Genomic DNA, 57,671 nt, shown 5'->3' with positions numbered 1-57,671 from the left:
GAAGACAGAAGCAGCGTCTTCGAACGACGGATGGACTCGCAGGCTGCGTAGAAAATATAGCCGCCGATGGTGAAAGACGCACGCAGTGCCTCATCCAGGCATCCCTTAGAAAGAGGCTTAATCCAGTCGAAGAAATCCTTGGAACCGCTTCCCTCCGGGCATTCCGCCAGCATAATGAGTGTACCGCCCTCTTTAACCGCTCTCGATGCGTTAAACAGCGTCTTGGTGGACTGATAAAAATTCAGATCCTTCGGGAAACCGCCGCAGCTTGCAATTACGACATCTGCCTGATAGTCGATCGGCAGTCCGTATCCCTTCTGTACATAACTGCAGCTTGCCTGCCATGCCTTGTCAAACTCACCACAGAATAAACCGCTGTGGCGGGAAGACGTATCTACCACGATATTGATACCGAATGTAACATGTACCATGGCACCTGCCTCGCGCATATCCAGGTTGATCGGGTTGTTCTCCACCAGACCGCTGCCGACACGCATATCCGTCATCGGTTTCTCCGGATCCAGCGCACGCTCATGGTTCATGCGGATCGTCTCACGGGAAGCAATACCTGGAACGATGCTCTTTCTTCCGCCGCCGTAGCCTGCCATCAGATGGTGCACCGTACCGCCGATGCAGATGACCTTTCTGCCGACTGCCAGCGGATTGACCGATACACGCGTTCCGAAGGACGTCGTACCGATGTATACCAGATCCGGCGCATCGCAGTCATGGTCAGTCACGCTCGCTACATGGTCGTAGACAAACTCGCTTGCAAGTTTTCTGCGGTCCTCCGCCGTATTCTTGCGGTGTGTTCCCAGTGCAACCACAACCGCAATCTGGTTATATCCCACGCCCATCTCATCGTGCAGATATTTTACCACAAGCTCGCAGATCACGTCCTGACGCATCCAGAAACGCGTCATATCACTGATTACGATCGTAACCGGATCGGTCGGTGCAATCAATTCCTTTAACGGCTTCGTGCCAATCACACCATCCGTCACACAATGCAGAAATTCTGCTTTTATATCTTCAATGACCCGCATCTTATTTTCATACAGGTATTTTACACTCTTCGCACCGTCAATCTCAAAATCGACCGCCGACGTTCCGTACTTTAAATGTACTTGCTCCATTGTCTTTCTCCTTCACATTTCCTCATCCGCGTTAAACAGTTGCGCTTTAAACCACTAAAATATATAGTAAAGCACCTGTTTTGTCAAGTCTTTCACAAAACAGGTGCTTTACTTTTATAATTTATATGATATTTTTCAATCTCCCCGGTACGCCGCATACATCTGCGTCGTTGCCATATCCGAATGTCCGAGAATCGTCTGAACCGCCCGCATGTCTGCACCTCTCGCAATCAGGTGCGCCGCAAAGGAATGGCGCAGCGTATGCGGCGTGATATCTTCCTCAATCCCGGCTTTCTCGCCGTAATATTTGATAATCTTCCAGAATCCCTGCCGGCTCATCGCGCCACCCGTACAGTTGACAAAGAAATAGTCCGATCCCTTTCCACGCAGCAGCTCGTTTCTCGCATGTTCCAAATACTCCTCCAGCGCTGCTTTCGCCGAACGTCCAAATGGGATCGTCCGCTCCCTCTCCCCGTCGCGACAGACCAGAAATCCAATGTTCATATTGATATCTTCCATCTGGATCCCTATAAGCTCTGACACCCGGATTCCGGTCGCATATAAAAGAGCCAGCATCGCCTTGTCCCGGATCTCCTTCGGCGTCTGCCCGGATGGCTGTGCCAGAAGCGCCGATACCTGATCGACACTCAGAATCACCGGCGCCTTTTTCTCTACTTTCGGCGCATGCAGACTCTCCGCCGGGTTCCGCCGGATGCGCGCCTGCATACATTCATAATTAAAAAAAGCTTTTATCGCCGCCATCATCCGCGAAATGGTGGTAGCCGCCTTTCCCTGCTCTTCCATATGAAGAATATATCCATGCAGGCTGGTCTTTGTCACCTTCGCCGCCTCCCGGATCTCTTTCTCCTCCAGATAAGTAATCATCTGCATCAGATCTCTCCGATATGACTGTACGGTATTTTCCGATGCCTGTTTTACCTCCCGCAGGTACTGTTCAAATCTGTCTACTTCCCCTCTCATACTTCCCCAATCTGTTCTCGTAACCATTTCCGCCATTCTTTTATTCACGGCATTTTCTGCCAAAGCCCCAGCCTGCGGGGCAGATATCGTTTCGCGGCAATCCTATCGATTCCTCCATCTGAACCATCCATTCTCCTGAGGTTTTCTCACCCTATCTGCAACTTACCTTCTTCTCCACAAACAGGGCTTTTATCGTCCGCAGGTATCATTATATCTACATTTTCCTATAAAATCAAACATAATTTTCCCCACTTTTCCTACATTTTTCGACTGATTTACATAAAAATACAACATATGGTGCGTCCACTTTTTTCACCCCCATATGTTGTAAATTTTGAATTATATTTTTATTCGGACAGCCCCATTAAAATGGGCAGTGTGAGACCAGTAATGATACAAAACCAGGATTCAGCCACACTTCCAGCGCAGTTCCCATCCCCAGCACCAATAAAAGGATTAAAAATCCAGCCGTCCGTATCCGCCTCTCCTTTGCAAGCGCCCAGGAAAGAAGCAGCCAGAACACAGGAATATAAAACACCGCCTGTGGAAATAACGTCGCCACAAATACAGGCAGTCCCCAAAAACCGCCCCAGCCAGTAAATCCTGCCAGCAGCCATGCCTGCTCCAGACCTAAGACGAGACAAGCACCCCACGCAGCCAGGCATGCGACCGGCGTCATACCTGCCAGCCACAGCATCAGCGCCATCCCTGACCGCTGCAGCCAGACCTGAAAAAACAAAGTTCCCCGGCTGGCTGCCTTCATTCCGGCGTTTAGATGCCACCCGGCACCCGATGGATCTCCAATTTCTTGTCCAAGCCTCGCTGCCAGCACACTTTCCAGCCCGGCATGTCCGCTCCCGGACGAAATTTGAAAACAAACGGCTGCTATCGTCCCCAATACAATCCCAAGGATCCAAAAAAACACTGATACATCCCAGGTACTTAAAGCCGGAAGCCGGAATCTCCTTTTCACATGCAATCCCTGCCTATTCCTTTGTTACCTTATCTGTATTCAGTGTTTTTTATAATATGCCTTTATATCTGCCTCTATATGCTGTTAGCTTCATGCGTCTTTCAGCGTCTAATCCATATATTTATTTCATCACAGATGCTCACAGTGCTTCGCTGATCCTTATTTTTACTTCTGTCCTGCTTTGCAGGCATACGCCAGAATCGCGGACACAGTCTTTCCATCCGTCAGTTCTCCTGCGTAGATCCGTTTCAAAAGGTCGGAAAGTTCCCACGCCTCTACCTCAATCTCCTCGTCCGGGTCAAGATGCTGATGGGTTTTCTTGAGATCGCGTGCCAGAAAAATATCCAGCGCCTCATCACAGAACGCGATCGTTGTGTTGACGCTCATCAGATATTCCAGATGGTCACAACGGTAGCCCGTCTCCTCCTCCAGCTCGCGGTACGCGCAGTCAATCTTCGCCTCATCCGGCGAATCCAGCTTACCAGCCGGAATCTCCAGTGTATAGCGGTCCAGCGCATTGCGGTACTGACGCACCATGAGAATCTTTCCATCCTCCGTAACCGGAAGCACCGCTGCCGCGCCGTCATGATGGATAAAATCCCATTTTGCCTGATGTCCGTTTACCTCGACGGTATCTTCGTACATTTTCAAGATGGTTCCCTGATATTTTAACTCTCGTTTCAGACGTTTGACCGGCACGGACTCCAGCGATGCCTGCTTTTCTACTTTCTGTTCCATATTCCCTCACCCTTATGTCCAGGTTCCTTCTGGGTTCTTTTTCAACATTTTTTCACTATTTCAGGTCGATGCACTTCTCATAGCATGCGTCACATGCCTTGATAACCGCATTCCGCAAACCATACTCCTCCAGGACGCTGACCGCGTAGATCGTCGTGCCGCCCGGCGAGCAGACATCATCTTTGAGTGCGCCCGGATGCTTGCCGGTCTCGAGTACCATCTTCGCACTGCCGACAACGCCCTGCGCCGCCATCCGGTAAGCCACATCTCGCGGCATGCCGTACTTAACGCCCGCATCTGCCAGCGCCTCGATGAACATATAGATGTATGCCGGTGCACTGGAACTGATACATACAACCGCATTCATCATATATTCCGGAACGATCTCCATCATACCAAAAGATTCAAAGAAATTGCTGATCATCTGCTTTTCTGTCTCTTCAAACAGCTTCTTGTCGTAGCAGACACCTGTCATACCCTCGCCGATCAGCGCCGGCGTGTTCGGCATCGCACGCACGATACGGCGGTCACCGCCCAGCTTCTCGTTGACACTGTCAATCGTGATACCCGGTGCAATCGAAATAATAATATTTTCTTTCGTTACATGATCCTTGATATCTGCCAGTACATTGTCATAAAACTGCGGTTTTATAGCTAATACGATATATTTTGCATTTTCCGCACAATCCTGGTTTGTGTCAACCGCCTTGACACCTGTCTCTTTCTCTATCTGTGCCACTCTCCGGCGGTTCAAATCCGTAAAAGTGATGTCTTCCGTTTTATATTTGTTCAGCAGGCTTCGCATGATCGCATAGCCGATATTTCCCATTCCGATAAAACCAATTTTCGCCATAATCTTTGTCTCCCTCCATCTGCCATCCGGCACTTCCCTGCCGGATGATCCTCCATTTGTTGTCTGACTGCAGCTACTCTTTCCAACAGCCACATCTGGCTTTTTATTCAGCATCTTGATAACGGTTCAATCTTCTTACCATTACGCCACAATAAATGCATGAAGCTGCTAAATAATCACTATTTTTCAACTCTATCATGCTATAATACTCGTCTTTTAGACAGTTTGCAAGCAAAATTTCTCCGCCTGCCTTCACGCTCACGACCCTTTATTTTACCCTGCTCATGCAAATTTTCAGCCTGTCCGAAAAACAGAGTTTCCGTTTTCCGCTTCATGAAAAAAACTTGTATTTTTCTGTATTTCTTTCTCTCTCAAAAAAGATGTAAAGAATGTGCCTTGGCACATTCGGGCATCTCGCGCGGTCGCTTGCGACATGTTTCTGCTTTGCGCGAGCGCGCATCCTCGCGGAGCGTTTTTTTGTTTCATAGGACGCAATTTCCCATGAAACAAAAAAGTCTTATGAATGTAATGTATCTTCATCCATAAGACTTTTATTTTCATGCTCAAGTTTACTCCATGCAGCCCTGCTGCCGGGTTTTATTTGGCGTACTCGGTAACTCTCGATTCACGGATTACATTGACCTTGATCTGTCCCGGATACTGTAACTCTTCCTGAATCCGCTTTGAAATCTCTCTCGCCATCAGAACCATATCATCGTCGCTGACCTGTTCCGGTACAACCATGATACGCACTTCGCGACCTGCCTGAATTGCGTAGGATTTATCAACACCCTTATAGGAGTTCGTGATATCCTCCAGCTGTTTCAGACGGTTGGTATATGTTTCCAGAGTCTCTCGTCTCGCACCTGGACGTGCCGCTGAAATCGTATCAGCTGCCTGTACCAGACATGCAATCAAGCTCTGTGGCTCTACATCGCCGTGATGGGCTTCCACTGCATTGATAACGGTTGCGGACTCTTTGTACTTCTTACAGAGCGCCACACCCAGTTCTACGTGGGTTCCCTCCTGCTCGTGATCGACTGCCTTTCCAATATCATGTAATAAACCTGCACGTTTGGCGGTCCGTACATCGACGCCCACCTCAGCCGCCAGAAGTCCGGCTAACTGTGCAACCTCAATCGAATGCTTCAATGCATTCTGACCGTAGCTTGTTCGGAATTTCATCTTACCAAGCAGCTTGACAAGTTCCGGATGGATACCATGAATGCCAACTTCCAGAAGAGCCGCTTCGCCCTCCTCGCGCATCATGTTTTCCACTTCTTTCTGTGCCTTCTCTACCATCTCTTCGATTCTGGCTGGATGAATCCGTCCATCCACAATCAGACGTTCCAGTGCAATACGCGCTACCTCTCTCCGGATTGGATCGAAGCCAGACAGGACAACTGCCTCCGGCGTATCGTCGATGATCAGTTCCACGCCCGTCAGAGTCTCCAGTGTACGAATATTTCTTCCCTCACGTCCGATAATTCGTCCCTTCATCTCATCATTCGGAAGCTGTACGACTGATACGGTTGTCTCAGCCACATGATCCGCAGCACAGCGCTGAATCGCTGTCACCACATAATCCTTGGCTTTCTTCTCTGCTTCCTCTTTCGCTTTCGCCTCGAGATCTTTGATCAGCTTCGCCGTATCATGCTTTACATCTTCTTCCACGGAACGCAGCAGATATTCCTTTGCCTGTTCAGAGGTTAAACCGGAGATCTTCTCCAGTTCCAGCATACCTTTCTCATAGAGAGCCTCTGCCTCCGCAGTCTTTCTCTTGAGTGCCTCCTCCTTGACATTCATACCCGCTTCACGCTTTTCCATCGCTTCTGCTTTTTTGTCCAGGTTTTCTTCTTTGCTCAGTACACGTCTTTCATAGCGCTGAAGCTCAGCTCTTCTTTCCTTTGTTTCTTTCTCAAGCTCATTCTTTGTCTTTAACGACTCTTCCTTCGCTTCAAGGAGAGCTTCTCGCTTCTTTGTCTCAGCAATTTTCAATGCTTCATCTATTATTTCCCTGGATCGTTCTTCTGCGCTTCCAATCTTCGCCTCATATGTCTTCTGGCGATGCTGGTTCGCAACGACCCAAGTAATAGCTGCTACAATAACACCTGTAACGATAACCGCAATTATTACTTGTGACACAGGAGCACCTCCTTATTTAGTTTTCATTGTACGAAAATACAATACTATAATTTTAAACGGTTTTATACAGTATGTCAAGCAGAATAAGCGCTTCCTACCAGCTTCCTGAGACACCTTCAGACAGCGTTCTGTTCTGTTTCATAATACATTTGCACGTTCACAGTCATGAAACAGAATCCATTCAAAATCATCTTTGGTAAATGACTCTGCGCCTGAAAGTCAACTAAGCGCATCCTCCTGCTCCTTCATCTCTCTCCGGATATCTTCCCATGAAAATCCCCGCCTCATCAGATAGGCAATGATCTTTTTTTCCTCCTCCGGCGCTGTCTCTCCCGCCCTGTAATGCTTCTTCTCAAGCAAGACGCGGATTGCCTCGCCCGAATCATGTTCTGTCTCTTCCAGCTGCTCCCGGATGATCTCGCGCGATATGCCTTTTCGCTGCAGGTAAAGCTTCAATTCCGCCTGGCTTTTCCGCTTTCCATGAACCTGCAGGTAATTCGCCGCATATCTGGCATCGTCCACAAAATGATATTCCTGCAAAAATCCAATCGTCTCCTGCACGATCGAATCCGGATACCCGTCCTGGAAAAGGCGGCGGCACATTTCTCCTTCCGTCCGGTCCTGCACCTTCAAAAGATTCAGCGCCCGCTCATGTGCCCGGCGGCTTAAAAGAGCCAAAAGCTCCCTCTCCGTTCTTTCTTCCAAAACCGCGCCCTCACAGACACCGTATTTTTCTAATTCCCCATTATATAAAAGAAAGGCAAAGTCCTCATCCGTGAAAACTTTGCACTTTCTCTTATCCAGGGATTCTACGCGTTCAATCCGCATATACAGCCCCTTTTCATAGCTACAGTTCACACGCTGCCAGCTGTAACTTTTCCTGTTACTGTTCACACATATGTGCCCTGTAACAGGATTTTACTCTATTTTTCGTCCTCTGCGTCCACTCCTACCGGCGGAAGCTCCGTCGGTGCTTCCTTGGACGCCTCCGGCATCATCGTGTCTTCGGAAAGTCCGTATTTGACACGTACCTTGTTCTCAATTTCAAGGCAGATTTCCGGATTTGCTGCCAGGAAATTCTTCGCGTTCTCGCGTCCCTGACCGATCTTGCTGCCCTCATAAGCATACCAGGCGCCGCTCTTCTCCACGATGTTCTCCTTCGCCGCCAGATCCAGGATATCGCCCTCACGGGAAATACCTTTTCCGAACATGATATCAAACTCTGCCTCACGGAATGGCGGAGCAATCTTGTTCTTCACAACCTTGATGCGGACACGGTTTCCAATCACTTCGCCGCCCTGCTTCAGAGACTCAATCCGGCGGACATCCATGCGGACAGAAGAATAGAACTTGAGTGCCCGTCCACCGGTCGTAACCTCCGGGTTTCCGAACATGATACCAACCTTCTCACGCAGCTGGTTGATAAAAATAACGATACAATTTGAACGGCTGATTGCTGCGGTCAGCTTTCTGAGTGCCTGCGACATCAGACGTGCCTGCAGACCTACGTGGGAATCACCCATCTCGCCGTCAATCTCTGCCTTCGGAACCAGTGCGGCAACCGAGTCCACAATCACGATATCGATCGCACCGGAGCGCACCATCGTCTCGGTAATCTCAAGCGCCTGCTCGCCGTTGTCCGGCTGGGAGATATACAGATTATCGATATCAACACCGATCTTCTTCGCATATGCCGGATCGAGTGCGTGCTCTGCATCGATAAATCCAGCGATACCGCCTCTCTTCTGTACTTCTGCCACCATATGCAGGGCAACCGTCGTCTTACCACTGGACTCAGGTCCGTATACCTCGATGATTCGTCCCTTCGGAACACCGCCCAGTCCCAGTGCAATATCCAGGCTCAGGGAGCCGGTCGGAATCGTCTCTATATTCATATTCGCACCAGAATCACCCAGCTTCATCACTGAGCCTTTTCCGTATGCTTTCTCAATCTGTGTCAACGCAGCATCCAATGCTTTCAGCTTGTCTTCTTTATTCATCTTTCCCTCCAAAACGCCGCTCCGCGGCCAATCACGAACAAATGTTCTAAACTTAGTTCTATCATAGCGGATCCGGCTGTAAATGTCAACTGTTTTCTTTTGGTTTTCCCCCGGACGCACTGCAGGATGCTGCCGGATCTATAACCTGATTCTGCGATTCAAAGTATCTACAATTATATCATTTTCCGGCTGGTTCTGTCTATTATTTTGCCGAGAAAAGCTGCTACCCGAACTGTGTCGTACGGAATTTTCAGTTCAGAAAATTCCGTACGACACAGTTACGCTGCCACCATTACTATTCACACAAAACCTTCCGTTGCAAAAATGCCTGCCTGTACACGTCATCTGGCACCGCCCCGCTTCTACTCTAACAGCCGCCCGATATCCAGCGCCCCCCAGCCCTGTTGGTTGCGCGGCAGCCCCAGATCCACTGCCCGCTCTTTAAAGCGAAGCTTCACATCCCGGTTCGTCATGTCCGGGTTCTGCTCCAGCAGAAGCGCCGCCGCCCCCGCGACAAGCGGCGTAGACATGGACGTCCCGCTTTTAAAACGGTACCCGTTCCGCCGCAGGTTACAGCTCACAATCCGTGATCCAGGCGCCACAATGTCCGGCTTGCAGATACAGGCGTCCGTCGGACCCCGCCCCGAATAGTCCACCATCCGGCTGCCTGCCACCTCTACCTCCCGGTCATCATCCGCACATCCCACCGTGATGACCTTCCGGCTGATCCCCGGCGTTGTGATCGTGTGCGCGGCCGGACCATTATTTCCCGCTGCCACCACGACCACATACCCGGCATCCCACGCCGCATCGACACCGCGCACCAGCGCCGAATCTTCGCTCATTCCCTTCGGTGTAAAGGAGCCAACCGATATATTGATAATCCGGATCCCGTACTGGCTGCCATTCTGGCGCACCCAGCGAAGCCCTGCCAGCACATCCGATACATACCCATTTCCCCTCTGATCCAGCACTTTCAGGCAGACCAGCTGCGCCCCCGGCGCCACACCCTGATAGCGTCCCGCCGACGCCGTGCCGCTGCCGGCAATCATCCCTGCCACATGCGTTCCATGCCCATTGTCATCATACGGCTGCTGTTTTTTCTTAAGGAAATCCCGAAATCCGTAAACGCAATTTTCCAAATCCGGATGCAGAAATACCCCTGTGTCCAGGATCGCCACCCCGACGCCTTTTCCTGTCAGTCCTCGTCTGTACGCCTCATTGCAATGAATCCATTCTCTCGCCCGGTTCACAGGAAAAAGCCCCCATATTCTTCCCTTACTGTTAGAATATGGGGGCTTTCGCCGTATGTGAATGCAGCCTCTTATTTGTGGAAGCTGTAATAGACGGTTCCGCCTGCCAGTCCACCGCGGAACTGCGCCAGCTCACTGACCGTCACCAACTGATAGCCACGCTCCACAAGCGCCGGAATGATCGTGACTGCCGCGTCACCGGAAGCATTGTAAAGCTCATGCATCAGAACCACCGAGCCATCTTTTACCTGGTTTAACACGGTCTGCACCGATGAAGCCGCATTGCGCGTCTTCCAGTCCAGCGTATCCACATTCCAGAGTACGATCGGCTGGCTGATATTGGCAAGCACAGTGCTGTTTTTTCCACCGCCCGGAAGACGGACTGTTTTCGGTGCCTCGCCTGTGATCGCGGCAACCGCCTGATTGCAGGCCTCCACCTGCTGACGAATCTCCTGTGCGCCTAACTTCTGGAGATACTTGTGATCCTGCGTGTGATTTCCAATCTCATGCCCATTGGCATACATCCGCTGAATCTCACTCTTATAGGAATTCACACGGTTTCCGACCACATAAAAGGTCACACGACCGCCGTACTGTTCCGCGCAATCCATGATGCGGTTTCCAACCGGGGCATACGGACCATCATCAAAGGTCAGTGCCACCATCGGTGCATTCGGATCGATATAACGACCACCGCTGGCCACCATTCCATCCGGAACCTGGCTGTCCCCCTGCTCCGTTCCCTGTGTCTCAGAAGCAGTCTGTCCGTTATTTCCTGTCTCCTGGTTCTCTGTTGTCTGCTGTCCTTCCGCTGCGCCAGCATGATTCTCGCTGCCAGCAGCCGTCTGTGCATCCCCCGCCTCATTCTGGGAACCGGACGCCTGCTCCCGCCTCTGAATCAGCTCCATATCCGATGCCGGTCCGGACGGCACATCATCCGCATACGCCGCAAACGACGCCCCTACCGTACAGACCGCCGTAAGTAACAGTGCTGCTACTCTCATTTTCCATGTTTTTCTCATACCGCTCCAAACCCTCCAAATTGTTTTCTTTTTCTTCTGCCATTCCGATGCAATCCGGAACAGCCGACCATGTGACATACTCACGTACAATGGTTTTATTATATCACACTCTTCCTTTATTAAGAACACTTCGTCCCATTTTACTTCTTACATTTTTCTGACAAGGTTAGTATTTACGCATACGTGCCCAGTAACGGAATTTGCCGTGGCTTCGCATTTAAATACGGCAAATTCCTGCTGCCACCACGTTTTCTTACGGCACTTTCGCTCCCAAATGTGCCTGCCTGTAAACAGTTCAAAAGAATATTCATAAGTATTTTTAATAAATATTTCATATTGTGTAATACACCTAATATATGCTATGATAAAAATGATGTCGTTACGCATCACAACGCGTGCAACGTAACACATGGAGTTTATTGACAAAAGAGTTGAAAGGAAGTAACAAATGGGCGGATTTTTTGGTGTCACATCAAAAACAAACTGTACACTGGATCTTTTTTTTGGTACGGACTATCATTCCCATCTGGGAACACGACGCGGTGGTATGGCGGTTTATGGAGAAAACGGTTTCAGCCGTTCTATCCACAATATCGAGAATTCCCCGTTCCGTACAAAATTTGAGCACGATGTCGATGAAATGCAGGGTAACATGGGCATCGGCTGTATCTCAGATATGGAACCGCAGCCTCTGTTAATTCAGTCGCACTTAGGAAGCTATGCCATCACCACAGTCGGCAAGATCAATAATGAAAAAGAGCTGATTCAGGAAGCATTTAAGAACGGGCATATTCATTTCATGGAAATGAGCGGCGGCAAGATCAATGCAACCGAGCTGGTCGGCGCCATCATCAGTCAGGCAGATTCCCTTGTTGAAGGTCTGAAACTGGCACAGGAAAAAATCAAGGGTTCCATGACCATTCTCCTGCTGACCCCGGAGGGCATCTATATCTCCCGTGACCGCCTCGGACGTACCCCGGCGATCATCGGACACAAAGATGGTGCGTTCTGTGTTTCCTTTGAAAGCTTTGCATACATCAACCTTGGATACACGGACTACAAAGAACTGGGACCGGGCGAGATCGTCCGCATGAACGCCGACGGCGTAGAGGTACTCAGCCCGGCTCGCAAGGAAATGAAAATCTGTTCTTTCTTGTGGGTTTACTACGGTTATCCGACCTCCTGCTACGAAGGAATCAACGTCGAGGAAATGCGGTACCACTGCGGTCGTATGCTTGCCAAACGCGATCAGTCCGACGCCGATCTGGTAGCCGGAATCCCCGATTCCGGTATCGCGCATGCAGTCGGCTACGCCAATGAATCCGGCATTCCATTTGCCCGTCCATTCATTAAATATACCCCAACCTGGCCGCGTTCCTTCATGCCGACCACCCAGAGCCAGAGAAACCTGATCGCACGTATGAAGCTGATCCCGGTAGACGCCCTGATCCGCGATAAGAGCCTGCTCTTAATCGACGATTCCATCGTCCGCGGCACCCAGCTCGGCGAAACAACCGAATTCCTGTATCAGAGCGGTGCCAAAGCAGTACATATCCGTCCGGCTTGTCCGCCGCTGCTGTTTGGATGTAAATATCTGAACTTCTCCCGCTCCAATTCCGAGCTGGACCTCATCACACGCCGCATCATCCGCGACCGTGAGGGCGACAATGTTTCCCCGGAGCTTCTGGATGATTATGCAAACCCAGACAGCCAGAATTATAAGGAAATGGTCGAAGAAATCCGTAAACGCTTAAACTTTACCTCCCTGCAGTTCCACCGCCTCGACGATTTAATCGAATCGATTGGTCTGGAACCGTGCAAGCTGTGTACATATTGCTGGAACGGAAAAGAATAATGTTGTAGAATACGTTTCTATGATAACCAAAATGGCAGCCCATCAACTTCTGCTGATGAGCTGCCATCTTTATTCTGTTAATTCTCTGCCAATCGTTTTGTTACTGTACACGCATACGTGCCCAGTAACGGAATTTGCCGTGGCTTCGCATTTAAATACGGCAAATTCCTGCTGCCACCACGTTTTCTTACGGCACTTTCGGTTCCAAAAGTGCCTACCCGTGTACAGTAACATCGTTTTATCAGCACCGTGCCTTTATGGTATATACAAGCACACCGCCAATACCCACATCACTTCTGCCCTGTCACCATCATATAACGGTTATGTGCGTCCTTCAGACAGGCAATGAGCGGCTTCTGAGTCAATGCAAAATACCTTTCCCGGATACTCTGCTGCATCTCGTCCAAATCCGTTTTCAAACTCTTTCCAAGCAGCATCGACACAACAAAATTGCGCGTCACCGACAAAATCGTATTGCACTCCAAATCAAGAATCTTTCCCGTCGCCCGTTCTACTACAAAACTCACATAAAACTCGCCGTGCAGGCTGTAAATCGCGTCCTCCTTGCTCGGTTTCGCCTGACCTACAACCAGAATCGTATCATCCTTATACATTATATCGTTTCCCCTTTTCTTCGAAACTGCCCTGATAAAAGCAGTTTCATCCATATACTGGTTTTATGATACCATGTTCTTAGGAAAGGTACAAGCTACGCTTCCTCGGAACCATATAAAATATGTAGGATTACAATACATCGTAAAAGGAACCAAACGCTCTCACGAGAAAAGGGATCGAAATCGATCCCTTTTCTCACTCTTCTTAGGTTAACAAGTATGGTTAACAAATAGTTAACAAGTAATTAACAAATGATGTACTTTTTACTGCTTTTCACCACATCTAACCACCCTTAAAACCCTTGAAAAATCAATAATTTTTAGAATTTCCCAGCCTTCGCAGCTTCCTCAATCCCTACCGCAACCGCCACAGTAGCGCCGACCATCGGGTTATTACCCATACCGATCAGACCCATCATCTCTACATGAGCCGGTACAGAGGAAGAACCTGCGAACTGTGCATCGGAGTGCATACGTCCCATGGTATCAGTCATACCGTAAGAAGCCGGACCTGCTGCCATGTTATCCGGGTGAAGGGTACGTCCTGTACCGCCGCCGGATGCTACGGAAAAGTATTTCTTGCCTTTCTCTACGCATTCCTTCTTATATGTACCTGCTACCGGATGCTGGAAACGGGTCGGGTTGGTGGAGTTACCGGTGATGGAAACGTCTACGCCCTCTTTCCACATGATCGCTACACCCTCGGTAACGTCATTTGCACCATAACAGTTTACTTTCGCACGAAGTCCCTTGGAGTAAGATTTTCTCCACAGTTCTTTCACTTCGCCTGTGTAATAATCCATCTCTGTCTCTACATATGTAAAGCCGTTGATACGGGAAATGATCTGAGCCGCATCTTTGCCAAGACCGTTTAAGATAACGCGAAGCGGTTTTTTACGAACTTTGTTTGCTTTCTCTGCGATACCGATCGCACCCTCTGCGGCTGCAAAGGACTCATGACCTGCCAGGAAGCAGAAGCAGTCGGTTTCTTCTTCCAGAAGCATCTTACCTAAGTTTCCATGTCCCAGACCTACTTTACGCTGATCTGCTACGGAACCCGGAATACAGAATGCCTGCAGTCCCTCGCCGATCGCTGCCGCCGCATCGGCAGCTCTGCGGCAGCCTTTCTTGATTGCGATTGCCGCGCCTACCGTGTAAGCCCAGCACGCATTTTCAAAACAGATTGGCTGGATCTTCTTTACCTGATCGTATACATCCAGTCCGGCATCCCTCGTGATCTTCTCAGCTTCTTCGATCGAAGCAATGCCATAGCTATTTAATACGGAATTGATCTTGTCAATTCGTCTCTCGTATGATTCAAATAATGCCATTGTGATGTTCCTCCTTAACTATGTACCCTGTGATTATTCCTGTCTCGGATCGATAATCTTAACTGCATCGTCTACACGGCCGTACTGACCTTTTGCCTTCTCATATGCAGTGGTCGGATCGTCGCCCTTCTTGATGAAGTCGGTCATCTTACCTAAGTTTACAAACTGGTAACCAATGATCTGATCTTCTTCATCCAGTGCAATTCCTGTTACATAGCCTTCTGCCATCTCAAGGTAACGCGGACCTTTTTTCAGAGTTCCGTACATCGTACCTACCTGAGAGCGGAGTCCTTTTCCAAGGTCTTCAAGGCCGGCGCCAATCGGAAGCCCCTCTTCAGAAAACGCACTCTGCGTTCTGCCATATGCGATCTGGAGGAACAGCTCACGCATGGCGGTGTTGATTGCATCACAGACAAGGTCTGTATTTAATGCTTCCAGTACGGTTCTTCCCGGAAGAATCTCTGCTGCCATCGCTGCAGAATGGGTCATACCAGAACATCCGATCGTCTCTACCAGAGCCTCCTGAATGATACCTTCCTTAACATTCAGGGTCAGCTTACAAGCACCCTGCTGCGGCGCACACCAGCCAACACCGTGTGTTAAACCGGAAATATCCTTTACTTCTTTGGACTTAACCCACTTTGCCTCCTCCGGGATCGGAGCAGCGCCGTGATTTACGCCCTGGGCTACTGGACACATATTTTCTACTTCTTGTGAATAAATCATTGTAAGACTCCTTTCGAAATGATTGGATTTTGTACTTTGTTAATTTTATCACATCAATCCTGTCCCTATTATCTCACGAAATTCTCAATTCGTCCATAGGTTTTTTGTAACTTTTCAGACGGTTTTCTCATCTTTCTTTCTCTCCAAAAAAACATACAAAAACACGACAAAACTAACGAACAGAATACATCCCTTTACCATGCTGGAAATACTTAACGCCCACCAGATACCGCTAAGTCCCATCACAGAGGACAACAACACCGCCACTGGGATGCGCGCGGAGGTAAAGGTCACGCTGATGATCGACGGATACAGCGTTCGCCCCAGACCGGAAAACGCACCGATCGAGGTCTGTTCCACCATCATAAACATCTGGCTCAGTCCCACAATCCGCAGGTAATTGACGCCGATCGCCATGACCTCTTCTTCCTGCAAAAAGATCGAGAACAGCGGACGCGCCATTCCGATCAGCAAAAATGTCGTGCAGAGTCCCCACGCCGCCGTCATCGCGATCGCACAGAAATAGCCGCGGCGCACACGGTCATACCGCTTCGCCCCATAATTCTGTCCGAGGAATGCATTGACTGCCGCCGAAAAGCCATCTCCGACCATCCAGGAAACGGATTCAATCTGACTGCCAACACGCTGTGCCGCCACTGCCAGATCACCCCATCCGGTGATAAGGCGGGTCAGAATCATCGAAATTCCAGCGTAAATCAGGTTCTGCACCGCCGACGGCACACCGATCCGCACGATCTCCCTCCAAACCTTCACCGGAACCAGCACCCAGAGACGCAGATGCGGAAACAGCACCTTTTCCCGCAGGACTGCCTTGAAAAACAGGAGGCTTACGAGCGCCTGTGCCGTGACCGTCGCAGCCGCTGCTCCGCTGACTCCCAGTTCCGGAAATGGTCCGATTCCAAAGATCAGCACCGGATCCAGCACAACATTGAAGACAAGCCCCGCCACGTTGACGATAAACGGTGTCCGGCTGTTTCCCGCCGCCGTCAAAAGTCCGGTCAAGATCGCATTTAGATAAGAAAAGATCACAAGCCCACAGGCGATCCGCACATACCATTCTGCCTGTGCAATCACCTCCGGGCTGTTTAATTTAAAAAATCCAATTAACCGACTGGCTCCAAAGAGCGAAACCAGCCCATACAGCACGGCAAACAAAATTCCCAACTGCAGCGCACCTCTCGCATACTGCGCCGCACTGTCATTTTCTCCCGCACCAAGACAATGGGCGGTCTTTACCTGACCGCCCGTCCTCGCCAAAATCGCAAATCCCTGTGAAAACCAGGTATACATACCTGCCGATCCCACCGCCGTGACGGCGCCTGCCCCGAGGCGTCCGATCCACGCCATATCTGTCAGATTGTAAAGCATCTGAACCAAAGAGGTCGCCATGATCGGAAGCGCCAGCCGGGTCAGTGCCGGGGCGATTGCTTCATTCAGCAAATCTACATGATGAGATTTCATTATTTTGCAGAAAGATACTCGTCGATGCCTCTTGCACCTGCTCGTCCGGCTTCCATCGCGAGAATAACCGTAGCCGCGCCAGTCACCGCGTCGCCTCCGGCGTAAACGCCCTCTTTCGTTGTCTTTCCATTGCTCTCATCCGCCACGATACATCTCCAGCGGTTGATCTCCAGACCTTTGGTCGTATTGGAAATCAGCGGGTTCGGGGAAGTACCCAGCGCCATGATAACGGTATCTGCATCGATCGTGAAATCAGAACCGACCACCTCAACCGGACGTCTTCTTCCAGATTCATCCGGCTCGCCAAGCTCCATACGGCGGCATACGATGCCTTTGACCCATCCGTTCTCATCCTCGAGAATCTCAACCGGGTTGGTCAGAAGGTCAAAATAGATGCCCTCCTCTTTTGCGTGATGTACTTCCTCCACACGTGCCGGAAGCTCTTTCTCACTTCTTCTATATACAATATGTACTTCTGCACCGAGACGCAGAGCCGTTCTTGCCGCATCCATCGCTACGTTTCCGCCGCCGACTACAACTACCTTCTTCGATTCCATAATCGGTGTGTCATAATCATCGCGGAATGCCTTCATCAGGTTATTTCTGGTCAGGTACTCATTTGCAGAAAATACGCCGTTGGCATTTTCACCCGGAATACCCATGAACTTCGGAAGTCCGGCACCAGAACCGATGAAGACTGCCTGGAAACCTTCTTCATCCATCAGCTCGTCGATTGTGATAGATTTTCCGATAACTACGTTTGTCTCAATCTTAACGCCCAGCTTGCGGACATTCTCGATCTCCGGCTGTACAACGCCGCTCTTCGGAAGACGGAACTCCGGAATGCCGTAGGTCAATACTCCGCCCGGCTCATGAAGTGCCTCGAAAATGGTTACTTCATAGCCCAGTTTTGCCAGATCGCCTGCACAGGTCAGACCTGCAGGACCGGAACCGATGACTGCTACTTTCTTTCCGTTTGTCTTCTCCGGCGCTGCCGGTACAAAACCATGCTCACGGGACCAGTCTGCCACGAAGCGCTCAAGTTTACCAATGGAAACCGCCTCGCCCTTGATACCGCGCACACACTGTCCCTCACACTGGGATTCCTGTGGGCAGACACGTCCACAGACTGCCGGAAGTGCCGAAGAAAGTGCGATGACTTTCGCTGCCTCCTCAATATTTCCCGCTTTTACTTCCTGGATAAACGCCGGAATATTGATGGAAACCGGGCATCCAGCGATACATTTTGCATTTTTACAGTTCAGACATCTCTCAGACTCCGCAACTGCTTCTTCCATATTATAGCCGAGACATACCTCTTTAAAATTAGTCGCACGTACCTTCGGATCCTGCTCTCTGACCGGCACCTTTTTCATCATATCTCTCTTTGCTTCCATTATTTGTCACCTCCGCACTGTCCGCATCCGCCGTGATGAGTATCGCCCTCTTTCAAGCGCAGCATCGCTCTGCCTTCCTGAGTCTTATAAATTCTCTGACGTTCCATCGCCTCGTCAAAATTAACAAGATGTCCATCAAACTCCGGTCCGTCTACGCAGGCAAATTTGACCTGGTCGCCTACAGTGACACGACAGGCACCACACATACCGGTTCCATCTACCATGATCGGGTTCAGACTGACAATCGTCGGAATCTCCAGTTTTTTCGTCAGCAGGCAGACAAATTTCATCATGATCATCGGTCCGATTGCAACACAGACATCGTACTTGCGTCCCTGTTTTTCAACTAAATCCTCGATGACACCTGTAACCATACCTTTAATGCCAAAGCTGCCATCATCGGTTGTGATGTAAAGGTTTCCGGCTGCCTTCTCCATCTCCTCGGTCAGGATCAGCAGATCTTTGGTCTTAGAACCTACGATAACATCTACATCAATGCCGTGCTCATGCATCCATTTTACCTGCGGATAAACCGGAGCCGCACCGACGCCGCCGGCTACGAAGAGGTATTTCTTCTTTTTCAGCTCTTCTACATCCTCATGGATAAACTCGGACGGATTTCCAAGCGGTCCTACGAAATCATGGAATGCATCCCCAGCCTTGAGGGTGCTCATCTTCTCGGTAGAAGCTCCCACGGTCTGGAATACGATCGTGATCGTTCCTGCCTGACGGTCAAAATCACAGATGGTCAGCGGGATTCTCTCGCCCTCTTCGCCCATCTTGACGATGACAAATTCGCCCGGCTCACATGCACGCGCTACACGCGGTGCTTCTACAACCATCAGATAAATCTTATCTGCCAGTTTTTCAGCTTTTAAAATCGGGTACATTCTATTCCTCCTTACTGATATATGAACATTTTATTGTTTGACTTTTCAGAATTCTCAATTATTTTACCACTTTGTCCTATTTTTGACAACCTTAGAGCGATTCCTTTTCCAGCTTCCGATATTCCCTGAATTCATAGCACAAATTGAAAAATGTCTGCTCGCCGCTTCGTCTTACCAGTTCCCAGCCTTCTTTCTCCAGATCAACCATGTGTGTGTCTGCCACATAGGAAAAATCAATCCAGGTGATCTGCGCTGTGTCGCAGAACGGAAGGAACTGCCGGTAAACCGACTCGCCGCCGATGATGACGACATCTACATCTGTCAGATGTTTTTCCTGTTTCAGCTCGTCAATCCGCACCAGCGCCTCCTCGACACTGTGGCAGATCTCTGCCCCCTTTACGCTCAGAGCCTTCTTTTTTGTCAAAATCAGGTTGATTCTGCCATCCAGCGGTCGCTGAGCCGGGAAGGTCAGAAACGTTTTATAGCCCATCACGATGATTTTTCCCATCGTTTCCTGCCGGAATAATTTCTGATCCGCCGGGATCACCGTCAGCATCTGCCCTTTATTGCCGATACCCCAGTTCCGATCCACTGCCGCAATCAGCTGAAAATGTCTCGGAAACCGTTCCGGAAACTGTCTTTTGAGTGTCTTCATCATGCTCGCCGCATTGATATAGAATGCCTCGTCTGGCTGTTCTTTCTTATCTACATGAGAATGGAACACGCGCTCCATCTCCCGAAGCGCCGCCTCTTCTTCCGGGAACCGGTTCATAATATCAATCATGACATCACGGCTGTCACGAAGCTTCTGCATCAGGACATCCCAGATCGCCGCCTTATCCGCTTCACTGACCAAGCCATAGTGGTTTAAAATAATCTCTTTTGCATCCAATTCCGATGAATACTCGATCGATTCTTCTGCCGCCTTATAGTCTACCAGAAACGACGGCATATAACTCCCATCATGCCCCATGACGCCTACCGTCTCACTGCACAGCATCAACTCATCATCAATCAGGTAAGACATGGAACATTTCGTGTGGCCGATCGTCGCAAACGCGTAGATCGTATGGTCGCCCAGTTCGATCGTCTCGCCGTCCTCCAGCGATACATCAATCTGTAAATCTGCATCGTCATATTCCGAATCCCATGGAAGCCCCGCCGCTTCTGCCGCCTCGCCGCTTAGACGCCGGATCGTCTTCAAAGCGCCCGGTTTCACTAAAATTTCTTTTGCGCGCTCGGAAGCATATGTTTTCACCCCCGGCCATGCTTTCCGCACCGCCGGAAGCCCCGCTACATGATCATAATGGGAATGGGATAAAAGAACCGCGTCTAACTCTGCATCGCCCAGTTCTCTTTTTATATTTTCCACCATCTGATCGGCAGCATACGCCATCCCCGCCTCGAACAGGAGATTGGCTTTTCCCTTTATCAAAAACACCGCACCGCTTCCGCAGCCAGATACATCGATCACCGTCATTGCTTTCTCATCCTTTTTGTTTGAATTTAAAATCGAACTGAGAAAATTTGAACAAAAACAAATCCTCAAATCCATATTTCGTATTTGATTTTACTGGATCTTTATGAAAAATACAAGGACTGGTTCAAATCAGATGAATGTAAGGAATAATAGGGTAACTGTTCACAAATAGGAATTTTCTGAACTGAAAATTCCGTACGATACAGTTCTCGCAGCAGATTTTGCCGATTTGGAATGCGCAGCATCGGCAAAATCCCGTTGCTGGGCACACATGTGTGAGCAGTAACATAATGGGATTTTTAATAACAGAATGCCGCAATTTCATTCCAAACAAACGGAACAATATCTGAGCGGGTGTGGCTGGGATACTCGGACAGAATTTCTAAATTATAAAAAGGATCGGCACCGATATGAAATTGTGTGTTTCGTTACACAGATTCCGGATCAGCGCCGATCCTCCGGGTGGTTGGTTTTAATTTAGGGAATTATGGGGACGGGCTGCGCCCCAGCGTGCTCAGTGCCCCAGCGTGCTCAGTGCCCCAGCTCAAAAAAGCTGCGCTTTTCTTCGCTGGACGGGCTGCGCCCTATAATCCGCCCAGGGAAATCATCTGCTTATGTGCAAGCACAACGCATCTGATTTTCCTGACGTCTTGCACTTCTTATGCCTCAACCATGTATGGATAAGTTACATCCAGACACGGTACTCTAAGTTCTTTGATGGTTCTCGGGCTTAACCAGCGATACATGTTGATCTCGCTTCCGGCTTTGTCGTTGGTTCCGGATGCTCTTGCACCACCGAACGGCTGCTGACCGATAACTGCACCAGTTGGCTTGTCGTTGATGTAGAAGTTTCCGGCTGTTCCTTTGAGTGCATCTTCCATCTTAACGATAGCTTCGCGGTCATCTGCAAAGATTGCTCCGGACAGGCCATAGGAAGTTGCGGTATCGCAGCTTGCCAGAGTCTCATCAAGTTTGTCATCCGGATATACATATACGGTCATAACCGGTCCAAAGATTTCCTCTACCATAGTTTTGAAGTCTGGCTTCTTAGCCTCAATCAGGGTCGGATATACAAAATATCCCTTGGAATCATCGTATCCGCCGCAGATAACTTCTGCATCCTCGGATGCTTTTGCATAATCGATATACTCTTTGTTGGTCTTGAATGCGGATGCATCGATAACAGCGCCCATCAGGTTTGTGAAATCAGTTATATCGCCAATTTTAATCTTCTCAATCTCTGCCAGCATACCCTCTTTAACCTGCGGCCAGATGCTTGCCGGAACAAATGCACGGGAAGCTGCGGAGCACTTCTGTCCCTGATACTCGTAGGATGCTCTTGTCAGAGCTGCTACCAGACCCGGTACGTCTGCGGAATTATGAGCAAAGATGAAGTCCTTTCCACCAGTCTCGCCAACCAGACGCGGATATGTTTTGTATTTCTTGATGTTCTCGCCTACTAAGGAGTAAACACCGCTGAACACTTCGGTAGAACCTGTGAAATGGAATCCTGCCAGGTTCGGATCGCTTAATACGTACTTGCTCATGTCAGAACCACGGCTCGGTACGAAGTTGATAACGCCTGCCGGAAGTCCTGCTGCCATCAGGGCCTGCATTACATAGTAATTGGAAAGAACTGCTGTGGTAGCCGGTTTCCAGAGAACTACGTTACCTGCAATCGCCGGAGCGGTCGGAAGGTTAGCACCGATGGATGTGAAATTGAATGGGGAAATCGCGGTTACGAAACCTTCCAGTGGACGATACTCGATGCGGTTCCAAACATTCGGTGTGTTGTTCGGCTGTCTGTCATAAATCTGCTGTAAGTAATATACGTTGAAACGAAGGAAATCGATCAGCTCGCAGGTATCAATCTCAGCCTGATATACAGTTTTGCTCTGTCCTAACATGGTAGCTGCATTTACTTTATATCTCATCGGACCAGCGATTAAATCAGCTGCTTTTAAGAAGATAGATACGCGGTGTTCCATTGGCATCTCGGTCCATGCTTTTCTAGCTGCCAGAGCTGCTGCAATTGCATCCTTTAACTCTTTCTCACCGCCGGAAGCTGCTTCTGCGATTACATGAGCATGGTCATGCGGCATAACTGCTTTGGTCTTTCTCTCTGTCCAAACTTCCTTACCACCGATGATCATCGGAACCTGAACAACCTGTGCGGACTGGCGCTCCAGCTCTTTCTTTAAGCTGGCTCTCTCCGGACTTCCCGGAAGATATGCTTTTACCGGCTCATTTTTCGGCATCTCTACTTTGAAATATCCATTGCTCATTGCTCATCTCTCCTTTTTGATATTTTGTCTAATTCGTGATTATGATATGAAAATTTTTCTCATTTCATTTTCGTAAAATCTAATTTTTTCTTTTTAATTTTCATATCAATGAATTTCTATGGCTAAATATTAGCATATTTTTCATTTTATGTCAATACTATTTCATATTAAAAAATACATGTTTTCATTATATTTTTCTGTGCATATCGTATAATCTCTTTGTTTTTTCCTGTATTCTGTTTTGGATTGTAATTTTTATCGATGTTACTGTTCACGCATACGTGCCCAGTAACGGAATTTGCCGTGGCTTCGCATTTAAATACGGCAAATTCCTGCTGCCACCACGTTTTCTTACGGCACTTTCGCTTCCAAAAGTGCCCACCCGGGAACAGTAACTATCGATTCTTGTAATTCTGTATGTTTTTTTATGCTTTGTTTACGGGTCATGGTTTTTGTGGTATACTGATCCCGCCCGAAACAACTCACAAAAGTGAGTTTATCCTGAAAATAATTCACTTATATGAAAAAGGAGTTTGATTATGCTTAAATTAGAACGTACCAGCGTCATGAATCTGGAAAATGCCATGCGCGGTGCCCGCAATCCGATGAACAGCTGGGGACGAATGGACAGCTTTTATGATGAGAATGGCGAATATAAACTGGGACCGAACGATCTCGACCTTGCGAAACGTCTCCGCAAAGCAGGCAGCGACCACCGCAAGTTTCTGCGCCAGGTATTTGTCTCAGTCGATGTGACCGCACCTCTCTACTGGTGGAAAGAATATGATACTTATAAAGTAGCGACCGTCGCCAATTCAACCAGCACGATGCACAAAATCGCCAGCAAACCGTTTTCGATGGACGATTTCAGCTGCGACCACATGACAGCCGGAACACGCGCATTTATGGAAACAGTTATCGCCAAGCTGGAGGAAATCCGCCTGCGTTATCTGGAGACGAAGAATAAGGATGACTGGTATGATATGATCCAGCTGCTGCCGAGCAGTTATAATCAGATGCGGACTTGTTCGTTTAATTATGAGACACTGATTAATATTTATTATGCCAGAAAGGATCATAAGCTGGCGGAGTGGCATACATTCTGTGACTGGATCAAGACCTTGCCGTATGGGGAAGAATTGATTATTGGGGAAGGGAAATAAATAGATAGCTAAATAATTTGATTGTCGTGGATGGGACGGAGAAAAAGCCGCCCGAGCAAAAATGATCAGGTTTCGAGGACTGGGATTTTCTAGGCATCTTCGGTTTGATTAAAAACAGAAAGAAATCCTCACAAAGCAAGTTTGTTGCGGTTTCTTTCAACATCAAATCCGAATCTGCCAAGTAAATCCTCAGTTTCGAAAATTCCATTTTCGCTCGGGCGGCTTTTTCTCCTGTTTATTGGATGATAACTTGGTAAAATTTAAGATCCTGGCCCCCAACAGCGCATGAATGCGGCTGTTGGGTGGCGTAGGATCTTTTTTAATGACAGTATTGTATTTATGATTTTAGCTGACATCTACTGTCTTATCTTATTATCTAATAAAGTAATGCCGTCACTGCTAGTCCTTCTTCTAATTGCTGAATGTGCGCTTAGAAGAAATGTTTAGTTGTGGCAGAGAACCGGCATTCCCTTGTATACTTTCTCGTAGAGAAGTTTTGCTTTATCAACCGGCAGATTGATGCAGCCGTGGCTACCGGAATACTGGTAGATGGTTCCGCCGAATTTACTTCTCCAGCTTGCGTCATGGAAACCGATGCCGCCGTTGAATGGCATCCAATAGTCTACGTGACTTTCATATTCATATGTGCCGTCTGCCTGTTTGGTGCCGCGCAGAACGCGGTCGGTCTGCTTGTAGGTCAGGCTGTAAATACCTTCCGGGGTTGTGTAGTTTTTGGATACGTTTCCGGTTACGCACGGAGCATCCCAGGTCAGGGCGCCGTTTTCATACATATATACATGCTGGGCGCCGAAATCAACTTCTGCGTAGGTATTGCCCCAGTCTGCGGCTGAATGGCTGGCTGCCTGCTGGGAGAACTGGACTTCACGTTCCTGATTGATGCCTGTCTGCGCCATCAGAACCAGGTTGTCTGTCTCTGCAGTCTGGTCAATCTTCCATCCATAAGGGCCTGTCAAGGCAACCTCTTTTCCGGAAGTGGTATGGAAGGTACGGGTAGTTCCAGCTGTGTCGTATTTCGCTGCCAGCGCCTTGATGTAGGCAGCTGCCTTATCGCGGTCTACAGTAATGACACCATTCTCGCCGCCTGTATACCAGCTGACATATTCAGTACCGGACAGTGTCTCGGTTGCATCACCGATATGGAAGGTGATGGTCGCATTTTTAGCCTGGTTCATCTGGGCGCAGAGTGCTTTTAAGGATGCATCGCCGGAAGTCACCTGGATCGGTGTGTAACATCCCAAGGCTTCCAGATCAATCTCTGTCATGCCGGAGGCGATCGCTGCATTGATCGCCGTCTGTACCTTTGCCTTATCCACAGATTCTCCCTTTACTTCCGGAACAATCGTGAAATCTTTTCCTTCTTCCCAGGCGGATATATGGGCATCTACCGTCGGTGCTACACTATCTGACATACAATTTAAGGAAGCAATGCGGTTTGCAAGCATCGTCTGATCGCAGGAAAGCGGCATTGCGATCGTCAGCGCTCCTGCTCCAGCTGCCCCTGCTGCCTGCTGGTCAATCGCTGCCTGCAGCTCATTTGTAATCACCACTTTATAGCCGATCTCCGCTGCGGTGATCTCTTCTGTCTTGCCTCCACGTTCTTTGATCGTTAATTTATAAGAACCGTAATTCTGCTCCAGCTTTGCCTTTGATTCCTCGTTGCTCATGCCGCCGACTGCGACGCCATTTACACTTGTTCCATTTGCAAAACTGCCATCTGCCAGTACTGGCTGTGCAAACATCAGCACCAGTGCAGCTGCTGCACCAGTCATTTTAAGTATACTCATACTTTTATTTTTCATTTTTTCACAAACCTCTCTGCCGCGCCATCTGGCTGCGGCCTGTATATATGGATTCTGAATCCTTATTATAGCAGAGTCGGAAAAAAAGTCCAGACCGATTCTAAAAAAGATCGTCAAAAGATCCAATTCGTAAGAATTTCTTAACGGTTCCTTTTTTTTTCCTTTTTCTTTCATTTTTTCCATATTCATGATTGCAGTTTTTCCATTTTGCGGTATGATGGTATTCGTTGCAAATGAAGGGAGACTTTTATTTATGAAACGCTATGAAATGGATCTCTGTACGGGGGCTTTATGGAAGAAAATTTTATTGTTTAGTGTTCCGCTCATGTTTACCAACCTGCTTCAGGTTGTCTTTAATATGTCGGATGTCGCAGTGGTCGGGAAATTTGCCGGTTCACTGGCGCTGGGTTCCGTCGGCTCAACCAGCATCCTGGTCACGATGTTTACAGGCATCCTCATCGGCATGGCAAGCGGCGTCAATGCGCTGACCGCCCTCTATATCGGTGCCAAAAATGACCGGAATGTCCGGGAAACGGTACATACCGCCTGTATTTTATGCCTCAGCTCCGGGCTTCTGATTCTCCTGTTTGGTTTCACGTTCGCCAGACATATTCTCACGATGATGAATACGAAGCCGGAGCTGATCGACGGTGCTGTCCGATACCTGAGGATCTATGTTTTTGGTATGCCAGCGCTGGCACTCTTTAACTTCGGAAATGCGGTTCTGAGCGCCTCCGGCGATACAAAGCGCCCGCTCTATTATCTCTCTTTTGCCGGTGTTATCAATGTCATTTTGAATTTATTTTTCGTCATTATCTGCAAACTAGATGTCGCAGGTGTGGCATTGGCCAGCATTATCGCGGAATATATTTCGGCAGCTCTTGTCATCGCGCTCCTGCTTCGAAGCCGGGAAAATTATGCACTTCACCCGAGTGAACTTCAGATATCGCCGGACAAGGTAGGCAGAATCCTTCAAATCAGCATTCCGTCCGCCATTCAGAATATCCTTTTTGCCATCGCAAACATCTTTGTACAGACCAGTGTCAACTCGTTCGACCATGTCATCGTCGAGGGCAACTCAGCCGCTGCCAACACAGATCCTCTGGTCTACAATATGATGGCTGCCATCTACACAGGCTGCACCAGCTTTATCGCACAGAATCGTGGTGCCGGAAAACGGGAGCGGTGCCGCAGAAGCTACGAACTCTGCCTGCTCTATGCCACCTGCGTAGGGCTGATTCTGGGGATTTCGCTCTATCTCCTGCGCGTCCCATTCCTGTCACTCTTTACTAACGATGCAGAAGTTGTGACCGCCGGAACCACCCGTCTCGCCATCATGGCGCTCTCCTATGGGCTTAGCCCGCTGATGGACTGCACCCTGGCGGCATCCCGCGGACTGGGGCGGACCGTTATTCCGACCATCCTGGTTATATTGGGTTCGGTAGTATTCCGCCTTGCGTGGATTTTTACCATTTTTGCATACTTCCACACAATCCAGTCGCTGTACCTGCTGTACGCCTTTTCATGGGGAATCACCGGTATTCCGGAGCTTATTTACTTTATTTATATTTACCGGCATGGGGCAGCTGAGCCGGAAGTATAACTTTCAGGACGTCCTTAAAAATGTTTAAAATTTTCATGTTCCCAAAAGCGCCAAAAGGACCGCCGCATCTGGCATGCCCTCTTCTAAGTAAACAAGATTTTTATTGTTATCTTGGTCTGCTCAAAAGGAAATATGCCAGTCTGCGGCAGTCCTTCTTTCTATTTCCGGTCAATTTCCGGATTGACATGCACCATAATGTGTTTTACCTTCGGAAATGTCTTTTCAATGCTGTTATGCACCAACTCGGCAATCTTGTGCGCCTCCCGCAGCGGCATGGAACCATCTACCTCAATCTCAATGTCCGCATAAATTTTATTGCCAAAGATCCGCGTCTGAAGCAGGTCAATCCGCGCCACATCTGGATTCTGAAGAACGCAGGCGCGCAGCTGTTCTTCGGTCTTCTCATCACAGGAATGATCGACCATTTTATCCATCGCATCTTTAAAAATCTCATACGCCGCTTTCACGATAAAGACGAAAATAACCAGGCTCGCGATCGGATCCATGACCGGAAATCCCATTCTCGCGCCCACGATTCCGACCAGCGCACCGATCGAGGAAAACGCATCAGAACGGTGATGCCATGCATCTGCCATCAGTGCGCTGGAATCAATCTTTTTCGCATAATATCGGGTGTACCAGTACATCGCTTCTTTACTGACAATGGATATAACAGCCGCTGCCAGCGCCAGCATCCCCGGTACCTGCAGGTGACTGTATTCTCCCTTGAGCACGTCCGTAAGCGCCTCCACGCCAATCCCCAGACCTGTCATAAAGAGAACCATCGAGAGGACAATCGCAGCCACACACTCCATCCGCTCATGTCCATACGGGTGCTCCTTGTCCGGCTGTTTGGACGACAGCTTAATTCCAATCACCACGATCATCGTGCTGAACACATCGGACGCCGAATGGATACTGTCACTGATCATCGCATTCGAATGTGCGAACACGCCGGCTAACAGCTTCATAAACGCCAAAAGGATGTTCACTACTATCGTTACAAAAGACACTTGATTTGCCACCTTCTGAAAATCATTTTGTTTCATATTCGTTACCTCCAAAAAATATCTCATGGCACTAACGATAGGTGGATGCTGCAAACCCATAAAAAAGTATAAAAAAACACCCACGAACCAGTATGAGTAACTACTGTCCCGTGGATGAAACTAACTTCCACTGTCGCTTCTGCGACCCGACCCCATGATATTCACGGTCTGCTCAGTTTGTACTGTAGTTTGATATGCAGTGCAAAGAGTTTATGATGAATAATAGCACAAGTTTACTTTGTTGTCAATATCGGGAAATGCCCTTTTTTCCATATTTATTTTTTCAATTCCTTAATTCCAGCCTCAAGTCCTGCCGCCGTCAGCGGAAACATCGGAATCTCCTCGCGGATCAGACTGATCGTGTACGCACCGTAGGCATATGCCCAGTTATTTTCCCGCATCGGGTTCAGCCAGATCGCCGACGGAAAACGCCGGTGCATCTCCTGCAGCCAGTAAATGCCCGTCCGCTCGTTGCTGTGGAAATAGTCGAGACTGCCGCCGCGGTACAGAAGTTCCGACGGCGCCATCGACGCATCCCCAACCAGAATTACCTTGTATTCCGGTTTCAGGTTGTGAAAGACCCACTCGGTCGAGATCTTATCCCTCCAGGAGCAGGACGGCGTCGTAAACAGCTGATCGTAGAAACAATTGTGGAAATAATAAATCTTCAAATCCTTAAAATGGGACGACTGATTGACCGCCTGGAACAGCCGGTTGCACAGATCCGCATATGCCCACATCGATCCGCCGCTGTCCATCAGAAGCAGAAGCTTCGTCTGGTTCTTTCTCGGGCGCTCCATGACGAGCTCCAGACGTCCGCCTTCATTGCAGGTCTTCTCGATCGTTTTCTCCACATTGAGCTCCGTTTTCGCTCCATCCTCACGGCAGGATAAAAGACGCAGCTTTTTGAGCGCCACCTGGAACTGCCGGATCTGGATGACCGCATCGTCGCGGAAATCGCGGTAATTCCGCTGTTCCGCCACCTGCAGCGCGCTCCGGTTTTTGCCCGGTCCGCCCACGCGGATGCCCTTCGGGCTGTAACCGGAATGTCCAAATGCCGACGTACCACCGGTTCCAATCCACTTATTGCCGCCGTGGTGCTGCTCATGCTGCTCTTTCAGTCGTTCCGCCATCATTTTACGGATATCGTCCAGATCAAGTCCCGCAAACCGCGCATCGACCTCATCCTTATCATAGGGCGTCTGCGCGTGCGCCTTGGCAAGCCAGTCTAAGACCTCCTTCGGAAGATCCTCAAACGTCTGCACATTTTTAAAATATGCCAGAAATGCCTGGTCAAATTTGTCATATTCGGACTCTTTTTTGACCAGAACCGCCCTCGCCATATAGTAAAACTCCGTCAGACTCGCGTCGTTCAGGTTCATTTCCAGCGCATCCATCAGGCTGTTCCACTCATTGAGGCTCGTCTTCATCCCGTAAGAACGGAGTAGATACAGAAAATCAGTAAACATATCGGTTATTCTCCACCAGCTTTAAATCCTCTGTCTTTTTTAAGAGTACCCCCGCAAACGGGATCTCCTTTTCCAGCTTCTCCACCGGCACGCCGCCGATCACAAGCGCCTGAATCCAGTCCAACACCTCGGAGGTACTCGGCTTCTTCTGCAGGCCGCGCAGATCGCGCACCCGGTAGAAGGCGTCCAGCACGCCGTCGATCAGCTTCTGGTCGAGATCCGGGTAATGTGCCTTGATGATCTTCTCCATCATCGGCTGCTCCGGGAATGCAATATAATGGAAGATACAGCGGCGCAGGAACGCATCCGGCAGCTCCTTCTCCGCATTGGAGGTAATAATCACAATCGGACGGTGCTTCGCTTTGACAGTCTTTCCCGTCTCCGGAATGTAAAATTCCATCTTGTCAAGTTCCCAGAGCAGGTCGTTCGGGAATTCCAAATCCGCTTTATCGATCTCATCGATCAAAAGAACCGTCTGCTTTTCCTTCTCAAATGCCTCTCCCATCTTTCCGAGGCGGATATATCTGGCAATATCATCAACGCCATCCGCACCAAACTGGCTGTCGTAAAGACGCTGTACCGTATCGTACACGTAAAGACCGTCTTGTGCGCGAGTCGTCGATTTAATATTCCAGATCAAAAGTTCCATATCGAGGGATCTGGCAATCGCCTCCGCGAGCATCGTCTTTCCAGTGCCCGGTTCTCCCTTGATTAAGAGCGGCTTTTTGAGCGCCGCCGCAATGTTAACGCTGCGGATCAGTTCATCCGAAGCGATGTATTCGTCACTGCCGTGAAATTGCTGCATGGTAAATTCTCCTTTTAGAAAGTTCTCCTTTTACATAACTGTAAACACTAACAAGGGCGGCATAACGATTCAGGATCCATGCTGACTGCGATCGGTTCGGATCCATCGTTCCTCCCGATCGTCATACATAATCCTGCCCGTTTGCCGCCCTATTGATTTTCTATAAATATAGCAATATTCTAATAGTTTGTCAAATCGTATATATGTTAGGATTTCATTAGAAAAACACGATTGTTACTGCTCACTATTCTACTTTGCCACCCGGATATTCTTGCTGCCGCTAAATCCTTCCGGCGGCTCTGTCTCCGTGAGGATCGTCGCTTCTTCAAACACCCCGAACGTCACCGAACTTACCATGCCGAATTTCTGGCTGTCCGCCAGCACATAGCAGCGCTCTGTCTGGCGCATCGCCTCTTGCTTGACTAATGCTTCATTCGGATCCGGCGTCGTGAAACCGTGGCGCTTGCTGACGCCGTTGGTTCCAAAAAATCCCTTTGTAAAATGATAGCCCTGGATCGTCAGGATCGCCTGGCTTCCGATGACCGCCTCCGTCGTGCCCTTTAACTCACCACCAATCAGAATTACGCGGTTTCCGGCGGCTGCCAGCCGTTTGGCATGTGATACCGCATTCGTCACAAACGTGGCGCTGCGCGCCGGAAGATAGTCTAAGATATACCCGGTCGTCGTGCCCGCGTCCAGATAGACAAAATCATCCGGCTGGATAAGTCCCGCCGCAAACTGGGCGATTCTCCTTTTCTCCTCCTGCTGCAATTCCATCTTCTGTGCCACTGACGGTTCGGTTCCCGTAAATGTCCCGTCTGAAGACACCGCGCCGCCAAACACCTTGGTCAGGCGCCCCGCTTTGTCAAGCGCATTCAGATCCCGCCGGATCGTCGATTCCGAAACTCCCAGCACATCTTTAATCTCAGGAACTGTCACACTCCTCTTTTTATCCAGAAGTTCCAAAATCAGTTCGTATCTTTTTTCTGTCAGCATGACTCTTTTCCTTTCATCTTCTGCTGTGGTTGAACTTTTTTAGCTCAATTTTTCACTTCTCTCTGTCTTAATATTCTTATCAACTGCAGCTGCTTTCGACAATGACCTTCCGAATCGGCAGCACACGCCCCGGCGATACGGAAAGCTCATCCACACCCATTTTCAGGAATTCTTTTGTCAAACTCAGATCCGCGCCCAATTCGCCGCAGATACCTGCCCAGATGCCCTCGGCGTGCGCATTTTCGACAACCATGCGGATCATCGCCAGCACCGCCGGATGGTGCGGATCGTAAAATGCATCCAGCTCCGGGTTCTGACGGTCAACTGCCAGCGTATACTGGGTCAGGTCGTTCGTTCCGATGCTGAAAAAGTCCACTTTTTTCGCCAGTTCCCGGCTTACCATGACTGCCGCCGGGGTTTCAATCATAATGCCCTGCTTCGGGTCGCCAAACCGGAGATTCTGTGCGGTCAGCTCCGTCTTGACCTCCTCGACAATCTTCGCGATCGCCTCGACCTCCCAGACACTTGTGATCATCGGATACATGATCTGGAGATTGCCATAGGCACTTGCCCGAAACAACGCGCGAAGCTGTGTCTTGAAAATCTCCGGTCTTGTCAGGCAGATACGGATCGCCCGGCAGCCCATCGCCGGATTTTCCTCTTTTTTCAGTTCAAAATAATCGCACTGCTTGTCCGCGCCGATGTCCAGCGTGCGGATAATGACCGGTTTGCCCGCCATCGTTTCCGCTACCTGTTTATATACCTGGAACTGCTCCTCCTCCGTCGGAAATGTTTCTTTTTCCAGATACAAAAATTCGCTGCGGAACAGTCCGATGCCCGCCGCATCGTTCTGAATGACCGACGCCAGATCCTTGCTGTTGCCAATGTTCGCATACAGGCGGATCTTCTTGCCATCCATAGTGACTGTTTCGCGCCCTTTCAGTGTTTGCAGCAGTTCTTTCTTCTCCTGTTCCTCCTGCTGCCGGCGGCGCATTGTTTCCAATGTCTCCTCATCCGGTTCCACATACAGGACTCCGTTAGTACCATCCACAACCGCAAATTTCCCATCTACCGTCTCATCGAGCGCCACGTCCGTTCCGATCAGCGCCGGAATGCTCATCGTACGCGCCAGGATCGCCGTGTGGGAATTGACGGAACCGTGTACCGTCACAAAGGATAGCACCTTGTCCTTTTCAAGCTGTACCGTCTCCGATGGCGCTAAATCATCTGCCAGAATAATCACCGGCTCGTCCGTATGGATGCCCTGACCTGCGCCTCCGGACAGAACGCGCACAATCCGCTCCGAAATATCTTTGACATCCGCCGCGCGCCCACGCATATATTCGTCCTCCATCGCCGCAAACATCTGGGCGAAATTGTCACCGGTCACCGCAACCGCATACTCGGCATTGACCTTCTGCGTATCGATGATATTCTGAACCGCGTCCAGATAGTCCTCGTCCTCCAGCATGATCTGATGAATCTCAAAAATCGCCGCATTCGCCTCGCCAACTTCTTTTACCGCCTTTTCATACAACTCGCCGAGCTGGCGGATGGACTCCTGAACTGCCGCATTAAACCGCGCTTTTTCCTGCTCTGTATTCTCTATTTTCGTCCGTTTTACGGTCTGCTCGCCTTTCTGATACACACATATTTTTCCAACTGCGACACCGCCAAATACACTTTTTCCACGATACGTCTGCATGACCATTCCCCTTTCCATTGATCCATTATCGAAAAATGCCGCCATGTAATAATCCCTTACATCGCGGCATCTTTGTTAAACTACATATTTTCCTTCATAAACTGGCTGACTGCCTCATAAGCTGCTTCTTCGTCCTCGCCCTCAAAAGTCAGGGTTACTTCCTGTCCGTTCTTTACCGCCAGTCCCATGATACCGAAAATCTTTTTGCAGTCGCCGCTCTTTCCATCTTTCGCCAGCTTGATCGTACTCGTAAACTGTTTTGCCGCCTTTACCAGTTCACCTGCCGGGCGTGCGTGGATTCCTTCCGGGTCTGTAATGGTATATTTAAACTCTTTCATGATGATGTTCTCCTTCTCATTATAACCTATTTTGATTGATTTGACCAAAAAATTTCTAATAAAGATTCACATTCCGTCAAAAAAAAATATTTATCTATTCTTCTACATTCTTCTTGAGAACTCCTAAGAGTACCGTCGAGATCGCCATGCCAACCACCAGTGCCAGCAGATAGAACAACGGATTTCCCATGACTGGGAATACGAAGATTCCGCCATGCGGCGCCATCAGCGTACAGTTAAATAACATGCTCATCGCTCCCGCAACACCCGAACCGACGATGCAGGCTGGAAGCACGTGTACCGGATCGGACGCTGCAAATGGAATCGCGCCCTCCGTGATGAATGCCAGACCCATGATGAAGTTGGTCGGTCCTGCCTCGCGCTCTTCCTTTGTAAATTTCTTCTTAAACAACATTGTTGCCAGCGCAATCGCACACGGCGGTGTCATACCGCCAATCATAACAGCTGCCATCACATCGTAGTTGCCGGAGGCGATTGCCGCCGTACCAAATACATATGCCGCCTTGTTGAATGGACCGCCCATGTCGATCGCCATCATCGCCGCCAGCACAAAACCAAGAATCAGCTTACTCGAACCACCCATGCTGCTCAGACCATTGTTTAACGCCATATTGATCGCGCCCATGACCGGCTCTACGACGAAGCTCATAACCAGTCCGATGAGCAGGACGCCCACAACCGGGTAAATCAGGACCGGAGCAATCTTTTCCAGTGCCTCTGGAAGATTCTCGCACGCTTTCCGAAGCGCCAGAATCAGATATCCGGCAATAAAACCTGCCGCCAGGGCGCCAAGGAAACCTGATTTTCCCTGAGAAGCAATCATGCCGCCGACAAAACCGACTGCCAGCGCCGGGCGATCTCCGATCGCCATCGCGATGAAACCAGCCAGAATCGGGAGCATAAAGCCAAATGCCACACCGCCGACATTTTTAAACCATGCCGCCAGCGGGGTAATCGTACCAAAGTTTACACGCTGCTCGAGCGGGAGTGCATTCATATCCACACTGAAACCATCAATCAGAAACGCAATCGCAATCAGGATGCCGCCGCCGACTACAAACGGAAGCATGTGGGAGACACCATTCATCAGCTGCGTGTAAATCTGGTGTCCGACACTGCCCGATTTGCCGCCAGAGGCTGCCTTTGCCGGGCTGCTGCTTCCAGATGATGCTGCATGGTAAACCGGTACCTCCCCGGACGCCGCGCGCTCCAAAAGCTCCGGTGCCTTGCTGATACCGTCCGAAACCTGACATTCGATCACTCGTTTTCCGTCAAACCGCTCCATCGGCACCTGTGCGTCCGCTGCCACGATGATGCAGTCCGCCGTCTCGATCTCCTGTGCCGTCAGCACATTTTTTGCCCCGGCTGAACCGCGCGTCTCAACTTTGATCTTCCAGCCCTTCGCGCGTGCCGCTTTTTCCAGGCCTTCGGCTGCCATGTAGGTGTGCGCGATACCGGTCGGACAGGAAGTAACCGCTAAGATCTTCGGTCCGACTGTCTTTTCCGTCTCTGCACCCGCTTTTTGCGCCTGAATTTCCTGGCCACCTGACTGTGCGGCATTTTCTCCATTTCTATCTGCCGCTTCTTCGCCGGAACCAGCCGTCAGTCTCTCATCGATGCCTGCCTGTTCTGCATCTGCCTTATCAATAATGGAAAGAAATTCTTCCACCGAAGAGGCATTTCGCAGGGAATCTGAGAAATTCTCATCCATCATGAGAACGGAAAGCTTGCTCAACACATCCAGATGTACGTTATCTTTTGTATTTGGCGCTGCAATCAGAAACAGCAGCGTGACCGGTTCGCCGTCCAGAGAGTCGAAATCCACGCCATTTTTGATGACCATCGCCGCCAGCCCCGGCTTTTTGACCGCATCACATTTTCCATGAGGAATTGCAATCCCCTCGCCGATACCGGTCGTGCTCTCTTCTTCTCTCGCATAAACCTGCTTGCGAAATGCCTCGACATCCGACAGCTTTCCGCTCGCCGCCATCAGCTCTACCGCCTTGTCCAGTGTCTCCGATTTGCTGGTGGGTGCCGCATCCAGCGATATACTTCTCGGATCCAGTAAATCAGTAATCTTCATATCTGTTGCCTCCCTATTTATGCCCGAATGTCAGGTATGCATTGCATATCCGGCAGTACATTCTGCCAGCTTCAAAAATGTCTGCATACAACCTCATCCGATTTTTGTGATTTTACAGGTCTCATACACTTTCTTTATCTCATCCTTCGTCGCCAGCTGCTCCGAAAAGGCGCTCGCGCTTCCAGCTGCCAGTCCCATGCGGAAGGCGTGTTCATAATCTCCGCTCTCCCCGTATCCGGCCAGGAAACCGGCTACCATCGAATCTCCGGCTCCGACACCATTTTTCAAGGTTCCCTTCGGTGCTTCCGCCGCATAGACGCTTCCATCCTCCGCCAGAAGAACCGCGCCCTTGCCTGCCATCGAAACCAGCACGTTGACCGCACCTTTTTCCTGCAGCTTCTTCGCATACGGAACAACTTCCTCCCGCTCCGAGAGCTTCACGCCGAAAATGTCTCCCAGTTCATGATTGTTCGGTTTGATTAAAAATGGATGGTGTCCCAGCACATTGAGCAGCAGATCCTTGGTCGCGTCCACAACAATCCGGACGTCCCTGCCATCCAGGCGCTCCATAATCTTCTGATAAATATCATCCGGCATCGACGCTGGAATACTTCCAGCCAGCACCAACGTATCATCCGCCCCCAGCCGGTCAAGCTGGGTCATCAGCGCATCCACCGCTTCCCGCGGAATCTTCGGTCCCCGACCGTTGATCTCAGTCCCGTCGATGGATTTCAGCTTCAGGTTGATGCGGGAGACTCCCTCATCCAGGGAAATAAACTCGGCTTTCACGCCCAGCTGCTCCACTTCCTTCCGAACCTCCTCGCCGACAAACCCGGCAGTAAAGCCAAACGCCGTATTGGCAATTCCAAGGTTTTGAAGGACCGTCGAAACATTGATTCCCTTTCCGCCCGGAAGCAAAAGCTCCGAATCCGTCCGGTTGGTCAGTCCGAGCTTAAAATCGCTCACTGACACAATATAATCTAACGATGGATTAAAGGTTACCGTATAAATCATAAGCCTTCATTCCTTTCTTATCTTGATTGATTCTGACTGTATTATAAAATCATTTTCATTCAAAATCAATCAAACTTATTCACAAACATACTGCCTCTTTTTGGGTTATATTGCACAATTTTGATTTTTTATGATTGTTTTTGATTGATTGTTTCGTGTGAATTCCGGCGAAACGATTGCTGTCACTGATGGAATAGTGTTTCCAAAAACATCATTTTTACTCAGTTTCATCTCCTTTTCTAATCGTAAAATCCCCCTTTGTTGACAAGGATTTCCCCATTTGCTATAGTAAATGAAGAATTTTGTAATATCTTTGTAATATTTCCAAGATGTTTTTATATCAGAAAGGATATATGATATGAACGATTCCCCTTTGAAACCTGCTTCTTCCAGGCGCAAAAAAATGGATAAAACAATGATGGCGATCTATTTCCTGATCCTTTTTATTGTAGCCGGGGCGGCTCTGCTGGCATTTCTATGCCTCTCTAAACCTTCTGATAAGAAGAACAAAGCAGGCTCTGATCCTTCCATCGCTTCTTCCAGCACCTTAAAAAACAGTCATCAGACCGGCACCGATGCTAAAAGTACGGCGAAAGCCAAAATCAAAGAAGAAAAGCCGGTCGATCCGTATGAAAATCTCGCGGTCGCCAATGTGGATGATGCGCTGAACCTGAGAGAAAAACCAGATACAGATGCCAAAGTACTCGGCACCTGCTTCCGCGGAGGCGGCGGTACCATTTTAAAACGCAAAAATGGCTGGACAAAAATCCGCTCCGGTGGGCTGGAGGGATGGCTCAAGGACGATTATCTTGTATTTGGCGATGATATCAAGCCGCTCGCCAAAGAGCTCGGTCTCTATATCGCTACCGTCAGCACACAGACACTCCATGTACGTGAGGAAGCCAGCACGGATTCTGCCATCGTCGGTCTGGCTGCCGCGGAGGACTACTATCCTGTACTGAGTCAGGAAACTGGATGGGTCAAAATCCAGCTTTCTGTTGACACCTCCGGTTACGTTTCTTCTGATTATGTCACAATCAGCGTTAAGCCAGGACGCGCAATCAGCATTGAGGCTGAGATGGCAGCGCTGGAGGCGGCACGGCAGGCTGCTGAAGAAGCTGAGCAGGCATCCAGAGCCGCCGAGGAAGCCCAGATTGCAGCCGCAAAATCGCAGGCAGAGGCAAACGCGGCTAAAGGTTCCTCCCAGACTTCAGGAAAATCTGGAAATTCTGGAAGCCCTTCGAAAAAGAGCACGGCTGCACCAGCCGCTAAATCATCCTACGTGATCTCCGCCTCCGAGAGCGACGTTTATCTGCTCTCCGCCTGCCTCACGATGGAAGCCAACGGCGGATCCTATGAAAGCTATCTGGCAGTCGGAAGTCTGATCGTCAACCGCGTCAAATCTGGCAAATGGGGCAAATCCATCTCCAGCGTCATCTACGCGGACGGACAGTTCCCAGGCGCGACCTCCGGCCTGCTTGACAAATATCTCGATAGAGGACCGTCCTCTACTGCCACCAAGGCGGCAAAGGCAGCGCTCGCCGGGGCGAATCAGATAGGCGACTACCTTTATTTTACCTCGACCAAATCAGCAAACTACGACAGCTACTCCAGCTATCAGGTGGTTGGTGGGAATTGTTTCTATAAAAAATAAAAGGCTTAAAAAGGCGGATTTAAACGCATTACATTAAACCTCATATACATTCCCATCGCCTTATGATATGATAATCATATCAGCAAAACATACAGGCAGAGGACACCTACTGTCCATACCTTATTGATAGGTACTCTCGGAGTCTTTCCTGCAAATCATCTCACAAAATTAAGCACAGAAAGCTTCCGGGAGTCCATTGATTACAAATGGAGGAAATTATGAGAAAATCAATTTATACCTTGATGGTTTCCACTCTCATCGCAGCCGCCAGCATGACCGCCTGCTCCAGCCAGCCGTCTGAAACAACCACGGCTGAAACAACTGCCGCTGAATCCACACAGGAAAACGGTACATCAGCAGAAAGCAGCGATGCCAGCGAAACAACTACTGCCGGAGAAAAAGAAACCGCCCAGACAACGGATGCAGATCATGCAGAAGACGAGACTCTGAGCGAAAAAGAAATCACAGAACTTTACCGTGGTTTTGCCAGATCCCTTCAAAGCATCATCGCCAATAAAAATATGAACGATTTAGCCGAGCTGCTTGTCTATCCGTCCTACATCGGCATCGATGACGGGATTGTCGTAAATAACAGAACTGAATTTATGGCTCTCGACGCAGACAAAGTATTTACCGACGCGCTGATTGAGGCAGTCAAGACAGCCGATGTTTCTTCCACCGAACTGACCAAGGCAGGTTTCATCGTAGGCGATCCATCCGGTAAACCGGCAGTTACCTTTGGTCTGGACAAAGAGGGATCTATCGGTATCACAGCTATTAACTACTAATCAGAGATAAAATAGTGAAAAAGAGCGCCGCAACACTCACAAACCGGCTTTCCATTTCTGGTAAAACTGCTCCATGAGTGCCGCAGCGCTCTTTTCTATGTTACAGCCAGACAACTGCATCCATCAATCCGGCTGACTGCTTCTTCTACATTATCCTTCAATCGCAATATATTTTTTCTGCTCGACTTCCGGTTTTGCTTCTTTCTTCGGAACAAAAATCTTCAAAATACCATGCTTAAATTCCGCCTTGATATCTTCCTCGGTTATATCATCACCGACATAGAAGCTTCTCGCACAGGAACCTGCGTAACGCTCTCTGCGGATGTAACGACCGGTCTTTTTCTCCTTCTCGTCCTCATCCAGTCCCTTCGCAGCCTGAATCGTCAGATTACCATCTTCCAGGGAAATCGAAATCTCTTCTTTCTTAAATCCCGGCAGATCCATCTCCAGCTCATAGCCATCTTCCATTTCCTTGATATCGGTCTTCATCAGGTTCTGTCCATGGCGTCCATACAGCTTTTTCTCTATCTTCTGTCCGGCGTTATCATCATAAAACGGAAAATCATTAAAGAAATCATCAAACAAATTTTCTCCAAAAATACTCGGCATTAACATAAGTCATCTCTCCTTTTCTAACTTCATTTCATTATGTTTATTTACCAACATTTTCGGAACCGGGACGGTCTGGGAACTTTTCTTTTCTTCCTTTTCCTTCGTTCTGGCTATGTTATAGCACTTCTTATTAGCACTGTCAAGAGGTGAGTGCTATTTTTTTGTGAAGAATTTGTGAACACTACGAGCCATGTACATTTACGTGAAAGGGGCTGTGAAATAAGTCCCTAAAAGAAATAGAGGATGTGGCACCTGCCACTGAATCTATCACTGCACCTGCCTCCAATTATCAAAAAAGTAAATCATGAGCGCTCCGTTCACTGCAGACATTTTACGCAGACTGACTGGGGCAATATCAAGAACTACGATTTATGTATCAAATCCAACGACTACGGCGCACCTGAAACAGCCCAGATTATTGCAGATCTGTTCCGGAAGAAAATGCATCTTTAATCGTATTCTTATTTCAAAGAAACTCCTTTAACCGTGTTCTCATCCGATTCTTTCCATACACAGCACAAACGAGACACTTTGCATCCCTGTTTTATCAGGGATTGCAGTTCTTACATGGTTCATATCCATCTGCAATCACTTCATCGCGCGTACCTGTAAATTCCTGCCGGTTTGCCGCCTTCATCTGGGTGACAGATGTGCAGCTTGGAAGGTGAAATTTTTTCGAGTTGGTATTGAGAATGTAGGTCTGAACCGTCGCGCTGCTTCCAGAGGATCCAGCGCCGCCTCCCGACGAACCAACTGCTCCCGATCCAGCCGATTGATTCTGGCTGCTGCCATTTCCAGCCGTTCCCTGTCCGGCTGTGCTTCCCTCACTTCCAGAACCGTCCGCCCAGCTTTCTCCTGTCGCATAATCGATCGCAATACCCGGCTGGACATTATAGACGTACACGCAGAATAGCACTCCCTCGCCCTGATCTTCGACGGATTCCGCCTCCATCAAGACGCCGGAGGCAACCAGATTACCGCCCTCAAAAACCGGTGTCACGCGGTACATGACATGGTTTCCGGTTTCTTTCACGTAATCGGCTGTCAGATTTTCAAATGGCAGCATTCCCTGTACGTTCAGATAGCGGGTTCCGGTAATCAGGTTTTTGACATTAGCATTCTCCGCCGTGAGCTGGTAGCCGATCAGATGACAGCGGTTATAGAGATACTTTCCATCCACATTGTCATACTTCGCCGTATGCCAGCCCGTCGGCTTGACTTCCCCGATCGAGCCGCGCTTCTCCGTCGGCATCGTGTCCGGCGAAACCGAAGCATATGCCACGCCGCAGCGCCCCAGGCTGTCCAGATCACTGTAACTCTCAAATGATACATCCGTCAGGTCCGCATCGGTAAAATACGGCACATTTCCATTGACTGCCACATACGGCTGACCGGAATATGCCGGTACATCCGCTAGGTTAAACGACGTTCCCGAAGCAGAAGATACACGGTTTCCACCATTTTCTGACGATGACACCGCCTGCGAATCTCCGTCCGCACTTTCCGCCTGATTTTCCTCCGCGCTGACACTTCCGTTTCCATTCAGACTTTCCTCTGGAATCTCCTGCGCGCACGCTGAAACAGACAGCATCGCCGCTGCAGCCAGCCCCAGAAGCCACATTTTCAATTTTCTCATATGAATTTCTGCCTTTCCGTTTAAGCCTATCCCTTTCAGAGCCATGTAGATTTGCGCGTTCTGGCGCCTGATTTTCAGGTGCAGAACCGGCTCTTTTTTATATTTGACTTGTTTTTTATGTTTTTCTTACTCTTTTATATTGTACTTACTTTTTATGCATATTTTTTACCTGCGCACATACCGCTCTTCTGTGATTTTCTCATGCGAGGAACCCGCATATTCCTGCGTTTCTGCCAGCTTCCAGCTGCCCAGAGCCATCTTAAAATACATATCTGCCGGATAATCCCGGTTCCAATGACAAAGAATCACTTCTTCGATCCGGCTCTCATACGGAACAACATCCTTGTCCTCGACAAAACAGTACTCTCCCGGCCCCGCCTTTTCCAAAAACGTTTCATCTGCCTGAATCTGCCCGGATTGCCCCAGTTGCCCGGATTGTTCCTGTTCTTTCGGCATATTTCCCTGTAAAAACTGTTTCTGGCTGTATGCATTCATCCACAGTTTTTTCCCACCTGTCAGCTCCAGAATACGCTTTCTAAGCACGCGGTCCTGGCTCTGCCGTCTGTGATTGAACATCATGCCGTTCTGATTATCCACACATACAATTATCTTCATCTCTCTTTTTCTCCCTTTTTCTATCTGCTATACGCTTCATGTTTCCCAAGGAATCAAAGCAAGCGTCAGCTCCTCCATCCAGGTCCGCAGATTGGGACGCCTGACTGCCAGCGTGTTGACAATCACCGATCGTACACGCACCGGCATCGTTTCTCCTTCTTTTACCAGCCTGCTCACATCGTTTATGACATAAAAATTGCCATTCTCATATCCCAGATACATCATCACATGTCCCGGAAAATATAGAAGTGTGCCCGGTTCTAATACTTTTAAAATCTGCTTTTTTTCTGAGCAGCGCCGCCCCGCCAGCTCTATTTTTCGAACTGGCATCTGCAACTGCCCGGTCGTATTGCGAGGCAGGATCCATCCAAAACAGCGGTACACTTCCCGGATATAGGAAGAACAATCCCGGCTCTCCAGCATTCCGCCCCAGCCGTAGCGGTCTCCCAGACACTTGAACGCCTGTTTAATAATCTCCTCATTTGTCAAGCTCAAATATCCCACCGATACGTCCCGACTCATCGGAATCAATCCTTTTTGCCGAAAGAAACTGCCATCCGGGGCGCGGCATGGAAGCCAGACGATGTAATTATTCCAAGACAGTCTGTTCTGTACCCTCTGTTCTGCCTGTGCTTCTGTTGTCTCTATTACCGCTCCTGTCCCTTTTTTTCTGTTTGTTTCTATTGTTTCTTTTATCTCTGGGATTCCTTCTTCCACGCACAATTCCAACACCGTCCCCATCCGAAGCCGGTATGCACTGGTTCCCGAATAGACTGCACTTGCTTCCAGCCAGACCATATCCCCTGTCACTACTAACGGATGGAGCGGAAATGCCGCCATCAGCCATTCCGCCCGGTTCCGACAGACTGCCACCGACTCTGCCGATATCCAGCCCTCGCTGCATTCATTCCGGACATACAGATAACTCTCTTCCTGCACCGAACCCAAAATCAAAAGCGGTTCCCCGACCATACAGAGACAAAGTGCTGCCTCATCCCACTCCGGATCGGATGGATCCTCCTCATCGGCTAAAAAAGTCTCCATCGGAAACTGTTTGATCAACCCCTGTGAAGTCGCGATTCCATATTTGATATGAACATTTTTATTCACGGAATTTTGAGCATCACACACAGTCCAATTTATCCCCTGTATCCCAAATGATAAGAAATTTCCACACCATTTATCATAAACAACTCTCTCTTCTTTGGCAAAGGCTTCATTTTTCAAATCATGCATTTCCGTTCCAGATGTCCGTAAAATTCGTGCATTCAAATTTTCAATTTCTTCCGGCGTCATTTTTACTGTTCCTGACGCATTTCCTGTGTCAATCCAATGTTCTGCCTGGCATTGTTCCTCCGAAACATCTGGTGCGAATGATAAAAAAGACGATCTCATATGAACTACTCCAAAACAGCCTGCTTAATTTTCGTATCTTTTATATGATGCATCTGCCTTTTTTATACACAATAAGGAATCGGCAGCACCCCCAGCTGGCGCCTCGTCGTTTCCGAAATTTAGTAATTCTCCGCATGAACCTCGAAATAAGCCTGCGGATGCGCGCATACCGGACAAACTTCCGGTGCTTTCTCGCCTACTACGATATGACCGCAGTTGCGGCATTCCCATACCTTCACTTCGCTCTTCTTAAATACTTCCTGCGCTTCCACATTGTGAAGCAGGGCACGGTAGCGCTCTTCATGATGTTTTTCGATCTCCGCTACCATACGGAATTTCACTGCCAGCTCCGGAAAGCCCTCTTCCTCAGCCGTCTTGGCAAATCCATCATACATATCTGTCCACTCATAGTTCTCACCGTCTGCAGCAGATGCCAGATTCTCTGCGGTATTTCCCAGACCGTCTAATTCCTTAAACCACATCTTTGCGTGTTCTTTCTCATTGTCTGCGGTCTTTAAAAAAAGGGCGGAAATCTGCTCAAATTCCTCTTTTTTTGCCTTGGATGCAAAATAGGTATATTTATTTCTCGCCTGTGATTCGCCGGAAAAAGCCTCCCTCAGGTTCTTTTCCGTCTGGGTTCCTGCATATTTGTTAGCCATTGCGTTGTCCTCCTTTTAATTGCATGAAAACAGATCATCTTTTCTTTTTATTATAGCACGATGGAATGTTTTTAATATGTTTTTCAAAAGCATTTTTTTCCAACATCCAGACAAAAACAGGGATATCAGACGTTCAAATCTGATATCCCCGTTTCTTTTCTAAATAGGAATCTACTACCTGCCGCTTCCCCTACGCCTCATCAATCGCATGCCCGATATCATGGCGCATATATTTGTTAGCGAAATCGATCCACTCGGTCGCCTTGTATGCATTGGCGCGCGCCTCTTTCAGGTCTTTGCCCTTTGCAGTAACGCCCAGCACCCGACCGCCGTTTGTCACGATGTCGCCGTCCTCATCAAACTTCGTGCCCGCGTGGAATACATAGTATCCGTCTGCATCCTTGAACTTCTCCAGACCGTGAATCTTGAAGCCCTTTTCATATTTCACCGGGTAGCCGTCCGACGCCAGAACGACGCAGACTGCTGCATTATCCTCAAATTCAAGCTCAATCTGATTCAGGGTTCCGTCGATACATGCCTCAAAGACTTCCATGATATCATTCTTCATGCGCGGCAGGACAACCTGTGTCTCCGGATCGCCGAAACGGGCATTGTATTCCAGCACCTTCGGACCATCTTCGGTCAGCATCAGACCGAAGAAAATGATGCCCTTGAAGGTACGTCCTTCCTTCTTCATCGCATCAACCGACGGCTGATAGATGTACTTTTTACAGAATTCATCTACTTCTTTTGTGTAGAACGGGCTTGGTGAGAAGGTTCCCATACCGCCTGTATTTAAGCCCTGATCGCCGTCCAGCGCCCGCTTGTGGTCCTGAGAGGAGGTCATAATGCGGATCGTATCACCATCGACGAAGGAAAGAACCGAAACCTCGCGTCCTGTCATGAACTCCTCGATGACCATCTGATTACCGGCAGAACCAAACTTCTTGTCCTCCATGATCTCCTTGACGCCTGCCTGTGCTTCTTCCAGCGTATTGCAGATCAGAACACCTTTTCCAAGTGCCAGACCATCTGCTTTCAAAACGATCGGCATCTTAGCAGTCTGTAAATATTCCAGCGCCTTGTATGGATCGGTAAAAGTCTCATAGGCTGCGGTCGGAATGTTGTATTTCTTCATCAGATCCTTGGAAAATGCCTTCGATCCTTCCAGAATCGCCGCATTTTTTCTCGGTCCAAATACACGCAGTCCCTGTGCCTCGAACACATCCACGATACCGCCAACCAGCGGATCGTCCATGCCGATCACGGTCAGGTCAACCTCATGCTCTTTTGCAAATGCCGCCAGCTTATCAAATTCCATCGCACTGATCGGCACACACTCTGCATACTCTGCAATTCCCGCATTGCCCGGTGCACAATAAATTTTATCTACCTTCGGACTCTGAGCTACTTTCCATGCGATCGCATGCTCACGTCCGCCGCTGCCAACGATTAAAACTTTCATGTTCTTCTCCTTATATTCTTCCGTTTGCAATCGCATTGATCGCCTGCGGAAGCAGTACCCACTCTGCCTGTTCCATCACGCGCTGCTGCAGCGTCTTCGGCGTATCATCCGGCTGCACCTCTACGGCTTTCTGGAAGAGGATCGGACCGGTATCGGTTCCCTCATCCACATAGTGAACCGTCGCGCCCGTCACCTTGACGCCGCGCGCCAGCGCCGCCTCATGCACCTTCAGTCCGTAATAGCCGACGCCGCAGAATGACGGAATCAGGGACGGATGGATATTGATAATTTTATTTCTGTATGCCTCGATCATCGCCGCCGGAATCTTCACAAGGAATCCAGCCAGAACGATGAGATCCGGCTTACATGCCTTGATGGTCTCCAAAAGCGCCTCATTGAACGCATCGCGTGTTTCATACGCCTTCGGAGTCACAACAAATGCCGGGACACCGTGGTTTTTCGCGCGCTCAATCGCATAAGCGCCCTCATTGTTGCTGATAACCGCCACAACTTCTGCGTTCGTGATCTTGCCGTTATCAACCGCATCCAGGATTGCCTGCAGATTTGTACCGCCGCCAGACACCATTACAACGACTCTTAGCATAATGTTACTCCCTTTTCTCCTGCCTCAATGGAACCGATGATGTACGGTGTATCGCCAGCGGACTTCATTGCCTCCATCGCTCGCTCTGCATCAGCCGCATCGACTGCTACGACCATGCCAATACCCATATTGTAGGTATTGTACATCATGTGCTCCTCGATATCGCCTTTCTTCGCCAGCATACCGAAGATCGGCGGAATCTGATAGCTGTCTTTCTTGATGACTGCGCGGACGCCGTCTTTCAGCATACGCGGAACATTCTCATAGAAGCCGCCGCCTGTGATATGGCTGCACGCTTTCACAGTCACGCCCGCATTCTTCACTGCTTTCAGCGCCTTTACATAGATACGGGTCGGTGCCAGAAGTGCCTCGCCAAGCGTGGTTCCCAACTCCTCATAGTAGGTCTCCAGTCCCTCTTTGTTGAGTTCCTTCTCAAATACCTTGCGGACCAGGGAGAAACCATTGCTGTGAACGCCGGTGGATGCCATACCGATCAGTACATCACCCGGTTTCAGGTTTTCGCCGGTAATCATGTCTTTTTTATCAACCACGCCGACAGCAAAACCAGCCAGATCATAATCTTCCTCCGGCATCAGCCCCGGATGCTCAGCTGTCTCGCCGCCGATCAGAGCTGCCTCCGACTGTAAGCAGCCTTCTGCAACGCCTTTTACGATATCCGCGATCTTTTCCGGATAGTTCTTGCCGCAGGCAATATAGTCCAGGAAAAACAGCGGCTCGCCGCCTGCACATGCAATGTCGTTGACACACATCGCAACCGCGTCGATACCGATCGTGTCATGCTTGTCCATGATGATCGCCAGTTTTACCTTGGTACCACAGCCGTCCGTACCAGATAAGAGAACCGGATCTTCCATCTCTTTAATCTTTGCCAGGGAGAATGCACCGGCAAAGCCGCCCAGACCTCCCAGCACTTCCTCACGCATCGTTTTCTTTACATGCTCTTTCATCAGTTCTACCGACTTATAACCAGCCTCAATATCTACTCCGGAATTCTTGTAATCCATGGTTTTCCTCCGTATGTCCTTGTTTATATTTTTAATGTTTATTTCTGTGCCAGATACTCTTTATGTCCCAGTTTCTGTAATTTCTCATCCTTACCGACCACTTCGTTCTTCATCTCCTCAGAGTATGCTTTTAATTTTGCTAAAAGCTCCGGATCGGAAGTTGCCAGAATCTTGGCTGCCAGAATACCCGCATTCTTGCCGCCGTTGATCGCTACCGTCGCAACCGGAATACCGGACGGCATCTGTACGATCGAATACAGAGAATCAACTCCGCCTAAATCTGAGGTTTTCATCGGAATACCGATCACCGGCATCGGAAACAGTGCCGCGCACATACCCGGCAGATGCGCTGCCTTACCAGCACCTGCAATGATAACCTTAAAGCCTTTCTCCTCAGCGGATTTTGCATAGTTAAAAAAGATGTCTGGCTCACGGTGTGCAGAAATGATTGTCATTTCATAATCAATCCCCATCTTGTCCAGAAAATCTGCTGCCTGTGCCATGATCGGCATGTCCGAATCGCTTCCCATTACAATTCCTACTTTTGCCATCGTTCATTCTCCTTTTCTCTGCATTGTATTTATTAGTTCTACTTATAAGTAATTTGAATAAAAACAGCCTTACTTATTAGTAATGATACTAGGTTTTTGATCGCAAGTCAATAGGGTTTCGAGAATCCTTCAAAAAATACTATGAGATTGCAGCCTCCTTGCTTTTATGTTATCCTTATTGGCATCACAATGATTACAAAGAGGTTCCCTAAATGAAACGGACATTATCATACACTATTACAAATAAAAACAATGCTGACACCATCGGCGCCTTCCTCCGCGATGCCGGATATTCCCGCCGCATCCTCATCGAGCTCAAACAGAACCCTGAGCAGATCTGCCTGAACGGAACACCGTCCTGGCTGAACACACCGCTTCAGATCGGAGACACCCTGACGCTCTTTCTCCCGGACGAACCCGTTTCTTCAGATATTCTTCCGGTCAATCTTCCGATCGATATAGTATATGAAGACGAAGATCTCATAATACTCAACAAAGCCCCCGGAATGCCTGTCCACCCATCCCAGGGACACCATGAAAATACGCTGGCAAACGCCCTCGCGTACCGGTTTGCCTCGCGCGGCGAACATTTCGTGTTCCGTGCCGTGAACCGCTTAGACCGCGACACCACCGGTCTTCTGCTGATCGCCAAACATAAAATAAGCGGCGCATTTCTCTCCGCCATGACTGCAAAAAAAGAGATACGCCGCGAATATCTCGCGATTGTTGCCGGTAAACCAGAAGAATCCGGCACCATCGATCTGCCGATCGCCCGAAAAGATGGTTCCACCATCGAACGCTGCATCGATATGGATCATGGGGAACACGCCGTCACCCATTACCGGTGTCTCGATTACCGGGACGATCTCGGCTGCTCCCTCGTCCGGCTTCGCCTGGAAACGGGGCGCACCCACCAGATCCGGGTCCACATGAAAGCCATCGGGCACCCGCTTTTAGGGGATTTTCTATACAACCCGGATTACCGCTTCATCGGACGGCAGGCGCTTCACTCCTATACGGTGGCATTCCGGCATCCGATCACTGGGGAAGCAATGGAGTTTACGGCTCCGATGCCGGAGGATTTTTCCTTCTTCTATTAATACTGCTTCCGCAGTCCCTTCGGATAATGGTTTTTCAGCGTCCCGCCGCTCTTCTTGCCCCATCCGAGCGAATACCCGTCCACACTCACAAGGCACCAGCCTTTTCCGGCGTCTTCCTCAGAAAGCTGGATCGTCTCGCCGCGCAGGTATGCCGCCGTCTCCGGCGCGTCGGCAGACAGGTTCACATTCTGTTTTACCTCCGATGGATGCAGGGCAAGTGCCAGCGCGTGAGACGGCTCAAAACGGTTTTTCTTAAATTCTCCCATCTGAAGCCCCGGGCGAAGCACCCGCAGCCCCTTAAAATCGACCATCTCCTCCGGCGTCCGGTAAAGCTGGTCGCCAAACATCGTCATCGTACTGTCCGCTGTCCATTTCTTCGGCTCAATAAATATCTCTTTGCAGAAATCCTCATAGACTGCCAGAAGCTTCTTGTCCTTCATCGAAGCCGGATATTTACGCTTCACGCTCCCCGGCTCGCCCGTTTTTCGAAGAAGTGCCGCATAATGGCCTTCTCCCTCGGTCCGGTGCGGCCAGATACGGACCGTTTTCTCGATTCCATCCGTCACGCCCGCTCCCCAGGCTGGAACGCCGTGCGAAAGTCCCGGATAGTCCGGCGTTTCCTCTAGCGCAAACTCTGGATGTGCCTCTAAGAAACGTCCGATCGCCTGCTCGTCCTCCTCCGGCGCAAACGTACAGGTGGAGTACACCAGCCGTCCGCCCGGTTTCAGCATCATCGCCGCATTTTCAAGAATCTCCTGCTGCCGCCCAGCACAGCGACGCACATTCTCCGGGCTCCATTCCGTGATCGCCGTCTCATCCTTGCGGAACATTCCCTCGCCGGAACACGGTGCATCCACGATGATCCCATCAAAAAATGCCGGAAAATACTTCGTCAGCCGCCCGGAATCTTCATTTGTCACAACCGCATTCCGGATTCCCATGCGCTCGATATTCTGCGAGAGAATCTTTGCACGCGCCGGATGGATCTCATTGCTCACCAGAAGTCCTTCTCCGCCCAGTCTCGCCGCCGCCTGCGTCGATTTTCCGCCCGGTGCCGCACAGAGATCCAGAATCATTTCCCCCGGCTGCGGGTTTAAAAGCGAAGCCGCAATCATCGCACTCGGCTCCTGAATATAGTAAACGCCCGCATCGTGGTACGGATGACGCCCCGGACGATCCTCCGCCCCATAAGCGAATCCCTCCGCCGCCCACGCAACCGGATTCAGAGAAAATGGAGCCGTCTTAGCAAATTCCGCCGGATCCGTTTTCAGTCCGTTCACGCGTAGTCCCTGTGAGCGCTCCTTGTCGTAACTGGCGATAAACGCATCGTACTCCCTGCCGAGCATCTGTTTCATTCGTTCAGTAAATGCTGCTGGTAAATTTATCATGGTTTTGTATTATCCTTCTTAATCAAACATATAATTCATCTTTCCTAAATAATAATACTATTACATAAACAGCAATTCCGTCAACTATTTCTGCCTCTTCTTTCCAGTATCTTTTCCGCCCCATTTTCCCATACTATCCTCATGATTCGATGGATATTTACGTTCGTTCTCCTCCCATTTTTTAGTTTCTCACTCACACGCGGATGCAATCTGTTTTCTTCCAATTTTTCCAGCATCAGCATCGCACTGCACCGACGCGGGGAATTTTTTCTCTGGTGCCTGCTCTGCGGCGGCTTTTTCTACTCCCAACTCTCCCTGTACCGCCCCCGCCAGGCAAAATGCTGCCTGCTTCTCCTCACTGCCGCTGCCCTGCTGCCCTATACCCCGGAGCACCTCCCAGTCTGTGCTATCCTTCACACGCTTCTGGCACTGGCGGCTGCACTGTTATTTCTTTATAATCTGTTTTATTTAAGCTTGCAGCTCTATCTTTCGTCCCCAGCTCCTGCCCGTTATTCCCAAACACCCTCCAATACTGCCTTTTTCAGCAAATTGACTCACTCTTTGGATTCTCCTGCTGCCCGTGGGCGCCTCTGCCTCCTGCTTCTCTGGACTTCTTGTGTTTTCTGTCTGGACAGCTGGATTTTATCGGGAATCATCAACAGTGCCATGGAAATTTGCCTGACCTTAACCGCTGGCGTACTGTTCTGGCTGTTTTTTCCTTCACTACGCCTGGCATCGAATCATCCGCATTCCCTGTTGTAATTCTTGCAAAGCGTTTTTTAAACATCTCCCTATCAACAAAAAAAGCCAGTTCTATATCTCTCTTAATACACCAAAGATATAAAAACTGGCTTTTTACCATTCTTAGATTTTTATACCTGCTCCCTCATTTTAAGCAGATATGGTATGTAAACTTCCCGTCATACAGAGCCGGAAACTTCACCGAACGCCCACCTTAGTACACAATCTTGTACTCGCTGGAACCTTCTCCATTTACCACATAGTAAACGGCACGCTCTTCCGGTTTAACATACAGGGTCAGAGTCTCAATCTCTTCCTCTTTATGTCCCAGAGCTGCATATGCTTTCTTTGCTTCTGCCTCCAGCTTCTCGATAGAAATCTCTGCACCTGCGTACTGTACGTATGCAACTGTCTTTACTTCCTTTTTCTCAGCTGTCTTCTTTGCTGCAGTGGTTGTCTTTGTGGTTGTCTTTGTGGTTCTCTTTGCAGTTGTTTTCTTTACGGTCACGTCTGTCTCCTTTTTCTCTGCGGCTGCTGCCATCTCTTTCTTCTCTGCGAGGGCGGTCTCCTTCTTCTGTACCGGCGCTACGGCTGTCTCTTTCTTCTCTACGTGTGCCAGTGCAGTTTCCTTTTTCGGAACGGATGCTACTGCCGTCTCTTTTTTCTCCACGGCTGCCACAGCTGTTTCCTTCTTTGCTACTTCCGCTACCGCTGTCTCTTTCTTTGCGACTGCTGCCACTGCCGTTTCTTTCTTCGCTACTTCAGCTATGGCTGTCTCTTTTTTCTCCACAACAGACGGAACCTTTTTCTCTTTCGTTGAAACAGATTTCTTTTCTGCTGTCTTGGCTAATGTTTTCTTTCTCGGAACCATATATCTCATCCTCCTTCTCTGCTTTCTCCACGACGTCTTCCGGCTCATGATTTTGCGCACACAGTTACGCAGCGCTTCTTTACCCGTAGCAATGCCTCATGTCCGGTTCATTCTCCACAGTCGAAGCGGGGACACCGCCCAATCACATCCTTGTCATTCTGCGGTATCCCCATATTTTTATTGTCTTATATTCAAGTTTCCCCAAGTTGTCTGTCCGTCCAAACTATCACATAAACGGTCTTTTCCTGTCCTTGATCCACCGTCAAGCACATCCTATCCCCGTTTCCGTAACCCTGTCTGAACTTTAACAAGTATACGGCAATTTCCTGCTTTTGTCAACAAAGCCGCTCTTCCTACCGGATCGCTAAGTACAAATTATAAAATCCAGTTACACTGACGATTCCCACCATAATCGGCGTCAGGAATCGAATGCAGAACACCCAGAGTTTTCCCAGACGGAACTTCGTACCGTCCGCCTCGATCTCCGCAAGCAGATACTCCGGTTTCCATTTCCAGCCTACATAGTAGCACATCGTAAGTCCGCCGAGCGGCATCAGGATATTATCCGTTACCAGTCCAGCGAAATCAAAGACCGACTGATTCAGGATTGTGACATCACTCAAGACGCCGAAGGACAGCGCACTCGGAATGCCGAGCAGCGTGATCGCCGTACCAATCACAAGCGCCGCAGGCTTGCGTTCCCAGCCCAGCGAATCAATCGCAAAGGAGGCACAGACTTCCAGAAGTGCGATCGCACTCGTAACGGCTGCGAAAAAAACCAGCGCAAAAAACAGAATTGCGAAGAAAGTTCCCCCCGCAATATTCGCAAATACCATCGGCAGTGTACCGAAAATCAGTCCCGGTCCCTGTCCCGGCTCCAGACCGAAGGCAAATACTGCCGGAAAGATCGCGATACCCGCGAGAACCGCAATCACAGTATCCAGACCGCCGATGATCATACAGCTTTTTGGAATATTTTCCTTTCCACTCAGATAGCTTCCGTAAGTAATCGTGATACCCATGCAGAGACTCAGCGAATAAAACACCTGTCCCAGTGCCGCACTGACGGAGGAAAGCGTGAACGCCGAAAAATCCGGCTGGAAGATAAATAACAGTCCTTTCGAAGCTCCCGGAAGCGTCACGCTTCTGAAAATGATGACAAATAACAGAACCAGAAGCATCGGCATCATCAATTTGCTCGCTTTCTCAATGCCATTGATGCCAAAATAGCAGACAGCTATAGTCGCTGCCATAAATACAATATGCCAGATCACCGGCTCGCTGCTGCCAATAAAGGCGTCAAAATCCGGCGCTGCCGCCGTCGTCACATAGCTGGCAATATACTTTAAAATCCAGCCGCCGATGACGCTGTAATAACTCAAAATAATAAACGCCGCCAGTACGCCGAATATACCGACAATCCGTGCGTGCGGATGAATGTCCGCATATGCCTGCACCGGATCATGCCGCGTCTTCCGTCCCAGGGACATTTCCGTGATCATAACCGGCAGTCCGAGAAGAACGATAAAAAACAGATACGCAACCAGAAATGGAAATCCACCGTTCTTTCCCATCAGATATGGAAATTTCCACAGATTTCCCAATCCAATCGCCGCCCCAGCCGTTGCCATAATAAAGCCCAGCTTACTCGCCCATTGTTTGTTTTTGCTCATGTGTAGCCCTCTTAGTATTCTTTCATTTCATATTTGATATAACTTTGTGTTATAACGCGATACAGACTATTATATCGAATTTTAGGGACTATGTAAACCGTTTTTAAGTGGGAATCACGCGAAAAAAAGCCTGTCACCCCGGCACCTTTCCCGTGCCAGAAGACAGACTTTTCTCTATTTTTTAAATCAATTCATTTCCGGCAGCACACTCCCGGCATTCCAGAAAGCCACGCCGAATTTCCACTTTTTATCTTAGTCCTCGATCGTATCAATCAGGCTGTCATCATCAAAATAATTGATCCGCATCGAAGCCTTCACATCGCGAAGTGTCTCAGCAGCCTTCGCCTCTGCTGCCTTGCTTCCCTCTTTCAGGATGTCAAATACATCCGGGATTCTCTTCTCCCATTCCTGGCGTCTCGCGCGGATCGGAGCCAGTTCAGCCTGCATGACGTTGTTTAAGAATTTCTTCACCTTCACATCGCCCAGACCACCTCTCTGGTAATGCGCTTTCAGCTCGTCCAGGTTCTGGTAATCCGGCAGGAACTCTGCAAAATACTCCGGACGGCAGAATGCATCCAGATAGATGAAGACCGGATTGCCCTCGACTTTACCCGGATCCTCGACACGCAGATGATTTGGATCTGTAAACATGGACATGATCTTCTTCTTCACATCTGCTTCCGAATCAGAAAGGTAGATGCAGTTTCCAAGCGATTTGCTCATCTTTGCCTTTCCATCGATACCCGGCAGACGCAGACATGCCTTGTTGGACGGAAGCAGGATCTCCGGTTCCGTCAGAGTCTCGCCGTACACGCTGTTGAATTTGTGGACGATCTCCTTGCACTGCTCTAACATCGGCATCTGATCCTCTCCAACCGGAACAGTCGTCGCGCGGAATGCAGTGATATCCGCCGCCTGGCTAATCGGATAAGTAAAGAATCCAACCGGGATGCTTGCCTCAAAATTACGCATCTGAATCTCTGCTTTTACGGTAGGATTTCGCTGTACACGGGATACCGTAACCAGGTTCATATAGTAAAAAGTAAGCTCTGTCAGCTCCGGCACCATCGACTGGATAAAGATGGTGGATTTCTCCGGGTCAATTCCACAAGCCAGATAGTCCAGGGCAACCTGCAGAATATTTTTACGCACCTTTTCCGGATGATCTGCGTTATCTGTCAGCGCCTGTGCATCGGCAATCATAATATAGATCTCGTCGAATTTGCCGGAATTCTGAAGTCTCACTCTCTCGCTCAGAGAGCCAACATAATGTCCGACATGTAAGCGCCCGGTAGGACGATCGCCGGTTAAAATAATTTTCTTCATTCTATTTGTTTCCCCTTCCATGCTGGTGTTATTTCCTGAGAAATATTATATATCCTGGGGAGCGGACTGTCAACATTCCCCTTTCTGGCTGTCCTTCCAATCCAGAGCAGATGGACTAGCACATAGACGCAAAAAACGCCGGAACCTTTCGATTCCGACGTTTTGGACATTTCTTGAAAATGAGAACTACTGTCCCATCTGCTTTGCAACTTCCTCTGCAAAGTTCTCTTCCTTCTTTTCGATACCTTCGCCAGTCTCGAAACGAACGAACTTCTTAACAGTGATCTTCGCACCATTCTCTTTAGCAACCTGAGCTACATACTGAGCTACGCTCTGCTTGCCATCCTCAGCCTTAACATATACCTGATCCAGAAGGCAGATCTCTTTGAGCTCTTTCTTGATACGACCCATAACCATACCGTTGATGATCTTGTCGTTTGCATCCGGCTTCTCGTTCTTAGCTGCTACAGTCAGGATCTCTTTCTCTTTTGCGATGTAATCTGCATCTACTTCGCTGTCGTTGGTGTACAGCGGTTTCAGAGCTGCAGCCTGCATAGCTACGTTCTTAGCCATCTCTTTGATTGCATCGTTTACAACGTCAGTTTCAACGTCTACCAGAACGCCGATCTTGCCGCCTGCATGGATGTAGGAAGCAACGAAACCGTTCTCCTCAGCTAACTGAGCAAAACGACGGATCTTCATGTTCTCGCCGATGATGGAGATCTGGGAAGACAGAGCCTCTGCAACTGTCAGGGACGGATCCTTTGCCCATTTTTCAGCCAGAAATGCGTCAATATCTACTGCGCTTGTGTTCAGCGCCTGCTCAGCAACATCAGATACATAGTTCTGGAACTTCTCGTTCTTAGCTACGAAGTCTGTCTCTGCGTTTACTTCTACTACAACTGCCTTCTTTTCATCAGCGGTAACCTTAGTCATAACGATACCCTCTGCTGCAATACGGCCAGCTTTCTTAGTAGCGCCTGCAAGTCCTTTTTCTCTCAGGAACTCAACAGCTTTGTCCATGTCGCCATCTGTAGCTGCAAGAGCTTTCTTACAGTCCATCATACCAGCGCCTGTCATTTCACGTAACTCTTTTACCATTGCGGCTGTAACTGCCATCTTAAATCCCTCCGTGTATATAAATTCAGGTACACGTTCGTATACCCGCGCGGAGCACGCTTTTATGCGGAAAACCGCGGCGTGCTCCTGGTCTTTTGGTTTCAGTTTTTAATTTTGGGGTTAATTAAGCCTCTGTAGCCTCTGCTTCGCCCTCTGCTGCAGCTGCCTCAGCCTCGCCCTGCTTAGCTTCGATAACAGCGTCTGCCATTCTGGAAACGATCAGTTTTACGGCACGGATAGCATCATCGTTACCCGGGATTACATAATCCAGCTCTTCCGGATCACAGTTGGTATCGATGATACCGATCAGCGGAATACCCAGAGTATGAGCCTCCTGTACGCAGATTCTTTCCTTCTTCGGATCTACTACGAAGATAGCATCCGGGATCTTCTTCATATCTTTGATACCGCCCAGGTTCTTCTCCAGCTTCTCCCACTCTTTTTTCAGCTCGATAACTTCTTTCTTCGGCAGAACGTCGAAAGTTCCGTCCTCAGACATAGCCTCGATCTGTTTTAATCTAGCGATACGGCTCTGGATGGTCTTGAAGTTTGTCAGCATACCGCCTAACCATCTCTCGTTTACATAGAACATACAGCATCTCTCAGCCTCGGTCTTGATAGCGTCCTGAGCCTGCTTCTTTGTACCAACGAACAGGATTGTGCCGCCGTCTGCTGCGATATCAGATACTGCCTTGTAAGCCTCATCTACTTTACCTACAGATTTCTGAAGGTCGATGATGTGGATACCATTTCTCTCGGTGTAGATGTACGGAGCCATTTTCGGGTTCCATCTTCTGGTCTGGTGTCCAAAATGTACACCTGCTTCAAGTAACTGCTTCATTGAAATAACGCTCATGTTTCTTTCCTCCAATTTTGGTTTTTCTTCCGCCGTCTTCTCATGCTTTCCGCGGGGACTCATAATGAGCACCGTCCTGCGCAAATCCGACCGGCGTGAATTTTCAGCCTTTATACTATATCACAGGCAAGGTATACATGCAAGTGGAAATTAAAAAAATCACGCATTTTCCTTCATTTTTCTTCGTTTCTTGAATTTCTTCCAGCAAGCATATACGGAATGATAATACAAAACCTTCAGTAAAAACTTTTAGCAATTCTATGTAAATTAAAAGCGGGCTCCGAAAACCTCGGAACCCGCATAAATCCTAGAAATAAAAAGAGCGCGAGACGGGACTCGAACCCGCGGCCTCGACCTTGGCAAGGT

49 protein-coding genes and 1 riboswitch (1 of these 50 running past the window's edge) are annotated in these 57,671 nt (G+C 49.2%); of the genes, 6 read left to right on the top strand and 43 right to left on the bottom strand.

Going from position 1 to position 57,671, the window contains the following annotated elements:
- From larA to PUQ60_RS01575, 10 genes are all read right to left on the bottom strand, one after another.
- On the bottom strand, positions 1 to 1,136 hold the 5' portion of the coding sequence (gene larA / locus PUQ60_RS01620) for a nickel-dependent lactate racemase (RefSeq protein WP_273380971.1). Its footprint begins 190 nt before the window's first position; only the first 1,136 of its 1,326 coding nucleotides appear in the window; it begins with the start codon at positions 1,134 to 1,136; its stop codon lies off the left edge, out of view.
- A 135-nt stretch (positions 1,137 to 1,271) separates the two neighbouring features.
- Positions 1,272 to 2,117, bottom strand: a complete 846-nt coding sequence (xerA, locus tag PUQ60_RS01615; RefSeq protein ID WP_273380979.1) for a site-specific tyrosine recombinase/integron integrase — start codon at positions 2,115 to 2,117, stop codon at positions 1,272 to 1,274.
- Between the two features lie 364 nt (positions 2,118 to 2,481).
- Positions 2,482 to 3,042, bottom strand: coding sequence for a hypothetical protein (locus PUQ60_RS01610; protein ID WP_273380969.1), 561 nt, complete (start codon positions 3,040 to 3,042; stop codon positions 2,482 to 2,484).
- A 213-nt stretch (positions 3,043 to 3,255) separates the two neighbouring features.
- Entirely contained in the window at positions 3,256 to 3,828 is a 573-nt protein-coding gene (locus tag PUQ60_RS01605; RefSeq protein WP_022359672.1) for an NUDIX hydrolase, read from the bottom strand.
- A 55-nt stretch (positions 3,829 to 3,883) separates the two neighbouring features.
- Positions 3,884 to 4,681 carry a pyrroline-5-carboxylate reductase gene (proC, locus tag PUQ60_RS01600; RefSeq protein WP_022359673.1) on the bottom strand — a complete coding sequence of 266 codons (798 nt, stop codon included), beginning with the start codon at positions 4,679 to 4,681 and terminating at the stop codon, positions 3,884 to 3,886.
- 597 nt (positions 4,682 to 5,278) lie between these two features.
- Entirely contained in the window at positions 5,279 to 6,826 is a 1,548-nt protein-coding gene (gene rny / locus PUQ60_RS01595) for a ribonuclease Y (protein WP_107000340.1), read from the bottom strand.
- A gap of 219 nt (positions 6,827 to 7,045) precedes the next feature.
- The gene (locus tag PUQ60_RS01590; protein ID WP_273381238.1) at positions 7,046 to 7,654 is read right to left on the bottom strand and encodes a regulatory protein RecX; all 609 of its coding nucleotides are present in this window, start codon (positions 7,652 to 7,654) and stop codon (positions 7,046 to 7,048) included.
- Between the two features lie 95 nt (positions 7,655 to 7,749).
- Positions 7,750 to 8,826, bottom strand: a complete 1,077-nt coding sequence (gene recA / locus PUQ60_RS01585) for a recombinase RecA (RefSeq protein WP_022359677.1) — start codon at positions 8,824 to 8,826, stop codon at positions 7,750 to 7,752.
- A gap of 362 nt (positions 8,827 to 9,188) precedes the next feature.
- The gene (locus PUQ60_RS01580) at positions 9,189 to 10,079 is read right to left on the bottom strand and encodes a S8 family peptidase (RefSeq protein ID WP_022359678.1); all 891 of its coding nucleotides are present in this window, start codon (positions 10,077 to 10,079) and stop codon (positions 9,189 to 9,191) included.
- 71 nt (positions 10,080 to 10,150) lie between these two features.
- Positions 10,151 to 11,101: a polysaccharide deacetylase family protein gene (locus PUQ60_RS01575; protein WP_273381234.1), complete on the bottom strand. Its 951-nt coding sequence runs from the start codon at positions 11,099 to 11,101 to the stop codon at positions 10,151 to 10,153.
- A gap of 448 nt (positions 11,102 to 11,549) precedes the next feature.
- Here PUQ60_RS01575 and PUQ60_RS01570 point away from each other — a divergent pair, with 448 nt between their 5' ends.
- Positions 11,550 to 12,956 carry an amidophosphoribosyltransferase gene (locus PUQ60_RS01570; protein ID WP_273381231.1) on the top strand — a complete coding sequence of 469 codons (1,407 nt, stop codon included), beginning with the start codon at positions 11,550 to 11,552 and terminating at the stop codon, positions 12,954 to 12,956.
- 290 nt (positions 12,957 to 13,246) lie between these two features.
- Here PUQ60_RS01570 and PUQ60_RS01565 read toward each other — a convergent pair whose 3' ends face one another.
- The 8 genes from PUQ60_RS01565 to pruA all read right to left on the bottom strand — a co-directional run bounded on the left by PUQ60_RS01565 (position 13,247) and on the right by pruA (position 23,161).
- On the bottom strand, positions 13,247 to 13,570 hold the full coding sequence (locus PUQ60_RS01565; RefSeq protein WP_022359681.1) for a DUF3870 domain-containing protein: 324 nt from the start codon (positions 13,568 to 13,570) through the stop codon (positions 13,247 to 13,249).
- Positions 13,571 to 13,890: 320 nt separating this feature from the next.
- The gene (locus tag PUQ60_RS01560; protein ID WP_273417108.1) at positions 13,891 to 14,901 is read right to left on the bottom strand and encodes a GGGtGRT protein; all 1,011 of its coding nucleotides are present in this window, start codon (positions 14,899 to 14,901) and stop codon (positions 13,891 to 13,893) included.
- 33 nt (positions 14,902 to 14,934) lie between these two features.
- Positions 14,935 to 15,627 carry a hypothetical protein gene (locus PUQ60_RS01555; RefSeq protein ID WP_022359683.1) on the bottom strand — a complete coding sequence of 231 codons (693 nt, stop codon included), beginning with the start codon at positions 15,625 to 15,627 and terminating at the stop codon, positions 14,935 to 14,937.
- A gap of 114 nt (positions 15,628 to 15,741) precedes the next feature.
- On the bottom strand, positions 15,742 to 17,088 hold the full coding sequence (locus PUQ60_RS01550) for an MATE family efflux transporter (RefSeq protein ID WP_337955618.1): 1,347 nt from the start codon (positions 17,086 to 17,088) through the stop codon (positions 15,742 to 15,744).
- Positions 17,089 to 17,108: 20 nt separating this feature from the next.
- Positions 17,109 to 18,506, bottom strand: coding sequence for an NADPH-dependent glutamate synthase (gene gltA, locus PUQ60_RS01545; RefSeq protein WP_273401203.1), 1,398 nt, complete (start codon positions 18,504 to 18,506; stop codon positions 17,109 to 17,111).
- Positions 18,506 to 19,396, bottom strand: a complete 891-nt coding sequence (locus PUQ60_RS01540) for a sulfide/dihydroorotate dehydrogenase-like FAD/NAD-binding protein (protein ID WP_022359686.1) — start codon at positions 19,394 to 19,396, stop codon at positions 18,506 to 18,508. The genes gltA and PUQ60_RS01540 overlap by 1 nt, the downstream gene beginning before the upstream one ends.
- A 91-nt stretch (positions 19,397 to 19,487) precedes the next feature.
- Positions 19,488 to 20,876 (bottom strand): dihydrofolate reductase, encoded by a 1,389-nt coding sequence (locus tag PUQ60_RS11440; RefSeq protein WP_337955617.1) that lies wholly within the window; start codon positions 20,874 to 20,876, stop codon positions 19,488 to 19,490.
- A 659-nt stretch (positions 20,877 to 21,535) separates the two neighbouring features.
- Positions 21,536 to 23,161 (bottom strand): L-glutamate gamma-semialdehyde dehydrogenase, encoded by a 1,626-nt coding sequence (gene pruA, locus PUQ60_RS01525; RefSeq protein ID WP_022359688.1) that lies wholly within the window; start codon positions 23,159 to 23,161, stop codon positions 21,536 to 21,538.
- A 539-nt stretch (positions 23,162 to 23,700) separates the two neighbouring features.
- On the opposite strand from pruA, the gene PUQ60_RS01520 reads away from it, so the two are divergent.
- Positions 23,701 to 24,324: a hypothetical protein gene (locus PUQ60_RS01520; protein ID WP_107000350.1), complete on the top strand. Its 624-nt coding sequence runs from the start codon at positions 23,701 to 23,703 to the stop codon at positions 24,322 to 24,324.
- Between the two features lie 443 nt (positions 24,325 to 24,767).
- On the opposite strand, the gene PUQ60_RS01515 is transcribed toward PUQ60_RS01520, so the two are convergent.
- The gene (locus tag PUQ60_RS01515) at positions 24,768 to 26,129 is read right to left on the bottom strand and encodes a L,D-transpeptidase family protein (protein ID WP_273379791.1); all 1,362 of its coding nucleotides are present in this window, start codon (positions 26,127 to 26,129) and stop codon (positions 24,768 to 24,770) included.
- A gap of 268 nt (positions 26,130 to 26,397) precedes the next feature.
- Here PUQ60_RS01515 and PUQ60_RS01510 point away from each other — a divergent pair, with 268 nt between their 5' ends.
- Positions 26,398 to 27,747: an MATE family efflux transporter gene (locus PUQ60_RS01510; protein ID WP_273379789.1), complete on the top strand. Its 1,350-nt coding sequence runs from the start codon at positions 26,398 to 26,400 to the stop codon at positions 27,745 to 27,747.
- Between the two features lie 158 nt (positions 27,748 to 27,905).
- Here the strand turns inward: PUQ60_RS01510 and PUQ60_RS01505 are convergent, their stop codons facing one another.
- The 8 genes from PUQ60_RS01505 to pfkB all read right to left on the bottom strand — a co-directional run bounded on the left by PUQ60_RS01505 (position 27,906) and on the right by pfkB (position 37,227).
- On the bottom strand, positions 27,906 to 28,796 hold the full coding sequence (locus PUQ60_RS01505; RefSeq protein WP_117796348.1) for a cation diffusion facilitator family transporter: 891 nt from the start codon (positions 28,794 to 28,796) through the stop codon (positions 27,906 to 27,908).
- Between the two features lie 101 nt (positions 28,797 to 28,897).
- A riboswitch (NiCo riboswitch) is annotated at positions 28,898 to 28,982 on the bottom strand.
- A gap of 89 nt (positions 28,983 to 29,071) precedes the next feature.
- Positions 29,072 to 30,265 (bottom strand): VWA domain-containing protein, encoded by a 1,194-nt coding sequence (locus tag PUQ60_RS01500; protein ID WP_273379787.1) that lies wholly within the window; start codon positions 30,263 to 30,265, stop codon positions 29,072 to 29,074.
- Complete coding sequence (locus PUQ60_RS01495; RefSeq protein ID WP_022359195.1) at positions 30,255 to 31,070, bottom strand: MoxR family ATPase; 816 nt, start codon at positions 31,068 to 31,070, stop codon at positions 30,255 to 30,257. Before PUQ60_RS01495 ends, PUQ60_RS01500 begins: the two co-directional genes overlap by 11 nt.
- Before the next feature lie 249 nt (positions 31,071 to 31,319).
- Positions 31,320 to 32,066, bottom strand: coding sequence for a DeoR/GlpR family DNA-binding transcription regulator (locus PUQ60_RS01490; RefSeq protein ID WP_118523681.1), 747 nt, complete (start codon positions 32,064 to 32,066; stop codon positions 31,320 to 31,322).
- Positions 32,067 to 32,145: 79 nt separating this feature from the next.
- A complete protein-coding gene (gene ptsP, locus PUQ60_RS01485; protein ID WP_273379785.1) occupies positions 32,146 to 33,771 on the bottom strand; it encodes a phosphoenolpyruvate--protein phosphotransferase in 1,626 nt (541 codons plus the stop codon).
- An 80-nt stretch (positions 33,772 to 33,851) separates the two neighbouring features.
- Entirely contained in the window at positions 33,852 to 34,109 is a 258-nt protein-coding gene (locus tag PUQ60_RS01480) for an HPr family phosphocarrier protein (protein WP_022359198.1), read from the bottom strand.
- 94 nt (positions 34,110 to 34,203) lie between these two features.
- A complete protein-coding gene (locus PUQ60_RS01475) occupies positions 34,204 to 36,213 on the bottom strand; it encodes a fructose-specific PTS transporter subunit EIIC (protein WP_273379781.1) in 2,010 nt (669 codons plus the stop codon).
- 93 nt (positions 36,214 to 36,306) lie between these two features.
- The gene (pfkB, locus tag PUQ60_RS01470) at positions 36,307 to 37,227 is read right to left on the bottom strand and encodes a 1-phosphofructokinase (RefSeq protein ID WP_118651270.1); all 921 of its coding nucleotides are present in this window, start codon (positions 37,225 to 37,227) and stop codon (positions 36,307 to 36,309) included.
- 403 nt (positions 37,228 to 37,630) lie between these two features.
- Between pfkB and PUQ60_RS01465 the strand changes: the two genes are divergently transcribed.
- Both PUQ60_RS01465 and PUQ60_RS01460 read left to right on the top strand, forming a co-directional pair.
- Positions 37,631 to 38,881 (top strand): cell wall hydrolase, encoded by a 1,251-nt coding sequence (locus PUQ60_RS01465; RefSeq protein ID WP_273379779.1) that lies wholly within the window; start codon positions 37,631 to 37,633, stop codon positions 38,879 to 38,881.
- 218 nt (positions 38,882 to 39,099) lie between these two features.
- Entirely contained in the window at positions 39,100 to 39,669 is a 570-nt protein-coding gene (locus PUQ60_RS01460) for a hypothetical protein (protein ID WP_273379777.1), read from the top strand.
- Positions 39,670 to 39,819: 150 nt separating this feature from the next.
- Here PUQ60_RS01460 and PUQ60_RS01455 read toward each other — a convergent pair whose 3' ends face one another.
- The 9 genes from PUQ60_RS01455 to purE all read right to left on the bottom strand — a co-directional run bounded on the left by PUQ60_RS01455 (position 39,820) and on the right by purE (position 48,231).
- A complete protein-coding gene (locus tag PUQ60_RS01455) occupies positions 39,820 to 40,284 on the bottom strand; it encodes an Hsp20/alpha crystallin family protein (RefSeq protein WP_273379775.1) in 465 nt (154 codons plus the stop codon).
- Between the two features lie 544 nt (positions 40,285 to 40,828).
- The gene (locus PUQ60_RS01450) at positions 40,829 to 41,917 is read right to left on the bottom strand and encodes a DNA/RNA non-specific endonuclease (protein WP_273379773.1); all 1,089 of its coding nucleotides are present in this window, start codon (positions 41,915 to 41,917) and stop codon (positions 40,829 to 40,831) included.
- A gap of 165 nt (positions 41,918 to 42,082) precedes the next feature.
- On the bottom strand, positions 42,083 to 42,532 hold the full coding sequence (locus PUQ60_RS01445) for a ribonuclease Z (RefSeq protein WP_273379771.1): 450 nt from the start codon (positions 42,530 to 42,532) through the stop codon (positions 42,083 to 42,085).
- Positions 42,533 to 42,568: 36 nt separating this feature from the next.
- Positions 42,569 to 43,642 (bottom strand): NlpC/P60 family protein, encoded by a 1,074-nt coding sequence (locus PUQ60_RS01440; RefSeq protein WP_273379769.1) that lies wholly within the window; start codon positions 43,640 to 43,642, stop codon positions 42,569 to 42,571.
- A 404-nt stretch (positions 43,643 to 44,046) separates the two neighbouring features.
- Positions 44,047 to 44,586, bottom strand: coding sequence for a rubrerythrin (gene rbr, locus PUQ60_RS01435; RefSeq protein ID WP_273379767.1), 540 nt, complete (start codon positions 44,584 to 44,586; stop codon positions 44,047 to 44,049).
- 190 nt (positions 44,587 to 44,776) lie between these two features.
- Positions 44,777 to 46,051 carry a phosphoribosylamine--glycine ligase gene (purD, locus tag PUQ60_RS01430; protein WP_273379765.1) on the bottom strand — a complete coding sequence of 425 codons (1,275 nt, stop codon included), beginning with the start codon at positions 46,049 to 46,051 and terminating at the stop codon, positions 44,777 to 44,779.
- A 10-nt stretch (positions 46,052 to 46,061) separates the two neighbouring features.
- Positions 46,062 to 46,655 carry a phosphoribosylglycinamide formyltransferase gene (gene purN, locus PUQ60_RS01425; RefSeq protein WP_022359209.1) on the bottom strand — a complete coding sequence of 198 codons (594 nt, stop codon included), beginning with the start codon at positions 46,653 to 46,655 and terminating at the stop codon, positions 46,062 to 46,064.
- Positions 46,649 to 47,680, bottom strand: coding sequence for a phosphoribosylformylglycinamidine cyclo-ligase (gene purM, locus PUQ60_RS01420; RefSeq protein ID WP_022359210.1), 1,032 nt, complete (start codon positions 47,678 to 47,680; stop codon positions 46,649 to 46,651). Before purM ends, purN begins: the two co-directional genes overlap by 7 nt.
- A gap of 38 nt (positions 47,681 to 47,718) precedes the next feature.
- Positions 47,719 to 48,231, bottom strand: a complete 513-nt coding sequence (gene purE / locus PUQ60_RS01415) for a 5-(carboxyamino)imidazole ribonucleotide mutase (protein ID WP_022359211.1) — start codon at positions 48,229 to 48,231, stop codon at positions 47,719 to 47,721.
- A 212-nt stretch (positions 48,232 to 48,443) separates the two neighbouring features.
- Here purE and PUQ60_RS01410 point away from each other — a divergent pair, with 212 nt between their 5' ends.
- A complete protein-coding gene (locus tag PUQ60_RS01410; RefSeq protein ID WP_273379761.1) occupies positions 48,444 to 49,331 on the top strand; it encodes an RluA family pseudouridine synthase in 888 nt (295 codons plus the stop codon).
- Here the strand turns inward: PUQ60_RS01410 and PUQ60_RS01405 are convergent.
- The 7 genes from PUQ60_RS01405 to rpsB form a co-directional block, all read right to left on the bottom strand.
- Entirely contained in the window at positions 49,328 to 50,719 is a 1,392-nt protein-coding gene (locus tag PUQ60_RS01405; protein ID WP_273379759.1) for an RsmF rRNA methyltransferase first C-terminal domain-containing protein, read from the bottom strand. The genes PUQ60_RS01410 and PUQ60_RS01405 overlap by 4 nt on opposite strands.
- 189 nt (positions 50,720 to 50,908) lie before the next feature.
- The gene (locus PUQ60_RS01400) at positions 50,909 to 51,136 is read right to left on the bottom strand and encodes a hypothetical protein (RefSeq protein WP_273379758.1); all 228 of its coding nucleotides are present in this window, start codon (positions 51,134 to 51,136) and stop codon (positions 50,909 to 50,911) included.
- A gap of 538 nt (positions 51,137 to 51,674) precedes the next feature.
- Positions 51,675 to 52,331 (bottom strand): DUF6465 family protein, encoded by a 657-nt coding sequence (locus PUQ60_RS01395; RefSeq protein WP_273379756.1) that lies wholly within the window; start codon positions 52,329 to 52,331, stop codon positions 51,675 to 51,677.
- A 353-nt stretch (positions 52,332 to 52,684) separates the two neighbouring features.
- Entirely contained in the window at positions 52,685 to 54,004 is a 1,320-nt protein-coding gene (locus tag PUQ60_RS01390; RefSeq protein WP_022359214.1) for a sodium-dependent transporter, read from the bottom strand.
- Positions 54,005 to 54,256: 252 nt separating this feature from the next.
- Positions 54,257 to 55,330 (bottom strand): tryptophan--tRNA ligase, encoded by a 1,074-nt coding sequence (gene trpS, locus PUQ60_RS01385; RefSeq protein WP_117796329.1) that lies wholly within the window; start codon positions 55,328 to 55,330, stop codon positions 54,257 to 54,259.
- A gap of 186 nt (positions 55,331 to 55,516) precedes the next feature.
- Positions 55,517 to 56,449, bottom strand: a complete 933-nt coding sequence (tsf, locus tag PUQ60_RS01380) for a translation elongation factor Ts (RefSeq protein ID WP_273379752.1) — start codon at positions 56,447 to 56,449, stop codon at positions 55,517 to 55,519.
- A gap of 124 nt (positions 56,450 to 56,573) precedes the next feature.
- Positions 56,574 to 57,305 (bottom strand): 30S ribosomal protein S2, encoded by a 732-nt coding sequence (gene rpsB, locus PUQ60_RS01375; protein WP_273400963.1) that lies wholly within the window; start codon positions 57,303 to 57,305, stop codon positions 56,574 to 56,576.
- Positions 57,306 to 57,671: the final 366 nt, after the last annotated feature.

Source organism: Clostridium sp. AF02-29, from assembly GCF_934835585.1.
GTDB lineage: Bacteria > Bacillota > Clostridia > Lachnospirales > Lachnospiraceae > Otoolea > Otoolea fessa.
Note: the sequence above shows the minus strand (reverse complement) of the source record. Positions and strands in the feature narration are given on the sequence as shown.

Excerpts from the sequence above, each read along its gene's own strand:
- PUQ60_RS01465 (WP_273379779.1), top strand. The coding sequence starts at position 37,631 with ATGGATAAAACAATGATGGCGATCTATTTCCTGATCCTTTTTATTGTA.
- PUQ60_RS01480 (WP_022359198.1), bottom strand. The coding sequence starts at position 34,109 with ATGAAAGAGTTTAAATATACCATTACAGACCCGGAAGGAATCCACGCA.
- proC (WP_022359673.1), bottom strand. The coding sequence starts at position 4,681 with ATGGCGAAAATTGGTTTTATCGGAATGGGAAATATCGGCTATGCGATC.
- PUQ60_RS01590 (WP_273381238.1), bottom strand. The coding sequence starts at position 7,654 with ATGCGGATTGAACGCGTAGAATCCCTGGATAAGAGAAAGTGCAAAGTT.
- purD (WP_273379765.1), bottom strand. The coding sequence starts at position 46,051 with ATGAAAGTTTTAATCGTTGGCAGCGGCGGACGTGAGCATGCGATCGCA.
- PUQ60_RS01500 (WP_273379787.1), bottom strand. The coding sequence starts at position 30,265 with ATGTTTACTGATTTTCTGTATCTACTCCGTTCTTACGGGATGAAGACG.
- PUQ60_RS01445 (WP_273379771.1), bottom strand. The coding sequence starts at position 42,532 with ATGAAGATAATTGTATGTGTGGATAATCAGAACGGCATGATGTTCAAT.
- PUQ60_RS01410 (WP_273379761.1), top strand. The coding sequence starts at position 48,444 with ATGAAACGGACATTATCATACACTATTACAAATAAAAACAATGCTGAC.
- purM (WP_022359210.1), bottom strand. The coding sequence starts at position 47,680 with ATGGATTACAAGAATTCCGGAGTAGATATTGAGGCTGGTTATAAGTCG.
- PUQ60_RS01460 (WP_273379777.1), top strand. The coding sequence starts at position 39,100 with ATGAGAAAATCAATTTATACCTTGATGGTTTCCACTCTCATCGCAGCC.
- xerA (WP_273380979.1), bottom strand. The coding sequence starts at position 2,117 with ATGAGAGGGGAAGTAGACAGATTTGAACAGTACCTGCGGGAGGTAAAA.
- PUQ60_RS01570 (WP_273381231.1), top strand. The coding sequence starts at position 11,550 with ATGGGCGGATTTTTTGGTGTCACATCAAAAACAAACTGTACACTGGAT.
- purE (WP_022359211.1), bottom strand. The coding sequence starts at position 48,231 with ATGGCAAAAGTAGGAATTGTAATGGGAAGCGATTCGGACATGCCGATC.
- PUQ60_RS01565 (WP_022359681.1), bottom strand. The coding sequence starts at position 13,570 with ATGTATAAGGATGATACGATTCTGGTTGTAGGTCAGGCGAAACCGAGC.
- PUQ60_RS01475 (WP_273379781.1), bottom strand. The coding sequence starts at position 36,213 with ATGAAGATTACTGATTTACTGGATCCGAGAAGTATATCGCTGGATGCG.
- PUQ60_RS01605 (WP_022359672.1), bottom strand. The coding sequence starts at position 3,828 with ATGGAACAGAAAGTAGAAAAGCAGGCATCGCTGGAGTCCGTGCCGGTC.
- rbr (WP_273379767.1), bottom strand. The coding sequence starts at position 44,586 with ATGGCTAACAAATATGCAGGAACCCAGACGGAAAAGAACCTGAGGGAG.
- PUQ60_RS01405 (WP_273379759.1), bottom strand. The coding sequence starts at position 50,719 with ATGATAAATTTACCAGCAGCATTTACTGAACGAATGAAACAGATGCTC.
- PUQ60_RS01515 (WP_273379791.1), bottom strand. The coding sequence starts at position 26,129 with ATGAGTATACTTAAAATGACTGGTGCAGCAGCTGCACTGGTGCTGATG.
- PUQ60_RS01395 (WP_273379756.1), bottom strand. The coding sequence starts at position 52,331 with ATGGTTCCGAGAAAGAAAACATTAGCCAAGACAGCAGAAAAGAAATCT.
- ptsP (WP_273379785.1), bottom strand. The coding sequence starts at position 33,771 with ATGCAGACGTATCGTGGAAAAAGTGTATTTGGCGGTGTCGCAGTTGGA.
- PUQ60_RS01455 (WP_273379775.1), bottom strand. The coding sequence starts at position 40,284 with ATGTTAATGCCGAGTATTTTTGGAGAAAATTTGTTTGATGATTTCTTT.
- PUQ60_RS01510 (WP_273379789.1), top strand. The coding sequence starts at position 26,398 with ATGAAACGCTATGAAATGGATCTCTGTACGGGGGCTTTATGGAAGAAA.
- PUQ60_RS01490 (WP_118523681.1), bottom strand. The coding sequence starts at position 32,066 with ATGCTGACAGAAAAAAGATACGAACTGATTTTGGAACTTCTGGATAAA.
- PUQ60_RS01575 (WP_273381234.1), bottom strand. The coding sequence starts at position 11,101 with ATGAGAAAAACATGGAAAATGAGAGTAGCAGCACTGTTACTTACGGCG.
- gltA (WP_273401203.1), bottom strand. The coding sequence starts at position 18,506 with ATGGAAGCAAAGAGAGATATGATGAAAAAGGTGCCGGTCAGAGAGCAG.
- PUQ60_RS01560 (WP_273417108.1), bottom strand. The coding sequence starts at position 14,901 with ATGGCATTATTTGAATCATACGAGAGACGAATTGACAAGATCAATTCC.
- rpsB (WP_273400963.1), bottom strand. The coding sequence starts at position 57,305 with ATGAGCGTTATTTCAATGAAGCAGTTACTTGAAGCAGGTGTACATTTT.
- recA (WP_022359677.1), bottom strand. The coding sequence starts at position 8,826 with ATGAATAAAGAAGACAAGCTGAAAGCATTGGATGCTGCGTTGACACAG.
- PUQ60_RS01555 (WP_022359683.1), bottom strand. The coding sequence starts at position 15,627 with ATGATTTATTCACAAGAAGTAGAAAATATGTGTCCAGTAGCCCAGGGC.
- pruA (WP_022359688.1), bottom strand. The coding sequence starts at position 23,161 with ATGAGCAATGGATATTTCAAAGTAGAGATGCCGAAAAATGAGCCGGTA.
- PUQ60_RS01540 (WP_022359686.1), bottom strand. The coding sequence starts at position 19,396 with ATGTACCCGATTTTAAAAGCTGAAAAACTGGCAGATAAGATTTATCTG.
- PUQ60_RS01390 (WP_022359214.1), bottom strand. The coding sequence starts at position 54,004 with ATGAGCAAAAACAAACAATGGGCGAGTAAGCTGGGCTTTATTATGGCA.
- pfkB (WP_118651270.1), bottom strand. The coding sequence starts at position 37,227 with ATGATTTATACGGTAACCTTTAATCCATCGTTAGATTATATTGTGTCA.
- PUQ60_RS01520 (WP_107000350.1), top strand. The coding sequence starts at position 23,701 with ATGCTTAAATTAGAACGTACCAGCGTCATGAATCTGGAAAATGCCATG.
- PUQ60_RS01505 (WP_117796348.1), bottom strand. The coding sequence starts at position 28,796 with ATGAAACAAAATGATTTTCAGAAGGTGGCAAATCAAGTGTCTTTTGTA.
- purN (WP_022359209.1), bottom strand. The coding sequence starts at position 46,655 with ATGCTAAGAGTCGTTGTAATGGTGTCTGGCGGCGGTACAAATCTGCAG.
- PUQ60_RS01450 (WP_273379773.1), bottom strand. The coding sequence starts at position 41,917 with ATGAGAAAATTGAAAATGTGGCTTCTGGGGCTGGCTGCAGCGGCGATG.
- trpS (WP_117796329.1), bottom strand. The coding sequence starts at position 55,330 with ATGAAGAAAATTATTTTAACCGGCGATCGTCCTACCGGGCGCTTACAT.
- tsf (WP_273379752.1), bottom strand. The coding sequence starts at position 56,449 with ATGGCAGTTACAGCCGCAATGGTAAAAGAGTTACGTGAAATGACAGGC.
- PUQ60_RS01495 (WP_022359195.1), bottom strand. The coding sequence starts at position 31,070 with ATGCAGCAATTTCACGGCAGTGACGAATACATCGCTTCGGATGAACTG.
- PUQ60_RS11440 (WP_337955617.1), bottom strand. The coding sequence starts at position 20,876 with ATGACGGTGATCGATGTATCTGGCTGCGGAAGCGGTGCGGTGTTTTTG.